This window comes from Edwardsiella sp. EA181011 (assembly GCF_000800725.1).
Classification (GTDB): domain Bacteria; phylum Pseudomonadota; class Gammaproteobacteria; order Enterobacterales; family Enterobacteriaceae; genus Edwardsiella; species Edwardsiella anguillarum.
In genome coordinates, this window is sequence record NZ_CP011364.1 from 2,010,696 (window position 1) to 2,068,366 (window position 57,671).

A 57,671-nucleotide genomic window follows, 5' to 3' on the forward strand; every position below is an offset into this window, starting at 1 on the left:
GCGGGTAGCTGATCGGCTGCGGGTACTCGTTGGCATTGAGCCAGACGTCGCCGCTGCCGCCGAGGCGGCGGGCGGACTGGTAGGGGGTCAGGCGCTGTATGTTTTCCCGCGCCAGTGCGGTGATCGGTTTCATGATTGGCTCTCCTGGATGGCGGCGACCCGCAGGCGGACGGCGTTGGCGTGGGCGTCAAGGCACTCGGCCTGCGCCATGGCTTCGACCGTCGGGGCCAGCGTCAGCAGGCCGGCGGGGCTAAGGCGTTGGACGGTCATGCGTTTCTGGAAATCCGCCAGGCCCAGGCTGGAGTGGGTGGCAGTGTAGCCGTAGGTCGGCAGCACGTGATTGGTGCCGGAGGCATAGTCCCCGGCGGACTCGGGCGACCAGTCGCCCAGAAACACGGAGCCGGCGCTGGTGATAGCATCGAGCCACGCCTCGGCGTCGCGGGTTTGAATGATGAGGTGCTCCGGCCCATAGCGATTGCTGATCTCGATGCACTGCGCCAGCGAACGGGTGACGATCAGGCGGCTCTGCGCCAGCGCCTGACGGGCGATGTCGGCGCGCGGCAGGGCGGCAAGCTGGGCCTCGACCCGTTCGGCGACCCGGCGAGCCAGCGGGGCATCGGGCGTCAGCAGGATCACCTGTGAGTCGGGGCCATGCTCTGCCTGGGAGAGCAGATCGGCGGCGATAAAGTCCGGGTTGGCCCCGGCATCGGCGATCACCAGTACCTCGGAGGGGCCGGCGGGCATATCGATGGCGGCGCCCTGAGGGCTTTGGCTGACCTGCCTTTTGGCCTCGGTGACATAGGCGTTTCCGGGGCCAAAGATTTTGTCGACGCGGGGGACGGATTCGGTTCCGAAGGCCATGGCGGCGATCGCCTGCGCGCCGCCGACCTGAAAGATTTCGTCGATGCCGCACAGGCGCGCGGCGTAAAGGATCGCTGGGTCGATCGGCGGCGGCGAGCAGAGGATCACTCTGCGGCACTGCGCCACGCGGGCCGGGAGCCCCAGCATCAGCACCGTGGAGAGCAGCGGGGCGCTGCCGCCGGGAATATACAGCCCGACGGAGTCCAGCGCGCGGGTGACCTGGCGACAGCTGACGCCGGGCTGGGTTTCGACCTCGACCGGGGCCGGGCGCTGGGCGCGATGAAAGGCCTCAATATTTTCGGCCGCCTGGCCCATGGCGCGGGTCAGCGCGTCGGGCAGGCGGTCGCCGGCGGCGTCGCGGGCCTGGCGTGACACGCGCAGGCTGGCGGGGGCCTCCCGGTCAAAGCGTTGGCTGAGGCGATGTAGCGCCGCATCGCCGTCGCGGCGAACCTGGGCGATGATCGCCTCAACGCTGGCGCTGATTTGCGCGGCGCTGGCGATCGCCGGACGCTGTAGCAGGCGCTGCTGCTGTTCGGGGCGACAGTCGTCCCATTGGATAAGCGTATCAAAGCGGGTCATGGCGTTACTCCATCATCTTTTCAATCGGCAGCACCAGAATCGAGCTGGCCCCCAGGGCCTTGAGCTGCTCCATAGTTTCCCAGAACAGGGTCTCGCTGCTGACCATGTGCATGGCGACGCGGCGCTTGTCGCCGGCCAGCGGCAGCAGGGTGGGGCGCTCAGCCCCCGGCAGCAGCGCCATAATCTCCTCCAGACGATCGCTCGGCGCGTGCAGCATGATGTATTTGGACTCCCGCGCCTGGATCACCCCCTGAATCCGGGTCATCAGGCGTTCGATCAGCGCCTGCTTGGCGGGAGGCATCTCGCCGTCGCGCTGAATCAGGCAGGCCTTGGAGCGGTAGATAACCTCGACCTCGCGCAGGCCGTTGGCCTCGAGGGTGGCGCCGGTGGAGACCAGATCACAGATGGCATCGGCCAGCCCGGCGCGCGGGGCAACCTCGACCGATCCGTTGAGCAGGCAGGATTTGAAGCGGACGCCCTGTCCATCCAGATAGCGCTTGAGCAGGTGAGGGTAAGAGGTGGCGATACGGCAGTCCTGCAGGCCGCGGGCGCCGTCATAGGGCGCATCGATGGGCATGGCCAGGGAGAGGCGGCAGGCGCCGAAGTCGAGGCGCCGTAGCAGGGTATAGCGCGGATCTTCGCCCTGAGCGCGCCGGGCGAGCAGCTCCTCCTCCAGCACGTTCTCGCCAATGATGCCCAGGTCAACCACGCCGTCCATCACCAGGCCGGGAATATCGTCATCGCGCACCCGTAGGATGTCGATGGGCATGTTTTCAGCAAACGCGATCAGCCGCTGCTGATGCAGGTTGATTTTGATCCCGCAGCGAGCCAGTAGCGCCTGTGAGTCCTCGCTCAGGCGGCCAGATTTTTGCATGGCAATGCGTAAACGTGCTTTGTCCAACATGGTGGTTACCCCTGTATTCTCCAGCCGGCGCCGCGGCGCCTGTGAATGATGAACAACAAAAAAGCCCTCGGAAGAAGATCTTCCGAGGGCTTTTTCACATCTTGCGTCTGCCGCCACTGGAAGATCCGTTGACCGTCTTCCAGCACACATCCGCCTGAAAGAACTAGTCAGGGTGATGGTGATGATGGTGGTTGAACAGTACGCGAGTCAGCATGATTGTAGTCCGTGGTTCGGTATCGCTTGTATACGCTGCGCAAAATGCGCTCAGTGATTTTTAACCTAAACCAAGTGTACGGCGTATGGCAAGCGCTTTTTTTGGCCGCTTGACGATGGGCGCGGTTCGCCCATCGTCGCGGGAGCATCAGGCGCCGGCAAACTTATACTTGGCGTTGACGTCCTGGGTCAGTTGGGTAAAGATTTGATTGGTCAGGGTTTGTGTCGTGCTGAGCGCGTCGCTGAAAACGCGATCCTCAAACTGCTGCACCAGCCGCTGGGCCTTGGCCGGATCTTTCTGGTAGGTGGCCAGATAGGCTTTTTCCATGTCGCGCTGCATGACGCTGAAGCTGGCCTCCTGCTGCTGATAGGCCTTTTGTACCATCGGCGCATATTTGTAATAGTCCATCATCACCAGCGTTTGCAGTTTCCGGAACTGCCACTGGGCAGAGACCGAGTCCGCTTTTCCGTCGGTTACCGTGCGGTAGGCCTGCGGGAATTGCTGGATACTATTGGCATAAACCGGAATAAAAATAGAAATACTGGGCATGCCATAGGCTAAATATTCCACATCGGCAATACCACGTGGTAAACCATCGCGCGCTTGTAAAATATGTGCCTGCTGGGTGCGAAATAATGACACCGGACGTAGACGATAATCGGGGGTTTGAGTATAAGGCTTGCGATCTATGTTCTCATAGGTATTTCGCAGCCCCTGTTTTACCGCGTCGATATCAAGTTTAGCCTCCGGTTTAGCAAAAACGGGGAAATTTTGTGGAGCCGTCAGTGAGGTCTTGATATCTGGCGTATAGAGATGCTGTAGCGCATATACTCGGGGATAGTTGTAATAGGGGTCGTTTTTCTCGTTATGCAGCGTATAGGCCTTTTCAAAATTAAAGTCGCCGTCGCGCTTAGGATTGTAAAGACCATATTTTTCGGCGGCGCTGATCAGCGTAGGCGATGCCATATAGTTGGCGCTGTCGTCAGGCTTATAGGTCTGCAGGCGTCCCTGGTTGCCGGTGACATAATAGTCATCCTTCGGCAGGCGGGTGGCCAGCCACTGATGGCCGCTGCCGGTTTCCAGATACCAGATGTCGTGCTGGTCGACGAAGGCGACGCCAAAGCCTTCGCCGGCGCCTTTTTCTTCAATAATTTTACCCAGACGGGCGGCGCCTTCGCGCGCTGAGGAGACGTAGGGCAAGATCACGTCGGTAATGCTGTCTTCGGTAATGCCGGTTTCGGGCAGATAGGGGTCATGTTTGAGAGCCTCGGGGCTGGCGAAGATCGTCTCTGTTGCCGTCATTCCCACGCCTTTTTGGTTAAATCCAGCGGCCCCCCAGGTCATCTGATCGGGCAGTTTCCCCTCTTTGCCATTGGAGAATGAAGTATAAGCAAAAGCTTTTTTGGGGACAGAATAGGTGAATTTATTTTCATTGGCATGGAAGGTGCCACTGCTATTTTCTTTGGCCTGATGGTTTAGCATCACTTTCGATAGCGTGGGATCATGATCTTCGGTGCGGGCAATAATTCTAGAGCCATCGCTGGTGGCGCCGGAGGCCACTAAGATGGTGGTGCAGGCTTCGCTATTCAAGACGCCACCTGCGGCGATCAAACTAGAAATCAGGACGGCGCAAGATTTAAATTTCATCGGTAAGACTCCCATTGAAGAATTACTGGGATTATTGCACCAGGTTTTATTTAATTATTTTAACTGCATCATATTTCTTAGCGTTAAACACCAATATTTTATGATTTTGTGGAATTTTTATATGCAAATGCGCCATTGTTACGAATGTTTAAACCAAATGATGTTGCCCATGTAACATATGTTATTAAGGATGTCCTATGTGGCTCTTTAATATGCGAATTGGTTATTTGTCTCGTATATCGATATTAAAAATAAATTTTTCTCACCTCCCGCTGTCGCCTAGTATGAAAAACGGACGCCATCCGCTCGCCATCTGCCTGGTGTCGACAGTTATCTCATTGATATTCCTGTCACTATTATCCCTGTGGGTGGGCGGTCATTTCGCCGCTGCGCGGGGGAGCCATTCGGGAGGTATGCCATGTCTCATGCCCATCTGTTGGACGCACTACAGCCCCATGCGGCGGCGATGATCCCCCTACGCCGCCAGCTGCATCGCTACCCGGAGCTAAGCGGCAGCGAGTCGCAGACCGCCGATCTGCTGGCGAGTCATCTGAGCCAGTGGGGCTATCGAGTGACGCGGGCTATCGGCGGGCATGGGCTAGTGGCGACGCTGCAGGCCGGGCAGGGGGAGCGTACGCTCGGCCTGCGGGCCGACATGGATGCCTTGCCGATCCAGGAGCGGGGGGAGCGCGCCTGGCTGAGCCGCCATCCCGGCGTGGCGCACAGCTGCGGTCACGATGGACATTGTGCCATCCTGCTCTGTGCCGCTCACTACCTTGCCGAGCAGCGCCGCTTTAATGGCACCCTGCATTTGATCTTTCAGCCGGCGGAGGAGCGGTTAAGCGGTGCGCAGGCGATGATCGCGGATGGACTATTCGAGCGTTTCCCCTGCGATGCCCTATTTGCACTGCACAACATGCCGAATCTGGCCGGTATGCAGGGCGAGGTGGGGGATATCGCCATCCGCCCCGGGCCGCTGATGGCCGCCTCCGACGAGCTGGAGATCGTGTTGAGCGGGGTTGGGGGACATGGGGCTTTTCCCCAGCTGTGTATCGACGCCACCCTGGTGGCCAGCCATCTGGTGGTTGCCTTGCAGAGCATCGTGGCACGCAATACCGATCCATTACAGGCGGCCGTGGTGACCGTCGGCAGTCTACAGAGCGGGCAGGCGGCTAATGTGATCAGCGATAAGGCGCTGCTGCGGGTCAGCGTGCGCAGTCTACAGCCCGCGCTGCGCCAGCAGACGCTGCAGCGTATCGAACAGTTGACCCATGCGATCGCCGCCGCGTTCGGTGCCCAGGCGACGATCGTCCAGCTTGGCCGCTGTCCCTGCGTGGTCAATCACCCCGATGCCAGCCATCTGGCCTACCGCAGTGCCTGTGCGCTGTTGGGCGAGCCGCGGGTGCATCAGGATCCCCCGCTGATGATGGGCAGTGAAGACTTCGCGCTGCTGCTGGAGCAGGTACCTTGGGGGGCCTATGTGCTGGTCTATGGCGGCGCGGGCGGGGCCGCGCTGCATCAACCAGAGTTCGATTTTAACGACGCTATTCTGCTGCCCGCCGCCGCCTTCTGGTGCGCGCTGGTGGCGGATTATCTGCGCTAGCCACGCCTCATGGTGGTAAGGGACGCGGTGAAGACTCAGGATGAGGAGAAGAGGATATGGCGCGGGTGATCCGGAGTGGCGAGCGCAAGGTGTTCATCGGCGATAATCGGCTATTGCTGGGCATCGTCTTGAGTATGTTGACCTATTGGCTCTTCGCCCAGTCGTTATACAACGTCGTGCCGGCGGTACAGCACAGCTTGCCCGTCTCCCCCGGTACGCTGAGTCTGGCGATCAGTTTAAGCGGCCTGTTTGCCGGTTGTTTCATCGTGCTATGCGGTGGACTGGCGGATCGTCTTGGGCGGCGTCGCCTGAGCTATATCGGCCTGCTGCTGAGCTTAGTGGGGTGCGGTATCCTGGTGCTGGCGCAAAACGGCGCCCATCTGCTGGTTGCGCGCGCCTTGCAGGGGATCTCTGCCGCCTGCATCATGCCGGCGACCCTGGCGCTCATTAAGGTCTATTACCAGGGAGCGCGCGCGCGTCAGCGCGCCTTAAGCTTCTATGTTATGGGGTCATTCGTCGGTTCGGCGTTGAGTTCATTGCTGGGCGGCGCTATCGCCGCCGTCTTGGGATGGCGCGGGATCTTCCTCGTCTCGGCCATGGTGGCCCTGCTGGCGATGGGATTGATCCGTCACGTGCCGGAGAGCCGTAACGACGGGGAGGCGCCGGCGCTCGATTACGCCGGTGCCGCCTTCCTGACCCTCTCGTTACTGGCGCTCAACTTGACGCTGAGCAAGGGCGGTGAGTGGGGATGGCTGAGTGGCGCGACCCTGCTAGGTGTGCTGCTGACCGGCGGACTCTTGGCGCTCTTCATTACCACCGAGCGGCGTCTAGGCAGTCGCGGCTTCGTGGACTTTTCGTTGTACCGCGATCGGGGTTATCGCGCGGCCTCACTCTCTAACTTCTTCGTCAATTGCAACGTCAGCACGTTGGTGATCGCCAGCCTCTATCTACAGCGAGGGCTAGGCATGACGGCATTGGCGGCGGGGCTGATGACCATCACCTATGCCGCCGCCGCGGTCGCGATGGTTCGGGTGGGGGAGAAGCTGTTGCAGCGCATAGGGGCCCGGCTACCGATGCTGTGGGGGTGTGTGCTGATCGCCGTGGGTACGGTGCTGATGACGATGACGTTCTTACCGAAGAGCAGCTATCTACTGGGACTTGGCATCGGCTATCTGCTGCTGGGGATCGGTATTGGGGCCTATGCTACGCCCTCGACAGAGACCGCCATCGCCCAGGTGGCTAAGGAGAGAGTGGGCGTCGCGGCGGGGCTGTACAAGATGACCAGTGCGTTAGGGGGCGCCTTCGGCATCGCCGTGGCGCTGGCTCTGTTCAGCGCCGCGGGCGCGAGCGATGCCGCCAACCTGGCTTATGCTGGCGCCTTACCGCTGTGGGTCAATGTCGCCTTCAGTCTCCTGGCCGGTGGCGTGGTGCTGTGGCAGCTTCCGCCGTCTGCCGTCTCCTCCTCCTCGTCCTCCGCTTGAGTACGCAGGGGGCGGCGTATCGTGCCGCCCTCATCGTCGCGAGTAACAATTGTATAACCGCCGCGGTCAGCGTAGCCTTAGAGAGAGATAACCCGGCGACGGGGTGAAGCGGAGCCGAGATGAGGAGAACGCAATGCAGCGAGTGGCTATCGTAGGGTTAGGTTGGTTAGGAATGCCGCTGGCGTTATCGCTGATGGCGCGTGGTTATCAGGTGGTGGGCAGCAAGACCACGCCGGATGGGGTTGAGGCGGCGCGGATGAGCGGCGTGGAGTGCTATCCCCTGCGGCTGGCGCCGCAGCTGGAGTGCGACGACGAGGATCTGGCGCAGCTGCTGAGCGTAGATGCCCTGGTGATCACCCTGCCGGCCAGCTGTGGGAACGATGAGGGGATGGGCTACCGTCAGTCGGTGCGTCAGCTGGTCGACAGCGCGCTGGCGTACGGCGTAGCGCGGATCATCTTTTTGAGTTCGACGTCGGTCTACGGCGCCGCGCGCGGCGAGGTCAACGAGGATTCTCCGCTGCAGCCTAACACCCTGGCCGGCCAGGCGCTGACCGATCTGGAGCGCTGGCTGCACGATCTGCCCAATACCTCGGTAGATGTGCTGCGGCTGGCCGGGCTGGTGGGTGAAGGGCGCCATCCGGGACGTTTTCTGGCCGGTAAAACCGATCTGCCGGGCGGTAATGTAGGGGTGAATTTGCTGCACCGGGACGACGCCATCGCTGCGATCATGCTGCTGCTGGCGCAGCCTCAGGGCGGCCACGTTTATAATCTGTGTGCGCCGCAGCATCCGGCTCGCCGGGCCTTTTACCCGCCGCTGGCGCGTGCGCTCGGCCTGACGCCGCCGGCGTTTCGCAGCGATGACGATGCGACAGCGGGTAAAGCGATAGACGGAACCCGTATCAGCCATGAGCTGGGCTTCGTTTACCGCTATTCCGATCCCACGATCATGCCCTTTGATTAGCCGGCGGGGCGTCGACATGCGGCGCCCACGATGATCACATTTTATCGCTGGTGTTTTTTTGTATCGGCAGGTAAAAAAGAGGGGATGAAACGGCGGTGGTAACGGGGAGTAATCGGTATAAATCGAGTGTTGGTATGAATGGTATCACAAACCGACTATTTCTATTGAATGTCGATTATTTTATTTACTATTCAGCCGGTTGAATTACGTTACGATCAGCTATCCGTAGAAAAGCGCGCCGCACAGGGCGGCGCGCCGTGCCTCATCAGGCCAGAGATCCCCACATATCGTATTCGTCGGCATTTTCAATGGTTACGCTGACGATATCGCCCGGTTTGACCCCTCGCTCCCCGTTCAGGTATACCACACCGTCGATCTCCGGCGCATCGGCCATGCTGCGGCCAATGGCGCCTTCCTCGTCAACCTCATCGATGATCACCGGCAGCGTCAGCCCCACTTTCTCCTGCAGACGCTCGGCGGAGATCTGCTGCTGCAGCTGCATAAAGCGATCGAAACGCGCCAGCTTGATCTCGTCAGGGATCTGGTCGGGCAGTTCGTTGGCGGCGGCGCCTTCAACCGGACTGTATTGGAAGCAGCCAACGCGATCCAGGCGTGCCTCGCGCAGGAAGTCCAGCAGCATCTGGAAATCCTCCTCCGTCTCGCCGGGGAAGCCGACGATAAAGGTCGAACGCAGGGTCAGCTGCGGGCAGATCTCGCGCCAGCGCTTGATCCGCTCCAGCGTACGCTCAACGGCGCCGGGGCGCTTCATCAGCTTCAGAATGCGCGGACTGGCGTGCTGCAGCGGGATATCCAGATAGGGCAGCAGCTTACCCTGCGCCATCAGCGGGATAACGTCATCCACGTGCGGATAGGGGTAAACATAGTGCAGGCGGATCCAGATCCCCAGCGTCGCCAGCTGTTCACACAGGCTGAGCATGCTGGTTTTGACCGGCTGACCGTTCCAAAAGCCGGTGCGGTGCTGGATATCCGCGCCGTAGGCGGAGGTATCCTGCGAGATGACCAGCAGCTCACGGACGCCGGAGTCGGCCAGACGCTTGGCTTCGTCCAGCACCGAGCCGATTGGTCGGCTTTCCAGCTCGCCGCGCAGGGAAGGGATAATGCAGAACGCACAGCGGTGGTTACAGCCCTCCGAGATTTTCAGGTAGGCGAAATGCTTGGGCGTTAGCTTGACGCCCTGCTCCGGCACCAGGCTGGTGAAAGGGTTGTGCTGCGGCTTGGCCACGTATTTGTGCACGTGGTGTAGCACCTGCTCATAGCTGTGCGGCCCGGAGATCTCCAGCACCTTGGGGTGGACTTCCCGGATCTGGTTCTCTTTGGCGCCCAGGCAGCCAGTCACGATGACCTTCCCGTTTTCATGCAGCGCTTCGCCGATGGCCTCCAGAGACTCCTGTACCGCGCTGTCGATAAAGCCGCAGGTGTTAACGATCACCAGATCGGCGTCTTCATAGGTAGGCACCACCAGGTAGCCTTCGGTGCGCAGCTCGGTCAGGATGCGCTCGGAGTCGACCAGGTTTTTCGGGCAGCCGAGGGAGACGAAACCGATTGTCGGTTGGCGGGATTGATTGCTCATAGCGTAAAAATTCATCGTGTCTGGTTATGATAGGGCAGGGATTTTACAGCGCTCTGCGCTGAAATTGTACCGCTATTTATTCGGGGGGCGTCGAGCGCTTTTCCTGCTTCAGCGTGCGTTTCCGCGGGACGCGGCGCGCTGTAGCCGAGCGCCGTCTCTCCCACGCAGATAACGTCTAGGAGAGCTAACCTTTCACTTTTTTTAAAAATATCCGCCTAATTAGTCTATGGTATATTTTGATCACTGATTTTTTGCTATCAAGGCTTTTCCTTTTTTGCTTTTGTGCATCGCTCTTGAGCCGTCGCTCCTTTTCTATCGTTGACGTCTGTTTGTCCACGTCATGGGAGAGGATGAGATCAGTATTAAGGGAGTAAGTACGAACAAAGCGCGAGAAGTAGAAATAGCGCCAGGCATCGGCCTCTACCCTGACAGGGGCGTTGAGGGTAAGCAGAGTGCGCGCCGCCTTATTGGTTATCACATAGCCATGCGTCAGCGTTGGGGCATTGGATTCATAAAAAATATAGTCATCAGACAACGCTATCATTTTATTTTTATAAATAAATTTAGTTTTATATAGCAATAGTGCGATATTATCTTCTTTACTTATCCTCTTTTCTATCAACGCAATCACATGGACTGTATCGTTGTGCAGGATAGCATCATCTTCAAGAATGAGTGCAAAAGGGAGTTGCTCCGCGATGATCCGTCGATAGAGGGCGTTATGACTGAGTGCACAGCCCATCTCGCCACGGCTTAAGTAGTAACGTGCATCGGTGTTGATAAGGCTATCCAGATCGCTATCGGTTAAATTTATGCCGCATACGGCGTCAATTATTTCAAATTTAATCTTGAGTCGTTTGCATTGCTGAATGATTTCATTCTTTTTTTGAATATCACTCTTTAAATTTATAATAAATACCCGCATACTAACCCCTGTCAAATGTTTTTATAGCGCTGGAATGTCTCTATGTTTAAACGTTGGCTTTGTATTTACTGCTACCATAATGACGACTATTGACTTTTTTATTTTAAAAAATCTAATATATTATTTTTAATCACATTAAATGCTAATGTAAGTAGTATATAGCCGTGATAATCGCAGCTGAAATGGATGCATGGTTTTTAACTAGAGGGAGGCGATGTGTCTTGAAGACGCGGCAGAGGTATCCCTCTCCTGCGCTTTCTCTAGGGGGCTCTGGCTTAGCGCTATTGCCGCGTAAAAATGCAATAAGGACTCGATAGCTATTTTGGGAGATACCGCGGCTAATGCAGGGTAACCTTGAGAGGAGGCGCGGCAGCCCGCGATATTCTGGAGCGTTATCCGTCATCGGGTTTATCTGGCGCGTTGGCGAGGCCAATTTTAAGAGCGCGCAGGTAATCGGCTGACTCAGGACAACAGCGAGCACCCTGTGCATTTATCTGAGCGCTCGCTGACGACTGAAAAAGTGAACAGCCTAACGGGATGGCTACGCTAAACGGTGGCGCTTATAGAATGTTATTATTCTGCCTCATTTTTTTTAGAAATGGTCGCCGGCAGATCTTGTGATAAAATTTCACCAACGAATTTTTTCGGTCAATACGTTCCCTTAACCTGATCTGTATTGGCGTACGAGACAGTCGCTCCTTCTCTATTGTCGAGTTTTCTTTGGACTGATCTCTTGAGTCAACTAAATTAATATTCAGTGAGTATGGCCGAATGTTTTTTTCGTAATAAAAATTACGCCAGGCATCCGCTTCGAAGCGAACCGGGGTATTGATTGCTGTAATGAGGCGTGCGGTTTTGTTGGTAACCACATAGCCATGGGTACATGTTGGAATATTAGATTCATAAAGGCTATATTTTTTAGATAGCTTTATTTTTTTGTTTCTGTATACGCAGCTCGTTTTATATAGCAGGTATGCATGGCTGTTTTCTTTATCTATAATGTTTTCGATGGCGTGAATAACCTCATTAAGATCATCATGTAAAATGGCATCATCTTCGAGAATTAACGCGTATGGTAGGTCTTCTGTTATTATTTTTTGATATATCCGCAGGTGGCTAAGGGAACAACCTATCTCACCTTTGGTTAAATATATTTGAGCGTCTTTGTCAATTAAACGATCGATCTCTGCTGCGTTGAGATCGATGCCGGAGACCGCCTCGACAATCTCATGGCTAATGTTTAATCTGTTGCACTCACTTATTATTTCGTGCTTCTTCTGAAGATCTCTTTTTAAATTTATAATAAATACTTTCATCGGGTGTTGTGTCTTTCAAATTTAATACCACATGATACATTTTGTATCAAATTAAATCCAGGGTTTTATCATACGATTGATTTTTACTCACCGAGAGGCGTGTGTTTGTTCGATAGGGAGCCGGGTCTTGGCCCGCTACCCGCATGTGATCCATTCATAATTAGGAATAAGCGACCTCTGATCCCGACCCCGAATATGCTCCAGTCGTAATCAGGAATAACTCGCCTCATTCTGGCTGTATATTCTGGCAAGCGGCAGATTTTTCAGCAAATTCGGCGGGATCATCCTGCCCTGTGCAGAATGGGGACGCTTCTGGTTATCGTGTATGCCAGGCCTCGATTTTGCACCGAGCCTCCTCCAGGGAGATGAACTCGTTCTCATTCAGGTAGTTCTGTCAATCTACTGACCTACTGACCTACTGACCTACTGACCTACTGACCTACTGACCTACTGACCTACTGACCTACTGACCTACCTGTCGCTTAAGGTGTCCACCGCTGCGTTGTCCGTCGCCGTTCTCGGGCGTGAGAAGTCGATCCTAATCCCGCTTTCATACACCCGCCTATCCAGTATTTTCTCTGTAAATTCAGAGCCACTATCGGTTTTCAGCAACTGCGGTCAAAGACGCCTGAACGCTATGCTGCTCAGCATCTCAGCATCTCAGCATCTCAGCATCTCAGCATCTCAGCATCTCAGCATCTCAGCATCTCAGCATCTCAGCATCCCAGCATCCCAGCATCCCAGCATCCCAGTATTCCAGCATCCCAGTATTCCAGCATCCCAGTATTCCAGTATTCCAGTATTCCAGTATTCCAGTATTCCAGCTATTTCTGTCGAACGCAGATTCTGTCTCGCGCATATTTTCAGGCATTCGCGGGTGTAACGGTCGATAGCCGTCAGCCGGCGCAGTCGCCCTCCGTCAAACAACGCATCAGAGACAAAATTCATGCCCCAGACGTAAGTTTGGAGGCCGGCCCTTAGGCCGCAGCGTGCCGCCGCTGGGCAGATTTATTGCGGCGTGGCTGCTTGAGAGCCCCTGCTCACCGTCGGGGCGGTAGATGTGCGCGCTACCCTTCACGCCGGAGCATCACGTGTACCCGGCGATATCCGTAGTGAATTCGCACTTCGCTGATCTCCCGAATACACGGGTGCAGTGCGCTGTCATCGGCAGCAACGAAAAGATACCTGAACGAACGGCGATTAACCCGCAGTGCAAAACAGACCGCTCTTTCGCTAGCGCCATAACGGGCCTATAAATCCCGGCTTCATTCGCGCAACGGTGCCAGCGTCAGCGCTTTTTTGCCAATACGTCCTGCAGCATCGCCTTGTCGCGGCTGAGATCGGCAACTAGCCTCTTCAGCCGCAGATTTTCCGCTTTCAACTGCCGCATCTGTCTGAGTTCAGAAGGGGAAATTCCATCGTATTTCTTTCGCCATGTGTAAAAAGTGGCGTCGGAGATATCCAGCTTGCGGCAGACACCCGGCGTGGACGAACCCAGCTCAGCCTGCTTCCTGCTTCAGGGCAAAGATAATCTGCTCTTCGGTGAATCGTGGCTTTTTCATTGGCACCACCTCCGTTCAGGGGAGCGTTTATCATGCCGGCATTCTGTTTCTGAACGGAACAGGATTTTGGGGCAGGGTAACCAACATGATGGCCGTTCACTACTTTATTAAAATGACACTGATATAATATGGCATGACTGCGCCTTTTGCTGTTTGTCATGATTCTTTGAATTTATCAATTAATGCCTCCCTGATATAACGATGAAACGTATCGTTATCCATTAACTCATGCCAGTATAACTTGCTTTGCAGGGATATATCACTATTGGTTATCTCTACGCTAAGAAGGTTAAATTTTGTTATAATGGTATCGCTTAGGTAGGCAAAACTGTCGCTTGTTTCTAAAATATCTACGATAGCCCGAATAGACTGAGTGCAGAAGGTTGATGATGATAACCCTGGTATCTTTCCAAACTTATCATTGTATGCGATAGATAGGGCTGCCGGACGTTCTATTAGCTCGATATACTTGAATTGACCTAACGCCTCACCGGTTGTATGTACACCTGCAAGAGGATGGCCTTTTCTCACTGCAAAGGAGAAGGTATGCTGGCGCATATCTAACGATTTTATGCTATTAGGCGTATCACTGAGATGCCCAATGAAAAAATCTATTTTTCCAGAGAGGAGATCCTGCATCAAGTTAGCGTTTCTTGACATTATTTTAAATGATACATCATCACTTATGTTGAGGTCTTGCTTGATTTTGTTTAGTAATTCAATAAGTTCTGCGACATAGACATCTGAGTTAATGCAGATGGTATATATGTTTTTGCTAGGTCTAATGTCATCAGAATAAATGTCAATAATGTTATAAATATTTTCTATGTGAGTAATTACGCCTTCCAGTTTTGGCAATAACTCATCGCCAAACGAAGTTAACACCATACTGTTTTTGCTTCTCACCAGAAGCTGATCGTTAAAAATCTCTCTCAGCCGAGAGAGTTTCTGGCTTACAGCAGATTGGCTAATGCAGAGCTCATCAGCAACGCTTTGCACGCGCTTTAGCTTTAGCAATAAATATAGAGTTATCAGTAGGTTGCTGTCATACTTTATCGCTTTTGGAAATGTATTTCTAAACATATAGTCATGTGCTCTGGTGGCGAGAGAGTAAGATCACTTGTAAGTGATTGATATTTTTTGATCGTGATAAAAATTATTATGGCACTATAAAGACATACATCCGCAAAATAGATGTAATTGTATTATACATGAAAATATTATTTTTTCATTGTCAATATAAAAATAAATTATTTTTTAGAAGCGTTTTTTCAGGTGATTCTCATTCTATACGCTATCAATGAGGTGATCGTATGCATCGTGACGCTTTCAAAGCGTAGCTTTGTTTACATTAAGTTACATTAATTTTCATTATGTTACACGCGTATTGGTGTATTAAATATCTATTATTTTGCATGTATATAACAAATAGTTATAATGGGATTGCCATGATCTGCTTGGCTGAGGAGTAATCTCCTTCTTCCAAGATTTTTCTCGTAGGAGAAGGAAATTGTTTGAGTGACAATGTGCTTGAATAATAATGTGGATATAATTAAGAGAGATATAAGTTACGTCATCGAATATACAAACTATATATAACCACGATTGTAAATCAAGGTTTGCTCTCATATCGAGATGCGTTGACGCTATAATTGTCAAAAAATAGATAGAAATGGTCGTGCTATCAGTATGTTTCTTCGTGTTGATTATGGGGGCGTGAGATCTTAACTGGTTGTTTTGTTGATGGCGAGCAATGCCGAAATGAGGTGATTATAATTAGATAAGAGAATGGATCTCTCTTGCTTATTTTTTATTCCAATCATATGAATAATCTTATTTTGGCATCGGTATATCGCATTCTTTGATTTACGGCATATAATAGACACCTCTTTTACGCTAGTACCATTGGCCATCATTCTTAACATGGCAATATTATCTTCTGATATCTTTATTTTCTTCTCAAGTGTGTAGTTATCAATTTTTTCATCCATCTCAAATATTAGTGATATTGCTTGTTTTATTTCTTCCAGTGTACTGGATAGTGGGATTGATGATGTCATATTAAATTTAGAGAAAACACCATCCAGTAATGATGTGATGATGAGCTGCTTGCAAATGGATTTTTCACTGATTGATTTTATTGCATTTAATAATGAAATGGATAAATCCTCGTTGCCAACGGCATATATGATCCCTATGTAGTTAACAATTTTACTTTCTATATCGCCTATGTTTTCTATATCAATATGTTCAATGCTCATCGTAGATATTGAGCGAATCAGCTCAGTAATAGATAAATCTAATAGTTGGTTTTTGCAAAAAAAAGCAATTTTTTTATCGCTAGTGAATGAACTTATATTCATAACGTGCTCCATTTGACTTGACCGTACATTTGCCATTCTACAAATGATTTATTCATTTAGTAATGATTAATTATCGATGTTTTGATGTTTTTCAGTTGAGGTCGTTTATATACTATTGTTTAAGGACTATAGATAAGTATTAAATATGTTAATATTTAATTTATTTTACTGTCAAATGAATTTATGACGACCGTGGATTATTTTTCTTAATGTCTTAGATTAGCTGATGTAATGTGGCGTGGCATTAACTCTATTTTATATAATTAACGGTGAAGATTACTCGCTAACGTTATCTGTCTGTAGGTGATTTTATTGTCTTTGCGGCTTTGGGTTTATTTTGTAATTAACTGTTTTAATTGATTTTTTTGTCTACATTATTAATTCTTATTCCATGCTTTAATTTATTTGATTTGTCTCCTGGTTTGATGACTGGATATTATTAATTGACAGCGTGTAACTAGGCCGATAAGCAGCTGCTGCGCTGCAGCTACGCTTTCGCTCTAGGTCAGGAACTTTGGTTAATCCAGCTCAGATCAAGTTAAGCCTTGAATATGGTTAATCCTGCTCAGGTCAGGTTAAGCCTTGAATCTTGAGCTAAGTAATCAGTCAAGCTTGCTTATCTTTGATTTTACCTGGTATTTGTTTTTGATGCACTGTGAATTTTTGAGATGTATCTATCCCAATGGATGACTATTTTTTTAATTTTGTTTTTCAGGGATAACACTAGGTGGATAAACGATAACCTATTTTAGTTTATCCTATTGGTACAACTAATCTATACATAATGTATATCTAAGGATATTTTGCAATGAAATTGAACAAGCTTGTTGTTATGCTGGGGCTGGTTGCTGCTACGACTAGTGGTGCTGCATTTGCCGCAACCGAGGGATCAGGCACTGTGACTTTTAAAGGTGCAATTATCGATGCACCGTGTTCCATTACGCCTGATACCACTGATCAAACCGTCAATCTGGGACAGGTCTCCAGTAATGCGTTGCTGGGGGGGGTACATCTTCTCCGCAGCAGTTTAATATTAAACTGGAGGGATGTGACGTTTCAGCGTTGGCTAAGAAAACCGTGACTACCGCATTTAATGGTGTCGCAGATGGTGATAATTTGAGTCTGCAAGGCGGGACAGCAGCTGGTGCCGCTATCGTTATCGTGGACTCTACCGGTGCCCCGATCAAAATTAACGATGCTATTGGCGGTGCACCTGAATCCATTGTGGATGGTAGCAATACCCTACATTTCTCTGCCTACCTGAAAGGTGATACTGGTTCTAGTGCGATTCAGACCGGTGATTTTGCCTCTGTTGCAAGCTTCGTTTTGGCTTACCAGTAAGGCTCTGCGCATGTCTGGCCGGGTATTTTACCTGGCCATTTCAACACAAGGCTTGAGTGGGGGTGGCATGCGTTATTGCGGTTTTACTATAGTGGTACTTTACCTGCTGGCGTTACCTGCAATATCTAGGGCAAGTGACTTAGGTACGGGTTATGTCAGGATGCAAGGTTCCATTATTGATACACCTTGTTCCATTGCCGTGGAGAGCCGTGATCAGATCATTAATATGTCTGTGGTCCCCGTTGCACAAATTATGCGTGATAGCTATGGTCCGACGCGATCGTTTCGTATTCGGCTAGAGCACTGTGATTTAGCCAGAGATAATCCTAACCAGCCAGATTGGAATACGTTTCGGGTGACATTTGATGGTGCTGCGACACACCATGATCTCTTCGCAGTAAGTGGGGAAGGTCGAGGGGTGGGACTGCAAATCGCCGATGAGGCTGATAATTTAGCTATTCCCGGAGTGAAAATGCCTGCAGGTAATCTTCATCCTGGTAGTAATATGCTGTATTACACGATGCGTTTGGTGACTAACCACAAGAAGTTGCAGGCGGGAGCGTACCGGACATCTATTCGTTTTAAATTGGATTATTACTGATGCAAGGGCATGAGGTTCGTCGTTTTGTTATTCGCCCGTTGTCAGTGGTAGTATCGCTGGCGATATTTGGGCAGTCAGTATTAGCTGCACAAAGCGTGGAGTTTAATACCGACGTCTTGGATGTTAAGGATCGGAGCAGCATCGATTTAAGCGAGTTTTCCCAGGCCGGATATATTATGCCTGGGGAGTATAACATGGTGGTCTATATTAATAAAAATGCGCTACCAGAGCAGACCGTAAAATTCCTTGCTCCAGATAATAATCCTAAAGGCAGTGAACCGTGTATCACTCCCGATATGGTCGAGCGTCTGGGGCTGAAAACGAGTGCATTACGTGATGTAAGTTATTGGCATCAGGGGCAGTGTCTGAATTTTGATTCCCTTAAAGGGATGTCGGCTCAAGGTGAGCTGGCCAGTGCTTCTCTATATTTGAACATACCTCAAGCTTATCTTGAATATACTGCGAAAGATTGGGACCCACCAGCGACTTGGGATGATGGTGTAGCAGGATTATTATTTGACTATAATTTCAATACTCAACTTACTCGATCTCATCGGGGCGATGGTACTCAGTCAGTAAGCGGTAACGGAACGACGGGGTTTAATCTTGGGGCGTGGCGTTTTCGTGCTGATTGGCAAGGGAATTATAATCATAACTCAGAACCAGGCAATAGTAATAACAGCGAGCGTAGCTGGGATTGGACGCGTTACTATGCCTATCGTGCCATTACCGCTCTGCGGGCTAAGTTAACGCTAGGCGAAAGTTATTTAAACTCCAGTATATTTGATAGCTTTCGCTATTTGGGTGCTAGCCTGGAGACCGATGACAACATGCTGCCACCCAATCTACGCGGCTATGCGCCAGAGGTGACAGGCGTGGCGAATACCAATGCTAAGGTAACCATTAGCCAACAGGGACGTGTACTGTATGAGACTACGGTAGCTGCCGGTCCGTTCCGGATTCAGGATCTCAACTCGGCAACAACCGGTACGCTGGATGTTAAAATTACTGAAGAGGATGGTTCGGTGCGTACCTACCAGGTGAATACGGCTAATATTCCTTACCTGACGCGTCCCGGGCTAGTACGCTATAAGTTGGCCTTGGGAAGGCCCTTAGATTATCAGCACAACCAACAAGGGCCAGGGTTTGTCACCGGGGAATTTTCTTGGGGTATCAATAACGGGTGGTCGTTATACGGTGGCTCCGTATTAGCGGGTAGTGATTATAATGCGCTAGCGCTCGGCATTGGGCGAGACCTGATGGCTTTTGGCGCATTATCGTTTGATATCACTCAATCCACTGCCGAACTACCGCAGCAAGGGGTGAAGAGCGGGGGATCGTATCGCCTGAGTTATTCTAAGCGCTTTGATCAATATGATAGCCAGGTAACTTTCGCTGGGTATCGCTTTAGTCAACGTGACTTTATGAGCATGTCTCAGTATCTCGATGCGCGTTATCTTGGCCAGAGTGATGGTATGGGACGTGAACTATACACTATTACCTTAAATAAACAATTTAGTGAATTGAATCTTTCGACCAACTTGAACTATAGCCATCAAACCTATTGGGATCGCCCATCAGAGGATAGTTATACCTTGTCGCTGGCTCGTTATTTTGATCTCGGCCGAATTAAAAACATTAGTTTGTCATTATCAGCTTACCGTAGTGCATATAACAATACGAATGATGATGGGATGTATGTGAGCCTGAGTGTTCCGTGGGGAACCCATGGTACTTTAACGTATGATAGCCAGCATTCTAGCAGCGGTAATACGAATATGGTTGGTTATTCAGGCATCATCAATGCCAACAATAACTATAACATTCGTGCCGGTGTGGGTAACCAAGGTCGCGCGGCTGCATCGGGTTACTTTGTCCATGATGGCGACTTGGCGCAGGTTACGGCCAATGCTAGCTACCAAGATGGGCAGTACAGCTCTCTGGGAGTGAGCCTGCAGGGAGGGATGACTGCGACGATGCAAGGGGCGGCGCTACACCGGATCAATGTAATGGGAGGGACCCGGATGATGGTGGATACTGATGGTGTGGCAGGCGTGCCGATCTATGGTTACGGCGGGATCACTGATACTAATATGTTTGGTAAGGCCGTCGTCGGTGATGTGAACAGCTATTACCATAATGCAGTCAAGGTGGATGTTGATCACTTGGCCGATAACGTTGAGGCAACGCGCTCGGTGGTAGAAGGGACACTGACGGAGGGCGCTATTGGCTATCGCCGCTTTGGTATCATCGCAGGGGAGAAATCAATGGCGGTCATCACGTTGGCCGATGGGAGTACGCCACCCTTTGGCGCTATTGTTAGTAATCAGAACCAAGAGCAATTAGGTATTGTGAATGACGAGGGCCGAATATGGTTAACGGGTATTCAGGTCGGTGAGATAATGAATGTTCGCTGGGATGGTGCAGAACGTTGTCGTTTGACTATACCGAAGTCACTGCCGTCACCAGGGGGCATGTTGCTATTACCATGTCAGCCGCTTAATGGACATTAATTGATAGCTAAGAAATAACCATATTGCGATGTTTTGCCACGGTTGGGGACAGGGGTTCTTGCGATGATAGTAGACAGTGAGCAGTGATAGATAAGCTTTTCTGTGTTGCAGGAATAGACCATCGAGATTACGCGACATAGCAATCTTTACGATTATTGATGAGATAGTGAGAAGGTATGAAGAAAAATATTTTTCTGGCGGCACTGGCCGTCGTGATTGGCGCTGCTGTGGGAGCTCAGCAGGCAATGGCTGCGATAGCACTGGATCGCACTCGGGTTATTTTTGATGGAGCCAATCGCTCTGTGAGTCTAAATATAAGCAATGAGAACAAAGAACTGCCTTATTTGGCTCAAGGCTGGATTGAAGATATTAATGGAAAGAAGATTGAATCACCATTGATCGTGTTGCCACCATTGCAACGTGTAGAGCCGGGAGCGAAGAGTCAGGTAAAAATTCAGGCGATACCTGCAATAGGGCAATTACCACAGGATCGCGAATCGTTATATTATTTTAACCTGCGAGAGATTCCGCCGAAGAGTAATAAACCGAATACGTTACAAGTTGCACTACAGACAAGAATTAAGCTGTTTTATCGTCCGAAAGCATTGATGGCGACAGCGGACTCCTATGCCAATCCATGGCAGATGAAGGTAACGTTGACTCGTATGGCAGATAAGTACCAGATCAATAACCCGACACCATACTATGTGACGATCGCGGGGGCATCCAGCAGTCTGAAGGGTAAGGATGTCAACGGGTTCTCCCCCTTCATGATCGATCCCAAAGGTAGTGCCAGTATCCCGGGCAGCGCTGCCGCATTGGGCAGTTCACCGGTGCTGACGTATATCAACGATTTTGGCGGGCGTCCGAAGTTGGAATTCCAGTGCGCCGGTAGCAGTTGCACGGTGAAGGCCAATCACCCTGGCTGAATCGTGGCGAGTGAAAGCATGGTGGGTCACATACGACATAACAGACATTATGGCGAATGTACCCGGTAACGGGCAGTGGAATGTGATGACGAGAGTGGCGAGAGAAGCAATGCATGATTCTCAGGATAATACGTCAAAGGGTAGGAGAATATGATGGCTCAGGGCGTTCAACGTTATTGCCAAGGTGTATTACTGGGTAGTTTGTTATTCGTGTCACTGAGTGCTCTATCGGCAATGTTAGATAAAACGTCGGATAATTGGAATGTCGATGGCTCGCATGGGATGTTGCATGTCAGCGGCGTGCTGACGGAGGGCGCTTGCCGTTTGGATATGCAGTCGGCCTATCAGCAAATTTCTCTGGGGACGGTGCCGGCCGGGCAGCTGCATTATCCCGGTAACCAAGGGGCCCCTGTGGCGGTGCAGCTCTCGCTACGCGATTGCTTGCATAGCGGAGGACATCAAGATGATCTGCGCAGTGGTAACCGTACTAGCGATCGCCTACAACCGGTCGTCTCGGTAACCTTTAAAGGTGCAGCGGATGCCGATAATCCTGACTTGTTACAAGTTCAGGGAACATCGGGGCTGGCATTACGTCTCCAGGATAGTAATCGGCGCGATGTCCGCCTGGGAGATCGCGGTACGCCGCAGTATTTAATGCCAAACAATAGCCAATTGACCTACTACATCATGCCAGAGCGGACCTCTGCGCCATTGGTCACAGGCGCTTGGCGCTCCGTGGTGAACTTTGGGCTGAATTATGATTAAGAACGGGACGATGGTTAAACAGGCTATGGCGGCGGTTGGGCATGGGTGGGGGATGGGCTGGGTGCTGGCGGTATGCGCTGGTATCGCGTTAGCAATGTTCCCGCTGTACTCGCTAGCGAGTAATCCTACTAATATTGCTATCAATATTAATGGTACGGTTACAGCCAATGCCCATTGTTCGTTTGGTAGTGATGACCCGATTGTCGTAGATTTTGGTGATGTATATGTTTCAGATCTAGCCGCAGGAGGCTATCGCAAAGAGGTACCCTATACATTGACTTGTAAAGGAGAGCAAAAACCTGATGGCAGATTAGTTGAAATGCGCTTTGTCGGTACCCGTGCTTCTTTCGATGACACCGCGTTGGCAACAAATGTGCGTGGCTTAGGAATTAAGATCATGCTGGATGGCACTACGTTAAGTCCGGGCAGTTGGATAGCGATTGATCCTAACCGGCCTCCGAAGATTGAAGCTCTGGTGATGAAAGGCGCAAATGTGACGTTTTATAATGGGCAGAAGTTTACGGCATCGATAACATTGACTGTAGATTATGTTTGAAATATCCATGGTGAAGTCGAGAGGTAACTCGTGGGTAGAAGGTTATGATATCAGTAATTTTTTAGCGTAGATTATCATTGAGAATAACTATGATAAATGACAATTGGCAACATATAATCTCTGTATCGTATGATAGCGTCTTCCAATGGAAAAAAAATATAGCTAAGAGCGTACGCTATCTATCGATGTTCTTAATGTTTTTACTGATTTTTTTGCGGCAATTTCATCTTCACAGGCTGATATTACAGGTGATAAGGTCTCTATCACCTTTACGGGTACCTTACTGCGTAAGCCTTGCCATATTAATAATGACGAACCGATAAATATTCATTTTGGAAATGTCGGGGTGAATAAAGTTGATGGTGTCAACTATATCCAGACCATTCCGTATACAGTGACGTGTGATGATCAATATAATGAAGATGAAAACCGAGGCCAGCCGATGTTGATGTTTGTCAACGGTTCTGTTACAGGTTATGATCCCGCGGCGCTGAATACATCGGTGGCGGGGTTGGGGATACATATAATTCAGGATGGTCACCCGATGGAGATCAATAAAGGATTACGCTATGAGCAAGTACATAATCCGGTGTTGCAGGCTGTTCCCGTTAAGCAACCGGGTGTGATCTTGTCCGGGGGGGCATTTTCGGCCACTGCGACTTTATTGGTTGTATTTGAATAGAGAGGCAAATAATGCGCTATCCGGCTATCGTCTCCTATCCATCATGGATACTACATGGCGGCATGAAGAGCATTGTACTAATTGTGTTGCTGTCGATCGGGCAAGTGGTTTGGGCCACCGGTGACAATAACCTTAATTTCGACGGTATTCTAGTCACTGAACCTTGTACTCTCGATCCTGACACCACAGATATTACATTAGACTTTGGTACGGTGGTAGATAAGTATTTATATACTAATATGCGTACCGCGAGCAAGGTATTCAATATTCGGCTATTAGATTGTGATGTTACATTGGGGCAATCGGTACGTGTCACCTTCGGCGGTATGCCCAATAAGGAATTGCCAACACTATTAGCATTGAGCAGCGGACCTGCCAGCGGTATTGCTATCGGTATGGAGAAGTCTGATGGCTCGGCCTTACCATTAAACAAATCAACACCATCCTATACGCTTATGAGCGGTGATAACATATTGACATTTAAAGGATATGTACAGGGTGAGCCCACGGCATTACTCAAACATAGTATTATTCTTGGTAATTTTACGGCGGTGGCCACTTTTACTCTTGAGTATTTATAGTTGATATCCCTATATGGCCCATTTCGTTATCAAGACGCTTCCTTCGTGTGCTATTGGCGGTTGATGTAACGGATAGACTTGCTAACAAAATTTAGCACTATGATAGCCAGGTGATAATCTTTACCCTTCTACCATCAATGATGGGCGTATGTGGGTAATGACAGATTTGCCAATAATCCGATAGGGTGAGTGAGGTTATCTATTAGCCCTTAAGCTTGGGGAGAGCATAAATGAAAGTGATATTGTGGGGGATCGGTGTATGGTTGTGTATAGTATCCAACTATGCTATCAGCAATGCCAAGAAGGTATTGGTACCTAAGAGCATAACCTCAGTAAATGGATCTATTTTTAGTTTCTCAGTAGATAAAACAAAAAAAGCATATTATCTTAACAGCCCAACGACATTTAAAACCATTGATGGCTATCAGGTTGGATATATTCCAGATACAGTCACAAAAATTAGGCTGTCGGTAGTGACGGGGCCAGGCGATGGGTTGCACCGTTGTCCCGATGCGCCATTGGGTACTCTTGGCGACGGCCGCTGTTCTGCAACGGATAGTCAAGGATATTGGCATCACTATGGCGCATATGTTGATGTTAAGGATCTTAAGGATGGCGCGCCTATGGAGCTGCCAACTCCAACTGTCTCTAAGCAAGAGGGAGAGTTGTGGTGTGCTGTTTTTGAAACAGATGGTGGTGTTGTTCTTCGTGGTGATTACAACGATTCCTCATCGCCGAGTGGACTCTCCGGGTATTGCCATAGTGGGAAGATAATTCCACCAACGCCACCGAGTCCTACCTGCTCTGTAACCTCGGCTAACCCGATGAATGTGGACTTGGGGCAGATTGAACGGAGTGATATCCAGACTAGCGGTGGTGCACAAAAAATTGTTCCCTTAACCGTTACCTGTGACTCAACGGATCCAATGCCTCTGAGCGTAAAGACTATAATAAATATGCCAACATCGTGGTCTGATACTCAGCTATTAACATCTAATAAGGATTTAGGCGTTACGGTTACGGCTGATGGTGTTCCATTAAAAAATGGGACTACCTTCCAGATGAATGTGACCGGTTCGGCGACCTCTAATCTTGGTTTTACACTTAACCGTAATCCAGCGACGTCGGCTGAGTCGATCGCGACTGGGGGGTATACGGCTTCAATGGCGTTGGTAATTAATTTGCCATAATATATTTTATTTACATTAAAGGGTTTTTAGAATTCATTACAGATGAATCTATTCAAGATAGATCACTGAATTGGTCAATATGCTGTCTCACTCTCTTTTGGGGCAGGCTTATTAAGCTATAGTATGATTCGTTTTTAGGATCTAATGCATGAGTAATTGTAATGTATATGGTGGCCCCCTCCGTGGCACCGGATTCGTCTCGTTCGCGGCCGTGATGGCGATGTGTTTCTTGGGGGACATCCAGCGTTGGCGGCGAAGAGCAAAACTGACGACTTTACCCCAGAGCAGGTCGCGGCCATCGGCAAGATTGCCGGGGAGTATGTCGCCAGCCACCCACAGGTTTTGCTGGCCGCCAACCAACGGCTACAGGATGAGCGCCGCCAGGCGCAGCGACGCGTCATGGTACAGGCGGCGTTAGGGCATCAGAAGGCGTTGCTACGCAATGCGGATACCCCGGCGCTGGGGCCGCAAACGGCGAAGGTGGCGGTGATTGAGTTCTTCGATTACCAGTGTATCTACTGCGCCAAGATGGCTCCGCTGGTTGATGATGTGGTCACCGCCAATCCCAGCGTACGCTTTATTTTTAAGGCATTTCCCATCTTTGCCTCGCGTTGGCCAGCCTCACAGGCGGCGGCGGCGGCGGGGCAGGCTGTGTGGGCCAGTAAAGGTGCCGAGGGATATCGTGCCTATCATAATGGCCTGTTTGCGACCGGGAAAAACGAGGGGAACCTGGCGACGGCGGATATTGATCAGCTGCTGGCGGTGCAGGGGATTGTCCTTGATGCGCAGGGGCACCGCACGCCTGATACTTACCTGGCGCAGATCGCGGCCAATATACAATTGGGACAAGCGTTGGGGCTGAGCGGGACGCCGGCCTTCGTGGTGATGCCGCAGGAGGGAGCGAATGTAGACAATACCCTGGTGTTGCCAGGAGCCGTGAGTGCTAGCCAGCTCCAGGCGGCCATCGAACTGGCCGGCGGAAAAGCCAAGTAGCCTTGCCGTATATGGGCGTCCTGCGCCTCCTAATTCATACAGATTAATGCTGTATTCATCTTCATCATTTTTTAGTGCGCCATGAACCTATAACCATAGCGTTTGGCCAGTGTGTGCGTCGTTATGTCGGGAGAAACTGACAGTATGACAAGGGAAGGTGGCTGGCATGGGCCTGAGCAGAAGAAAAAGGGAGAAAGCGAGAACGGCCGGCGTAGCCGCTTTGGCGCGGCGACGGGCTGTAGCCTGATCCTGCTGTGCTATCTGCTGTTGGTGATGCATCTCTATTGGCCGAACAGTGGCGGCATGGGGCTTAGCCTACCATTCAATATATTAGCTTGGATTAGCATGGCGTTGGCCGGGTTGATGATCCTGCTATTGCGGCGTGAAAAGCGGGTGATACGGGTGGCCGCCCTGCCTTGGTTATTGGCGGGGGCCATTTTGTTGACGTTACCGCTGCTCTGGTCACCTCTCCCGGCGCAACAAAATGCCTGGTTACGGATCGCCGGGCTATGGGGGGGATTGCCTTCTATTGGCTGCTGCAGCAGGCGGAGATCCGTGTCCGTCAACGGCATTGGTTGTTCTTCGCACTGGTTTCTAGTGCATTGATAGAGGCGCTGATCGCCCTCTGGCAGTTGTTTTTTGCAAATAAAAACAATTGGATGGACTTTGTTCCCCATACGCGAGCCTATGGGATATTCCAGCAGCCCAATGTATTGGCGAGCTTCTTAGCAATTGGACTGGCTGTCGCCTTGCATCTGGCGCTTTACCGGCGCCAGCGTCTAGCGCAATGGGGACTGGGCGTGGCACTCCTGATCTTTCCTGCGGTGCTGGTGTTACTGGGATCCCGCATCGGGTGGTTGGCAGGGGGGATGGTGGCGCTGTGGGGTGGGGTGATGTATCGCCGGCGTCCTCACCTGGGTTTCTACCTGGGGATCATGCTATTGGGGAGTCTGGTCGGCGGGATACTATTGCTGGCGATTGCGCGAGGGTGGCTGCCTTATACCCAGGTGGTGATTGATAAGGCGTCTTCGACGCAGGCGCGTTGGCTGTTGCTGCGGACCAGTGTGGCGATGCTGTTGCATCACCCGTGGCAGGGGTGGGGCTATGGAAACTTCGCCTATAGCTTAGTAACCCAACGCGATCTACCCTCTCCGCAGCATCTCATCTGGCGTATCGATCATCCACACAACGAGGCGCTGTTTTGGTGGGTGGAGGGCGGTATCTGTGCCATTGTCGGCACGCTACTGCTGCTGGGCGGGATCGTCCGCGCAGCGTGGGAGAATCCCCGCGCCGCCTGGCCTTGTCTGTGGATGGCGCTACCCATTGCGTTGCACCTGATGACGGAGTATCCGCTCTATCTCTCGGTGCCTCATTACCTGGTTTTGCTGGTACTGTTGGCATTGATTCCGCCACGGCGGCGTCACGAGTTGACCACTCGCATACCGTGGCGCGCTAGCTTCGAGCTGGGCTGCGTCGCGACCATCGTGTTTATGCTGGGGGCGTTTCAGGCTCAACGGTGCTTAACCCGTTTCGAGCACGGTGGGCTGCGGGAGCCAGCGCTGCTGCAGCAGATCGTCATGCCTGAGGCACAATGGCAAAACTATCAATACGATCGCCACACGGCGCTGCTATTGCAATTCAACTACAGCCGCGACAGGCGTCTCTTAGAGCAGTATGAGCGCTGGGCGGCCGAGTATTGCCTCGTCGCGAACGATAAGAATGTTTATCGTACCCGGATCGCTATCGCCGACGCCCTGGGAGAGACGGCCTTATCGACGGCGTTGCGGCAGACGTATCGCCAAATCTTCCCACCGCCCCAACCGTAATATCCCGCTGTTAGCCGCCGGCGTGAGGGGCGTCGGGCGGCTGGCGCATGGCCTGGCGCAGGGCGCTGGGGGTAAGGCCGTAGCGGCGGACAAAGCGGGCGGTAAAGCGCGATGGGCTGGCATAGCCGCTCTGGCTGGCGATATCGCCGATGGGGGCATTCCCCGACTGCAGCGCCAGCAGCGCCTGACCAAGGCGCACATCGTCCAGAATATCGCGAAAGCTTTTTCCTTCGGCGCTCAGGCGGCGGCGCAGGGTGGACTCGGCCATATGCAGGCGCTGGGCGACGTCGGTCGCCTGCCAGGCATAGGCGGGATCCAACAGCAGCAGCTGTTGGATTTGCTCCGTGAGACGATCGTGACGTTCGTTCAGCAGCAGCGCGGTATGGCCGCTGGGCTGCAGCGCCAGCAGCAGGCTTTCGGCCAGATGGTTAAGCAGCGGCGGCGCCAGCGGCGCTCGCAGCGCATCCATCACGGCGTCCCACAGCAGCGTCAGCGTCGGCGTCATGGGCAGCGCCAGCGAGGCGGCCCCCCCGTCGGAGGGCGCCGCTTGTGGATAGTGTTTTCGAAACTGACGCAGCAGCGCCGCGGGTAGATAGAGCATCTCGGCGCGATAGTAGCCCGCGCCGGTCTGATTGGCCATGCTCACCTCACTGCCGCCGGGGAACAGCACCAGCGAGTCGCCCCCCGCCACCTCACAGCGCTCACCCCATTGGATGGTCTTGCTACCCTGGCGAACCCGGCACAGCGCCGGGCTGAACAGGGTGACCCGCCGCAGCTGGTGGTTCTGGCGTGCGCTGATCTGCTGCACCGTCGGCGTGGGGGGGCGGGATCGTGCATCTGCTGCTGTCTCCAAAACTCAGTGACCGTATACCGGCACCAGCTGAGCGGTGGCCAGTTTGTTGGCATTCAGCATAAAGCCAACCAGGGCGCCGCTGGAAGCATTATCGATCGGCAGCTTGTCGGTCTTCAGCGCCCAGACGGTAAACTGGTAGCGATGCGGTTTGTCTCCCGCGGGCGGGCATACCCCACCGAAACCGGCATAGCCAAAGTCGTTGCGCCCCTGAACCGCACCGGCGGGCAGGGTGGTACTGTCCTGTGCTCCGGCCCCGGCCGCCAGCTGATGGACGTTGGCCGGGATATTGACCATTGTCCAGTGCCACCAGCCGCTGCCGGTCGGCGCGTCGGGATCATAGGCGGTGATGGCGAAGCTCTTGGTCCCTTCCGGGGCGCCGGACCAGTTCAGCGCCGGGGAGCGGTTGCCGCCTTCGCAGCCGAAGCCGGCGAACACCTGCTGATTGCTCATCTGTTGGCCTGGCTGCATATCTGGGCTGCTCAGGGTGAAGTCTTGGGCGTGTACCGGTAAAGAGAGCAGCGCCAGGGCCGCCAGCGAAAAGGTGGTTTTACTCATGATATTTCTCCTGTGTGATGATGGGTACAGGCTACTGGAGTTGGCGCGGAGATGCTGTGCCGAAACGCTCTACAATTATGCCGAATCGCTCAGTTGACCGCTTTTCTGGGGCTGATAATGGACGTTACGGCACAGCATGGCGGAGTGGATGGCGGAGTGGACGGCGGGGAAGGGGGCACGGCGGCGGCGGAAAAGTGTGTCCCCGGCCACAATCACGCGTCAAGAAGTGTCGTTATGCTGAAAAAATCCCTGGAATTACGCTAATAATCCCGAGGAATGTCATAAAATTAATGAATTACTTCTCGGCGTGCTTAGGCGTCGCGGTAACGGTGACGGTGGAGTCCGCTGCCCTGCCGATGGCCAGCATGTCGGATCGCGTCAGGTGCGTTGCCCCGGGCAATGGCATATTGTTTGATCATATGAATGGATACACTGGTCTTATCATGAAGAATCGTGCGCTTACCGTTTTTATCCGCAGGCTAACGCTGGGTGCGAGCCTGTCTCTGGTTGCCTTACCGCTGTTGGCCGCCGATCCGGCGCCGCCGCAGATCAATGCCAAGGCCTATATTCTGCTGGACTATGATAGCGGCCGGGTGCTGGCGGAGGGCAACGCCGACGAGCGTCTGGATCCCGCCAGCCTGACCAAAATCATGGCGAGCTATGTTATCGGCCAGGCGTTGAAGAGCGGCAAGATCGCGCCCGGCGATATGGTGGTGGTCGGGAAGGATGCCTGGGCGACGGGGAACCCGCTGCTGCGTGGATCCTCGCTGATGTTTCTCAAGCCTGGCGATCGGGTTCCGGTTGCGGAGCTGAACCGCGGGGTGGTGATTCAGTCCGGCAATGACGCCAGCATCGCGCTGGCAGATCACGTGGCCGGCAGCCAAGATGCGTTTGTCAACCTGATGAACCAGTACGTTGGCGCCTGGGGGCTGAAGAATACCCATTTCCGCACCGTCCACGGCCTGGATTCCGAGGGACAGTACAGTTCGGCGCGGGATATGGCGCTGATCAGCCAGCGCCTGATCGCCGATGTGCCGGATGAGTATCAGCTGAATAAAGAGAAGGAGTTTACCTTTAATAAGATCCGCCAAATCAACCGCAACCGTCTGCTGTGGGACAGCAGTCTGAACGTGGACGGGGTGAAGACGGGATTTACCGGCGGCGCCGGACATAACCTGGTCGCATCGGCTACGGATGGCCCCATGCGATTGATTTCAGTGGTGTTGGGGGCGCCAACCGACCGGGTGCGCTTTGACGAAAGCAAAAAGCTGCTGACCTGGGGATTTCGCTTCTATGAAACCGTCACCCCGATCAAGGTAGGTCAGCCCTTTACCACCCAGAAAGTGTGGTACGGCGAGCGCAGCGAGGTGCCGCTGGGCGTGGACAAGAGCGCCGCGGTCACCATTCCACGTGGGCAGATGAAGGATCTGAAAGCCAGCTATACGCTGACGCAGTCGCCGCTGGAGGCGCCGCTGAAGAAGGGGCAGGCGGTGGGCACCATCGATTTTCAGCTTAACGGCAAAACCATTGAGCAGCGCCCGCTGGTGGTGCTGGAGGATGTACCGGAGGCCGGCTTCTTCGGCCGCATCATCGACTTTATTATGCTGAAGCTGCACGGCCTGTTCGGTGGCTGGTTCGGCTAAGTCCGCCGGGCGCACCGCTCGTCGCATAAAAAAATGCCCGGCAGCGCCGGGCATTTCATTTATCAACCTTCCCCCTCCATCGAAGGGGAGATCGCGGCAGAGGCCGACTTAACCGCAGGAGAGCACTTTCAGCGCCAGACCGCCGCGAGAGGTCTCACGGTACTTGGCGTTCATGTCCTTGCCGGTTTCGTACATGGTTTCGATAACCTTATCCAGGCAGACGCGCGGATCGCTGGTGCGGCGCAGCGCCATACGCGCCGCGTTCACCGCTTTGACGGCGGCGATGGCGTTACGCTCGATGCAGGGTACCTGAACCTGACCGGCGACCGGATCGCAGGTGAGCCCCAGGTTATGCTCCATGGCGATCTCGGCCGCCATGCAGACCTGGGCCGGGCTGCCGCCCAACAGCTCGGCTAGACCGGCCGCGGCCATAGAACAGGCGACGCCGACCTCACCCTGACAGCCTACCTCGGCGCCGGAGATGGAGGCGTTCATCTTATACAGCGTACCGATGACGCCGGAAGCCAGGAAGTAGCGGGTATACGAGTTGGCGTTCACCTCACGAATAAACTTATCGTAGTAGGCCAGAACGGCGGGGATGATCCCGCAGGCGCCGTTGGTCGGTGCGGTAACGACGCGGCCGCCGGCGGCGTTTTCTTCGTTCACTGCGAAGGCGAACATGTTGATCCAGTCGACAACGGCCATCGGATCGACGCTGGTCTTGTCATTGGTGACCAGCATACGGCGTAGGGCAGAGGCGCGACGCGGTACGCGCAGCGGCCCGGGCAGAACGCCCTCGGTGTTGATGCCGCGCTCGATGCCGGTACGCATCACGTCCCAAACCCGGGAGAAGTGGGCCGCGATCTCATCCTTGCTGTGCAGGGCCAGCTCATTTTGCATCACCAGGCCGGACAGGGAGAGCCCGGACTCTTTGCAGTGACGCTGCAGATCGGCGGCGCTGCTATAGGGATACGGGACGGCAGCCTGCTGGCTGCTCTGCTGGCCAAAGTGCTCTTCGTCAACGATAAAGCCGCCGCCGATAGAGTAGTAGGTCTTGCTGTAGAGCACCTTATCTCCGGCCAGCGCGGTGATGCGCATGCCGTTTTCATGCAGAGACAGGTTGTCCTCGTGGAAGTTCATGCTGGTTTCCAGCGGGAACGCCACCTCATGCTGCCCGTTGGCCATCAGCAGGCGACCGCGGGTCTCGACGTCTTTGATGAAGCCGGGGATGCTGTCGATATCGACGCTGTCCGGTAGGTTACCGGCCAGCCCCATGATGATGGCCAGATCGGTGTGGTGGCCCTTGCCGGTGAGGGACAGGGAGCCATAAACGTCAACAACGACGCGGGTGACGTCGTTCAGCAGACCTTTTTCGATAAGGTCATCGCAAAATTGTTTACCGGCCTTCATCGGCCCTACGGTATGGGAGCTGGATGGGCCAATGCCGATCTTATAAATGTCAAAAACGCTAATCATATCGCCTCCAATGATTTATCAAGGCTGGAAATTCAATCTGTTGCCAGGATAAAAAAAACGACCGATGCGGAAACCGCACCGGCCGGGCTGTTACTTTTATTAACCGAACAGGGTATACAGGATTGCAGAGATGGCAATCAGGCCCATGATAACAACGAACACGTTGCTGATATGGCCGCTGTACTTACGCATGGCCGGTACCTTGTTGATGGCATACATCGGCATCAGGAACAGGATCATAGCGATAACCGGGCCACCCAGGGTTTCGATCATACCCAGGATTGACGGGTTCAGGGTGGCGACGATCCAGGTGGTGATCAGCATGAACAGCGCGGTGATTGTGTTCAGCTTGCCAATTTCGATGCTCTTACCGCGGCCACGCAGTGACTTGATCACCAGACCGTTGAAGCCTTCACGGGCGCCCAGGTAGTGGCCCAGGAAAGATTTGGTGATGGCAACGAACGCAATGATCGGCGCAGCGAAGGCGATAACCGGCGTATTAAAGTGGTTGGCCAGGTAAGACAGAATAGAGATGTTCTGCGCTTTGGCTTCCGCCAGGTCGGCTGGAGACAGGCTCAGCACGCAGCTGAACACGAAGAACATGACGGTCAGCACCATCATGATGTGAGCGTAGCTGAGGATCTGGGAGCACTTCTTCTCAGCCAGCTCATCGCCGTACTCTTCACGCTTGGCCACGGCAAAGGCAGAGATGATCGGTGAGTGGTTGAAAGAGAAGACCATTACCGGGATAGCCAGCCACAGGGTCATCCACAGGCCGCTGCCGGAGGCAGAGCTGGCGATGGCGGCGCTGTCAAAGATAGCGGCGTTCCAGTTCGGGATCAGGTACAGGGCCAGCATCATCAGCACTGCAACGAACGGGTATACCAGGATGCTCATCACCTTCACGATCAGGTGCTCACCGAAGCGAACGATGGTCATCAGGCCCAGGATCAGCACCAGGGACAGGATGATACGCGGCGGTGCAGTCATCCCCAGCTGGTGAGTGATGAAGCTTTCCACGGTATTGGTGATCGCCACACTGTATACCAGGCAGATCGGGTAGATGGCGAAGAAGTACAGCAGCGTGATCAGCTTACCTGCGCCAATGCCGAAGTGTTCTTCAACCACTTCAGTGATGTCTTCGCCCGGGTTTTTGCCGGACAGCACGAAACGGGTCAGACCGCGGTGTGCAAAGAAGGTCATGGGGAACGCCAGGATCGCCATGATGATCAGCGGAATCAGGCCGCCGACGCCGGCGTTGATCGGCAGGAACAGAACGCCCGCGCCGATAGCCGTACCGTACAGGCCCAACATCCACATAGTATCTGACTTACGCCAGGCACTCTTGGAACCGGAGGTAGAAGCAATAGTACCAGTCTGAGTGGTGTCCATAGGGTCTCCAAATTGAACACATTTGTTCTGATCGGTCTGCCCGCCCACGGGCCGACAGACACTCAATCAGGGAACTGAGTGAGTTAATAATTCCTAATGAAAAAAACGAAAAAAGTTTAATCCGTTAAATAAAGTTGCTGCGCGAAAAAGAGTACAAACAGTAACCGGTCGCTGTTTGATTTAAACAGCGAACCGATTGAATCCGTTCACAAAACAACTTTTCTTGTTGGTGTGCTACAGCATTTTTCGGGCGCAAAGATATATTTTTACAGTTTAAACGTCCGTGATCAGGCTCTCAAATGCAATATTCATTTATTTTTTACCGTCATTTGCCGAATTTTTGGTCAAAAGAAAAACATAAACTTAACAAACGAAACTGTGTTTTTTAACACCTGGAGTGTAATAAGTAAATATTTGTATATATTATGTCATAACTGGTTTTATGACGTCGTCCTCAACTCAATAGCGTTCAGGTGAAATAACTCTTATAGGGTACGCTCTATTTATGTTTTTAATTCTTTGTTTTTAAAAGATTTGTTCTTTGATGGTCAATTTATTTAAATCCCGGTGAATTATTAACCTAGGTGACTGAAAATAGAGCAACCGTTATCGTTGATCCAAATAAAGGAATAATAGGAAAAACCGAACATGGATTATTTAATATTATGTATGATGATTTAAATTGCTGTCTGGAAAGCAGTTCACATTTTTAAAATAGAAATGCTAAGGCGATATTTCACACAGCGGTGGCGATTATTTAACCGCGATAGCCATGATGGGGGAGAGGCGGCGGCGGATGAGGTGGGGGATGGAAGGGGAGTAATCCCTACGCCGGCAGGTGTGGACGGCCAGCTCCGCCGACACCGCGCCGACGGAGGGAGACGCCGCCGCGTACGGCGGCGAAAGAGACCTCAGTACAGCAACTGAACCTTATGGGCGTTAAGGTACGTTTTCAGCTCACCGCGCGGCGCCTGATCGGCGATCAGCGCGCTGAAGTTCTCCAGCGGCGCGATCCAGGCGCTGCGGACTTCGCCAAACTTGCTGGCGTCGGCGATCAGCAGCGTGCGGTTTGCCCGCATCATCGCTTTGCGCTTCATCGCGATTTCGTCCAGGTTGTAACAGGTGGCCCCCTGCTGTACGGAGATGCCAGCCGCAGAGATAAAGGCCAGCGTTGGACACAGGTTGTCCAGCTCGCTGACGCCATCGCTGGTGGCAAAAATAGCGCTGTCCGGGTTAAACAGGCCGCCGCACAGGATCACCCTGCAGTGGGGCTTGCTCTGAAGGGCCATAAAGGTATTGAGTGAATAGCAGACGCCGGTAAAGTGCCGCTGCTCATCAATCGCATCAATAATAAAGGGAACCGTGGTGCCGCAGTCAAAAAACACCACGTCATCCTCCTGTACCTGCTGGGCGGCCAGGGCGCCGATGTGGCGCTTCTCTTTGACCCGTCGCTCCTGCTGATCGCTGACAAAATAGCGAACGCTCTGATGGATCTTGGGATCGAGCACGACGTAGCCACCCAGCAACACCACGTCGCTGTTCTGGGCCGCCAGATCGTGGCGTACCGTCATTTCAGAGACATTAAGTAATTCGGCCGCATCTTTCAGGTGCAGCTTATCGGTGCGTTTCAGTGCCTGGGACAGGCGGTTGATACGATCGTAACGCCGGGCTTCCATAATCTCTCTCGTTAAATGATTCCGTGAATGGCGTGCGGCGGGTCATCGTGCGGGCCGCAGGAATATGCAGCACAAGGCATACCGGCCACCCTGGCGATGCCTGATATCGATAGACGCCTTGGTGGAGGGATCAGGCATTTTGCTACGTCCGAACAGCACGGTGGCGACAGACGCAGACAGTGTTAATTCCTCTACATGATACGCCGAATTTTGATGATTACGTGACATTTTTATCCGTCACAGGCTGACTGCATAGACGGTTAGGGCGAGAGAGGGCGGCGCCAACGCCGCGATGGCATGCGCGCCCGGCATCGAGTCAGCGCATGCGGGAGGCGCCGCGGCGTTATTCAGGGTTGAACCCAGCCGCGCCGGATGGCGTAGCCGAAGATCTGTCGGTACAGGCGCAGCAGCACGCCGTACAGCGTATCACCGTAGCGTGGCCACAGCATTTGAACCAGCCCACAGCTGGCTAGCGCGACCAAAAAGGCTCCGATCATATCCAGCGGCCAGTGTACGCCGAGGTAGATGCGAGACCAGGCGATCGCGAGGCCACAGAGCATCAGCGCGCAGCCGAATCCCCTGCGCGGTGACCAGAAAAGAAACGCCAGCGCAAAGCTGAAGATGGCGCAGCCGTGATCGCTGGGATACGAGTTATCAGGCGCATGGGGCAGGAACTGGTGACCGAGCCCTATGCTGAATGGGCGGGGATGGGGCAGGATCCCGCCGATGATTTGGGCCAGCAGCAGCGTTACGATCAGCGCCAGCGTCGCTTGGCTGATCAGGCGGCGTCGTGCGGCGATCTGCCCGGCGGGTCCCCAGAGCCAGCCGCCGATGATCGTCAGCGGGATCAGCAGGATCAGATCCCGCGCGATAAAACGGGCCAGCGCAATCAGCGCGCCGGAGGAGTGCGGTGTGGCGTTGATCCACAGAAACAGGGTGTGGTTAAACTCTTCCATTAACACAGGCTCAATTAACAACGGAACAGAAGGGCATGACGCCCGCTCTCGCCAGCGACAGGCGAACGCCAGACTATAGAAGGAAGCGTTCGTTTGCGCCAATGCGAGTGTGTCGCGGTTGTCGCCGGGTTTAACTCGATAGCCTAGCCTGCAAGGCTTAAGGGAACCTTATGCTCTCTGCCGTGCATATCGATCTTTCCGTCTCGTATCGGTCGTTAAAATAATTGTTGTGGGAGCATCGGTTGAAAAGGCGACGAGTTGGTGATTTATCGCAGCGGGCTGCGCATCGTGACGCTTCATTGACCATAGAGGCCACAGAACCGATGTGCGGCAGCGCGACATTATTCATGCGCCAGACGATGTCGCGACGCGTCAGCGCCGGGATGCTCGGAGTCAATCATATTCAGTCCGGCAGCGCGCCGCCCCCTGACATGTCAGGCTGAAAAGAGCCCGTTCATCGACGTTTTCCCGTGGGGAGGATGAGACGGCTGCCGATGTCGATAATGCGAGCGCAGTCATGGGCCGCTGCGCGATGACGTCGTCTCGATTTAACCTATTCACGTCAGGAGAATGGTAAAAAAAGACAGGCGCGGCAATCTCGACAAGTGATGCCGGCGTCGGAGCGTCGACAGCAACGCTCTGCATCACGGGCGTAGGGGGCGAAACCAGAACCAAAATCATCGACGTTTTCCCCCGGCTGCCCAGAGTATAAATGGGGGGATCATCGGCGCTGGCAGGCATAAGGCAGGGGATGCCATTAAAGAGTCCGGCAAGGTGAGCGGATCGCGGCGCCAATCGACCGCGTTGATAAGCGAGAGTGTCGCCATGGCGTCACGGATTAACCGTGGGAGCGTCGCGGTCATCTCGGTGGCACGGAGCAAGGTTGGACAGAGCTCGCCCGGGGGCGTTCTCTGCCGCTAAGCCCTCCGACGAGTCACGGATTGGCTATGGCAACGGAGTCATCTTCTGCTGGTATCCTTATGTCACATTGACCGGCAACGCATCGCCCGGTGTGTTCTGGATCGCCTTACCTGCTCTGGCAACAGAGTTACCGATGAAAGGCGCTGACGCGTTTATTGTTACATCGTCTCCAGTGTCAGGCTAAGCAGGGGGAGGGGGCTGGTCCCTATGGCGTGTCGGGTGCCATATCGTTAATAGACAGCCTGGCGATGGCGATCCGCGCGCTATGCTGACAGGATCTCCCGGGTAATGACGCCTTCAGCGCAGAGATGCACAGTAGCGCGTCCTGGATCATCGACCTTCAGCGCATCCCCGGCAGCCGCATAGCTGCGATGTCTGATTTAGGTAAAAATCCAAAAATAACATTTCAGGAATTTACTTCTTTTATTCTCTTTTTTGTAAAACATGCCTACATCCTGAGGCTTCTTCACCTGATGCCTGGTCATAAGATCGGCATCACTCGCCAAAATTTTAGTCGTTTCATCCAGAAATATGGTATTGCGATTGAGTTGTATTTCTTTTCTGGCGTTGGTTTAAGAGTGTTTTTTTACCGGTGTAAAGCGCGCTTTTGAATGATATTTAATCGGTATTAGATGTATTTTAAAAGCCATATTATTTTTTCTGCTCGAGATATTTTTATCGTAATTAGAGAGATTGGAACTCAGAGGACAGAGGTCATACGTCATATTTATACAATGAACTTGTATATATCTATTGGAAGTGATTTCTTTAGTTATGATGTCGCTGTTTATACATTTTTATAAAAGTATTATGTAATTTATCTAAAGCTAAATAATTTTTTTATTTTTAATTTTATAAAAAAGTATTTGTTTTATGTCGCACTTTGCTTTCTTAATGCTCGCTTCACCTGTTTTTTTTGATATATATCAGCAGATAATTCTGCTGTAAGGTTCGTTTTTAGATAAAAAGATCAAGTAAAAAGCTTTTACCAAAACAAAAATGTGTTTATGCTGAGTTCAGCCGAAGATATGTAACAAGAAATCTTTATGATTGTTTGATCATTATTCAAACAATGATCCATATGTATAGGCATCATCGCTGTGGTGGTTATTAACTGTATGTTCTGTAAAGAATAATCAGCGCTCATTGGTCAGCGTCGGTGAGTGACTGAGAGTGTGCTATGCAATAATCTAACGCAATAACATATTATCTATTGATATATAAGGAATGAGTATAATGAAAACGTTGTTTTTTAAAGCAGCTGGAGCTATGACCATCGCACTGGTAACGTTTGGTAGCCAAGCTGCGAGTGGGCAAGGGGTTGTGAATTTTAGTGGTACTGTAATTACCGCGCCATGTGGTATTGCTCCGGAATCTGCCGATCAATCGATTGATTTTGGTCAGATCTCGAAGAGCCATCTTGAGGCGGGTGGCATTTCCGTGAAGAAGAATATTGATATTAAACTGGTTGGTTGCGATGCGACCGCGCTGGCTCAGACGGGTAGTGCCAAGGTGACATTTACTGGCGTTACTATTACCGGCGCGCCTACCGAGTTAGGAACGACGGGCTCAACGGGTACGGCCATTGTTATTTCTAGTGAGGATGGCAGCTTAGTCTCATTTGGTAATGCTGGATCTGCACAAAAACTGAAGGTTGGCGATAATATTCTGCGTTATTCTGCATGGGTTAAAAGTGCTACGGGTGGTACATTGGCTGAGGGTGACTTTGCATCCGTGGCTAACTTTAATATTACCTACCAATAATGTTTTTTAGCTATCAGGCGGCGATATCGCTGCCTGATAGCTACCTCGATAGATATGGCATTATTTATTATGAAAAGAGCGATTGTATTCTTAGGTTTTATCCTGAGCTGTATTAATGCTCAAGCCGGTACATCCGCTGTCTTTCCGGCGCCAGGAATGTCATTGCCAGAGTATTGGGGAGAACGCGATGTATGGTGGCATGGACGAGCCCACTTCTCGGGTCAAGTTATTGCTCCTGCCTGTAGCCTGGCGATGGAGGATACGTATCAGGCTATCTATATGAGGGATACGCCTGTTCGAGAGCTACAGGATACGTTTAGCGGTCCAGAAAAAAAATTTCGTTTGCGCTTACGCAACTGTGAGCTAGCTGGCAGCGGTAGTAACATATTTATCGGTAGTAGGATTCGGGTAACGTTTAGCGGACGGGAAGGTGAGAGTCGCGATAAGTTTTCTGTCATCGGTCAGGCGCAGGGTATTAATTTACAGATAGCGGATAGTAGTGGATATCTGGCTAAATCTGGTGAGGTGATGCATCCTATGTTATTAAATGGAAATGAGCAAAGCTTGGATTATACATTGCGCCTGGTTCGAAATGGAAAGCCATTGCAGGCTGGGGACTATTATGCTGTGTTAAGGTTTAAGGTTGATTACGAATAAAAATAAGGGGATTTTTACAATTATATTTTATCTTGTAAATTAAATTTAAATCATAATCCGCTTTAATTTAGCGAGTCCATTTGTCTGCCGAATATCAGTGTAATGAGTGAATGATGAAAAATAATAAGCAGTTCACGATTAGTAAAATTGCGGTATCCGTTTTGCTGTCACTTTGGGCAGGAAGCGCTTACGCCGTGGATTTTAATACTGATGTATTAGATGCAGCAGATAAGAAAAATATTGATTTTTCAAGATTTTCTCAAGCCGGATACATCATGCCTGGGCAGTACCAGATGCAGGTTATGGTTAATGGACAAGCGATTAGTCCTTCATCACTGCCAGTCTCTTTTTTGGATCAAACAGGTCCGGCTCCGCGAAATGGCGAACAAGCTTTACCGCAGGCCTGCCTGACACCACAGATGGTGACGTTGATAGGGTTGACCGCGTCTTCTCTGGAGAAAGTGACTTACTGGGATGATGGAAAGTGTGCAGATTTAACTGCGCTAAAAGGCGTTACGCTTCGCCCTGATTTATCCAATGGTATTTTGGCGATTAATATGCCACAGGCTTGGATGGAGTACTCGGATGCCTCCTGGCTGCCGCCATCGCGTTGGGATAACGGAATCCCTGGCTTATTGCTGGATTACAATATTAGCGCTACGGCCAATAATCCTCATCAGGGGAGACAATCCCAGTCAGTCAACTATAACGGTACCGTGGGGGCAAACTTAGCCTCATGGCGTATGCGCGCTGACTATCAGGGTGCAGTGAATCATATTTCAGGCAGCGGCCAGGGCAGCGATACCCAGTTTGATTGGAACCGCTTCTATATGTATCGGGCGATTCCACGCTGGCGTGCTAAGTTGACATTGGGCGAGAATTATACCAATTCAGATATCTTCAACGCCTGGCGCTATCTTGGTACTAGCCTCGAAAGCGATGATCGTATGCTACCGCCGAAACTGCGTGGATATGCGCCGCAGATCTCGGGCATCGCAGATACCAATGCCCGGGTAGTTGTATCCCAGCAAGGACGTATTTTATATGACTCTACGGTTCCTGCGGGTCCGTTTACTATCCAGGACTTAGACAGCTCTGTACGTGGGCGTTTAAATGTAGAGATTATTGAGCAGAATGGCCAGAAGAAAACGTTTCAGGTTGATACGGCATCTGTACCTTATCTGACGCGTCCAGGTCAAATTCGCTACAAGTTATTCTCAGGTCGTTCTCGCAATGGTAATCATACGACGGAAGGCCCGCTGTTTATGGCAGGAGAGGCTTCATGGGGGATCAATAATACCTGGTCACTCTATGGTGGGGCAGTAGCTGCCGGGGAATATAATGCTTTGGCCCTGGGGGCTGGTCGTGATTTATACCAGCTGGGTACTCTCGCGGTGGATGTTACTCAATCCGTGGCCAACCTGCCTGGGATTGGTACCAAGCAAGGGAAGTCTTGGCGGCTGAGTTACTCTAAACGCTTTGATGAAGCTAATGCAGATATCACTTTCGCCGGTTATCGATTCTCCGAGCGAAATTATATGACGATGGAGCAATATCTCGATGCTCGCTATAGAAATAACTTGCGTGGTCGAGAGAAGGAGCTGTATACCGTTTCTTTGAATAAATCTTTTGATGATTGGAATACCTCTATTGGGGTGCAATACAGTTATCAAACATATTGGGATCAACGCTCGTCAGATAACTATTCAGTATCTTTGAATAATTACTTTGATGTCTTCGGGATTAAAAATATATCTGCAGGTATTTCTGCGTCACGCGCTAGATACTCTCGTAACAGTGATATCCCTGGGGCGAATGATGCTTATAATGATTCTATTTTTATGCGCCTTTCTATTCCATGGAATAACGGTACTGTCAGCTATAGTGGTAACATGAGTGCTGGTCGATATACTCAGACCGCAGGTTATAGTGACTCCCTAAATGGAGGACTGGATAGTTACAACGTGAGTGCCGGTTTGAGTACTGGAGATAATCAGGGGAATCAGGGGCAGCTCAGTGGCTATTATAATCACAGCAGTCCGTTGGCTAATTTATCTGCCAATTTCTCAACGCTACAGCGTGGTTATACTTCCTTTGGGTTAAATGCTTCAGGCGGTGCGACATTAACGACGAAAGGGATCGCGCTGCATGCCGGGGGCGTGAATGGTGGAACCCGACTATTAGTCGATACCGATGGCATTGGTGGGGTGCCCATAGACGGCGGGCGCGTGTTTACCAACCGCTGGGGGATTGGGGTTGTTACGGATGTGAATAGCTATTACAGAAATACGACATCTGTTGACTTAAATAAATTGCCGGAGGATATGGAGGCAACTCGCTCAGTTGTTGAGTCGGTATTGACTGAGGGGGCAATTGGTTATCGTAAGTTTGAAGTGCTAAAAGGTGCGCGTTTATTTGTTGTATTGCGTTTGGCTGATAATACGGTGCCGCCTTTTGGTGCCAGTGTCACTAATGCACAAGGGCGTGAACTTGGCATGGTTGGCGATGCCGGCTTGGCATGGCTAAGCGGCGTTGTCGCTGGAGAGAAAATTAATGTTGGATGGGGTGAACAGGTTCATTGTGTTAGTCAGGTACCTGAGAAAATTAAGTCTGAACAACAATTATTATTGCCTTGTCGGGTGCCGGGAGAAATAAAATAAGAGGCAGTTTTTCACTGCATGCCTCATTTTAAATAAAGCACACAGCATTCGATTTTTCTTAAGAGCAGATACCAGTTTCCATAAATATAGGAATCAAATTAACATATGTTTAAATTAAGTCGCGCGATGAATAAAACGGTAATGGTGATAGCGTGTCTTAACTTTTCTCCGTTGTCACAGGCTGCAATATCTCTAGATCGAACTAGAGCCATTTTTAATGGCGGTGAACGCTCGATGACGCTTAATATTGCTAATGACAATAAACAGTTGCCATATTTGGCTCAAGCTTGGTTGGAGAATGATAAACAAGAGAAGATCACGACAGGACCGCTTATTGTTACGCCGCCAGTACAGCGTTTGGAACCCGGTGCTAAAAGTATGGTGCGAATAGCATCAACAGCGGAAATTAGCAGTTTACCGCAGGATCGGGAGTCTTTATTCTACTTTAACTTGCGCGAGATTCCACCAAGAAGTGAAAAGGCAAATGTGTTGCAGATAGCCTTACAGACTAAAATAAAACTGTTTTATCGGCCTAAGGCGATAGCTACTCAGCCCAATGCAGTCTGGCAGGATCAACTGGTCTTAAATAAGGTTTCAGGTGGTTACCTTATTGATAATCCATCGCCATATTATGTGACAGTTATTGGTCTTGGCGCTAATGCAAAACAGGCGCAGGATGGCGACTTTGAAGCGGTAATGCTGGCACCAAAATCATCACGGACGGTAAAGTCAGGTAGCTATACAACTCCTTATTTGAGTTATATCAATGATTATGGTGGTCGTCCTGTTCTGCAGTTTGTATGTACGGGTGATCGCTGCAGTGCGCTGAAGAAATAGTCATAGCAGTAGTAATGGAGAGAGTAGCCAATGAAAAAAGTGACAATAGCTTTAGCTGCCGTTGCCATGCTACTGACGCTCAGTATGAATCGGGTACTACATGCAGATGAAGTAGTTACGCATAATGATTTTTTTATACCGGATGAGTCACGTCATCAATGGATCAATGAGCAAAATGGGCGAACGGGAGAATTGATCGTCTATGGTGCGTTACTCTCTTCGCCCTGTGTACTGGCAACGCATGAGGTGATACTGCCATTAAACCGCGTGGCGCAAGGTCTAACAGAGCGTTATCCCCTAGTGCTAAATTTGCTGGGATGCGGCGAGGGTGGAGGCGTTGTCTCAGCAGGGTCTGTTGCAGGAGTAAACTCCACGCTGGTATTACACAGTGCGCTGTTGAGCGGAGACGATGGTAATGCATGGTCCCCTGAGCTACAGACAATAGGAAAGGGGCGCATATGGATGCACGGTGGTGCCAATCAGCTAACCTATTTTTTGACTATTACACAGCGACAGGCTTTGACCCATACAAGAGAAGCATTGCTGACATCTAAAACGGGTAGTCAACCTGCGCAGCCTTTTATCAGTCCGCGCGCACCGACAAGGTTAGTACAGTTGAGATTAGATTATGAATAGGCTATCGCAACCGATGCTGCAGATAAAGAGAGTTCGTGGCGTTTTTTATAGTATTAGCATTGTACTGCTCTTAGCTGGGACCGCCCCTGTCAATGCGGTGGATATGAACTTCTCCGGAGAGCTACTGGAGCGTCCGTGTGAAATTAGTCAAGAAAGCTTGGTTCAAGAGGTGGGTTTTTTAACTCGTCCAGTGCGCGATTTTTGGGTCTCTCCTGGAAAGGGGCCGGCGACCGGGTTTAGTATAAAATTGATTAACTGTAATACGGCATCTATTGCGCGTGTGGTAAAGCTAAAATTCAGCGGGACGAGAGAACCGAATATGCTGGGTCAAGCAGATTACTTCCTAAGAGTTAATGGAGTTAATCAGGGTAGGCTCGCCATTGGCATATTAGATACGGATGGGAAAATGCTACTGAAGCTTGGTGATGCGCATAACCACCAGCAAGGGAATCGTATTGATGAAAATACAATATTGTTGAATTTTAAGGCTTTTGTCCAGGCGACGCCTGACGCCGTGAGGCAAAAAAACGTTTCTCCTGGTGATTACTCATCCGTAGCAGGGTTTGAACTTTTTTATGAGTAACGTCATTATGTTTTTATCTCATGCCAATAACATTATTTTATGATTTGGCATGTACTTTGTACTTTGTACTTTGTACTTTGTGCTTTAGAGTGTAAGCGTTTAATTGGTTGGGGGCCTTATGAAAAAAATAAAAATATTTTTTTTGCATTTTTTGATGCTCTATAGTTTATCGACTCAAGTCTCTGATGCCGCTTTGCGTGAGGCCGTTGTGTTTTCACCTAGTGTCCCCGTGAATGTTAATCAGTTGGGGCCATATACAATAGATGATACTGCTTCTGTTATTGCTGATTTAAACATACGTGTTAACAATAACGTTCAGATATATGATTGGTCGAGATGTACAGGCGTCGGGGGATTAGAAACTATAAATGGCTATACAAAATGGTATCTTGCCGTAGGTAATATACCGAGTCAGCAAGGATTGTCTTTTTTACCGACTCGAATTTTAAACTCAGCAGGTGCAGTGGGAGGATTCTGGTGGGATATGGGCGCAGTTCCTGCGGTATGGCAGTCTCAGGCTAGTCGTTGTCATGTGCCTGGTGATACATATAACTTTGTACCTCCGTCAGTCAGGTTACAAATAGGCCTTACTATTAATAGAAATACCGCTACTCCGGGGCGCTATGTTGTTTCTCTTCCATTTGGTTATGCCTATGAGGAAAATAAAGGATATCCTGATGGAGCGCCTAAAGGGTTCGACTTGACCAATCTTTTGGATAGGATTTTCAACACAAGAATTGGTTCTGTTCCGGTTATTATTGATGTGGTGTCACGCTGTAATTTTCAAACCTCTGATATTCAGCTGAATCATGGTCAAATGACGCCGGCTTCATCAGAAGGGAATATTACTCGGCCATATAATTTGAATGTAAGCTGTTCATCCGGAACCTCTGTATCGGTATCCATCGTAGGTGCGAATCCTGTATCAGGGAGAACTGAAAACTTTACTCGTTGTGGTAATGGCGGTAGCTGTGAGATAACTTTTAACGGCGGGCGGTATAGAGAAACCATGCAGATTTCTGGCTCTACCAATCTTGCCATTACATCAACGTATCATCCTAATCAAGGGACACCGATAGAGGGAGCATTTAGCGGCAGTGCTGTCTTGTCAATCCTTGTAAATTAGCTAGTGGATGAACTTGTGAGCGCCGTATTTTACTATACGCTGATGCACATTTTTTAAAAATGTTAAACTCACCAGCGTTTTATTTTAAAGCTGCGAGGAAATGATGGATTTTTTCTTTGGCGATATGCAAAAAATAATCACAAGGGTTGTTTTAATATTATTGTTCCCCCAAGTGAGTATCGCCGAAAGTGATAATGGTGCTTCTGCTGTATTATGTTATGCACAACAGTATCTGGAACAGCAAAGTAGCTCTCTCATCGATAAATTAAACGATAAAATAGGTGATGAAGTTGACCATGGATCGGGTAAACAGGGAGAACAATCGATGTTATCCGGTAGAAGTTCTGGATTACTTTCTGCAAATATAGTAAGGCAACAACGACTGATACTAGAGAGGCAGTTAAAGCAGTTACAGCTTGATAAACAGACACAACAAGAGCAGTTGCTAGAGTTATCGAAAAAATTAGAAAGCGCTAACATATTAAAAACTCAGTTAGATAGTTTACAAAATCAGTTAAAGAGTCAGTCTGAGGATTTTCAACAGAAATTAAATACTCTGGCTGATATATCCGCATTAGATAAAATAGAGTTGGTGAAACTGCAACAGGCTATTTCTCGATTTGAATCAGAGGGGATCAAACAGGGTGAGTTAATAGGTGGTCAGAACAGCATAATAAAGCAGGTGGAGAGTGATAATCGAGAATTAAAGACCTCGTTATCATTGATCGAGAATGAAATGAAAAATGTGCCCACGCTGAATGTAGGATCTTTAGATAAAGAGGATGTTCGGCAAAATTATGCCAGTGGGGTAATGATTGGTCGAGATATCCAAACCTCACAAACTATGCTCGGCATCAACGTTGATAATAGGATATTGTTGGCAGGTGTGCGTGACGCTCTTAATCATCAGGTTAAAATTAACGAAAAGATGCTATCTGACAGCTTGGCAAGTATCGAATCGAATGTAAATAAGATGCGGCTGTCCATGATTAATGTGAATAAAAAGGCCGGGGCCGATTATTTGTCATCGTTTGAGAAACGTAAAGGTGTCCAAAAGGATAAATCTGGATTTTGGTATGTAATAGATCATTCAGGCGACGGAGACCTTATTGGCGATGGGCATTCAGTCGTTGACCTTGTAGTTACTGAGAAGTTAATCGATGGTACGGTTATCGAGGATATGGATGCTAAAGGCAGCGTTATATCTCAACCTCTGGATGAGTATCCGCGATTATTCCAATCGGCACTACGGTTAATGAAAAATCACAGTTCGATGACGTTGGTTGTTCCCTCTGAAATGGCTTATGGCGATGATGGTTATGCACCAAAGGTACCACCAGGCGCGACGATGGTTTATACCTTGCGGGTTGAAAATATAAAGTAATCTATTTTATATTTAATTGTGTGTTGATATTTAAAGATGGCGTTATATTATATCGTGAGGGTCGTGATGAAAAAAATTATTATTAAACGTAGGGTTGTAGGAATGGCGCTTTCCTCACTTTTATTCGTGTCATCGGCGCATGCATTAGATATTAATATACGGGTTAGCGGTGAGATTTATATACCACCATGTGTTATCAACGATAACAACTCTCAAATAAATATTGATTTTGGTAGTGTTTTACTTCCCAACATCGATGGGGTTAATTATGCGAAGAGCAAAACGGTCAATGTTAATTGTGAATATTATCAAGGGCGTCCATATATAAGTGTTATGGGAGCTCAACTTCCTGGCACAGGAGGTAACGTATTACAGACGACGGGGCCCAACGCCGCATCGCTAGGCATTGCGTTGTATCAAGGAAACGGAGTAAATAGTAGCTTTCCATTGAAAATAGGTGCCGGTGAGCAGGGGAAATACGGTTTTCCTATAACTAATGGATTGCAAGGAATCAACACTGGGAGTGGCCAGTTTACATTCACTGCTGTCCCCTATAAATCAAATGGTACGAATTTGGTTGCAGCCCGGTTTAGTGCAACTGCAACGATGAGCATCATTTACTTATAACCAGTTATCTTAATTTAGAAGAGATGCTTTATGAATGAGAATCGTCTATCCGATAGAAAACATATAGATCGGTTTTTATATCCTGGAAAAGTTCCCATCGAACATTTTGAAATGTTAGTTGAATTAAGTGGCATCCGTAGCAAGCGTGTGATAATGGCATTGGAAAGATATTTGGTTGGTGGTGAAAAAAGAAAAACATTATGTGAGACTAATGCGGTAAGCCTCTCCTATTTTTCGGTAAAGCTAAAACAGTTACATAACTGCAGCGTTCTAGTGATGAAATTATGCCCATACTATGATTTTTCCTTAGCGAAAAATAAAAATGACAAATAGTCTTTATGAAGAAAATAATAATATTATGTATGATCACTGCATGTTGTTTTCTATCGGTATGTACCCAAATAGGCTGATTAAACCTGAATCAGTAGTGATAAAGTTAGCGATTGTATAAATTTAGCCGAATACTATTAATGAAAATAATAATGGAATGAAGTCATCGTACGCAATCTAAGCGCGTTGGATGCGCTAAGGTCTGTTGACTGGGCTTAGTATAAGAAGAAAAAGCAGCGATTTGAACTATTGATGAAAAATGCTCCAGTATATTACGGGATTTGTTCTGATATAAATCATCGGACATAACATACAGCATAGGAATTATATCGATGTAAAGCCGATAGGTAGCTTGCTGATGTATCTTCTGGTGTTTCCAAATTTTTAGCAAAAGCATTAAAGATAATCTCCATATATTTCCATGGATGGACTTTTATTTTCAAGAGGTTTTCCGTGAAGGTATTTATTGATGGCTGTAGTTGGATAGAAGTTGAGTCAGTAAAATATCTATTAGATGGGTGTCAGTTTTCTGTTGATTATTATCATGATGGTTGTAATATTAATGCAGATGATGTTTTGATTTTCTGTCTCAGCACGATGCCGACGTTAGGCTGGGCAAGCCAGTTAGGTGTCATTGATGCTTTACTGCGAAGCTATGGTTGTCATATTATCGTGCTCCATCCTCAAAGCATCCCATCGCAATCTATTGTTTTGGATAGGCGTATTTTTTCTGTATGCGGTGCTCTCCCTATTCATTTGATTAAGATAGTGATAACCTCAGAAATTGAATTTATTGTGCGTAGAGCATCACTTCATCAAATTCAGCGAGATGACATAAAATGTCAGGAGAATAAAAATCAAATTAAAGAGTTAATGTGTAGCTATAACGCACGCTATCGCTCAAAGCGTTTGGGAATGAAGCTAAAGTCATTCTACGGGCGCAGATTAATGATGGTAAAGTCCTTGGGGTTTAATCATTTGCATCATTTTCGCGTGTTTACCTCAGGGGTTACGATGATTCCGTGACAGTTTTCATCTATAGGTTTTCGTTTTTTAAATCAGTGTAATTCCTCAGTCGCGTGTGGTGCATGTTATGATTGATTTTCCCTATGATATTTGTCAGCGTGAGCTTTTCCTGCTACCGCCTGTTTTAGCTCTGTTTTATTTATTCGGCTAGCCTATAGCTGGGCGCTACGGCTTGCTAATCGTATCTGAGCATAAAATCTCGGCGCATGGTGAAATACGTATGCGCTGAATATATCTAAACGCTCCCGAGTTGGTTTGGTTTTAGCCTGATGTGAGCGCGGGCAGTGGCCGTGTGGCCGGTGCTTGGATTGCCCGTCTTTCGTCGATTGATCGGCGGCCGCTCCTTTTTCATACTGCGTCAATACCCCTCCCCCAGGGACAATGCTACGGCTCGGTAACGCCGTCGCTCTGTCGTTTACTCATCCTGGTGGTTCGGGACGCGCTTCCTTATTGTCCTTATTAGGGTGATGGTCAGTTCGCCCGAATTGATCTTATTGAAAGATAATTGAATGACATTTTTATCGAATGGCGTTTTTAGCGCGGAGAGATGTATGCCTAAGGCACAGGCGGTTCTGTTTGGTTACTCAGAGGATAGATATAGATAATATTTCTTAACGAGTTACAAATGATAGTAATTATAGATAATCATCAACGATAACGAATCTGCCGGAGGCGAGTTGTCCGTATCGCTGCGGTTAATGGTATGCGATGCCATCTGGTACGCTGCTGTCGCCACTTTATCGCCACATCGTACACGCTGCTTGTATAACAACTTGATTATAAAGTGATTTTTCTACAGGCAATAAAAAACCCGATAACCTTGAACCTAAGCGGCGGGATTATCGGGCTCCTCAATATGGGGACGTCAAAGAAAAGCAGTGGCACTAATTCAGACTGACGGCGGCGAGGAAAGTTCAGCCGTCGGTAAAAAAAGTCATGCGTTTTTTTTTACGTCGAGGCGCCGGGGTTAGCCGACCACGCCGGGCCAGACGATGACGATAAGGGTACCGGCCAGCGTCAACAGTACGTTGGCGATGGCGTAGGTCCCCGCGTAGCCCAGGGCCGGAATGTTGCTGCGCGAGGCATCGTTGATGATGTCCATGGCGGGGGCGCAGGTACGGGCCCCCATGATAGCGCCGAACAGCAGCGCGCGGTTCATCCTCAGCACAAAGGCGCCGAAGAGGAAGCAGATCACCACCGGCACCAGGCTGACGATCAGCCCGGCTATCAGCATTTGCCCGCCGACTTCACCCAGCCCGTGACGCATACCGGCACCGGCGCTTAGGCCGACCCCGGCCATAAACACCATCAGGCCAAACTCTTTGACCATATTGAGCGCCCCCTGGGGAATATAGCCAAAGGTGGGGTGGTTGGCGCGCAGGAAGCCCAGCATGATGCCGGCAAACAGCAGGCCGGCGGCGTTGCCGATGCCAAAGGAGAAGCCGGTAAACTGAAAGGTGATCAGGCCGATCATCAGGCCGATGATAAAGAAGGCGCAGAACGCTAGCAGGTCGGTGACCTGGCTGTGAATAGAGATAAACCCGATGCGATCGGCCACGCTCTTGACGCGGCGGGCATCGCCGCTGACCTGCAGCACATCGCCTTTATTCAGCACGATGTTATCGTCGATCGGCATTTCTATCTGGCTGCGGATCACCCGGTTTAAGAAGCAGCCGTGGTCGGTCAGCTTAATCTGGCTCAGGCGTTTGCCGACGGCGTTGCTGTTTTTGACGACGATCTCTTCGGTGACGATGCGCATGTCCAGCAGATCGCGGTCGAAGACCTCTTTGCCGTTGCGGAAGCTGGGGTCGAGACGGGCGTGAGCGTCCGGGTAGCCGACCAGGGCTATCTCATCGCCGACCTGCAGCACGGCGTCGCCGTCCGGCGTCGCCAGAATGCCGTTGCGGCGGATCCGTTCTATATAGCAGCCGGTCTGGCTGTATATGCCCAGCTCGCGCAGGTTTTTACCGTCGGCCCAGGCGACCAGCTCGGGACCGACGCGATAGGCGCGGATCACCGGCAGAAAGACTTTGCGCTGCGTGTCGTTATCCAGCCCCCGCTCGCGGGCGATCTGCTGGGCGGAGGTCGGCAGATCCTGGTGCTGCAGCTTGGGCAGATAGCGGGCGCCAAAGATCAGGCTGACTAAGCCGACCAGATAGGTCAGGGCGTACCCTAGGCTGAGGTGATCCTGCAGCTGCCCCAGCTGGGGATTATCGGCCATGGTCTGGCGTAGGGTATCGCCGGCGCCGACCAGCACCGGGGTTGAGGTCATCGAGCCGGCCAGCATGCCAGCGGTCAGGCCGATATCCCAACGGAACAGCTTACCCAGCCCCAGCGCGATGCACAGGGCGCTGGCAACCATCACCAGCGCCAGCATCAGATAGTTTTTACCGTCGCGAAAGAAAATGGAGAAAAAGTTGGGGCCGGCCTCGACGCCGACGCAGAAAATAAACAGCATGAACCCCAGGTTGAGGGCATCGGTGTTCATTGAAAAGTGCTGTTGTCCGAGCAGCAGGGAAACCACCAGCACGCCGATGGAGTTCCCCAGTTGAATGGAGCCAAGGCGCAGCTTACCGAGGCAAAGCCCCAGCGCCAGTACCACGAACAGCAGCAGGATATAATTGCCTGTTAACAAACTAGCGACATCAATATTCATGTAGAATAACTTATCGTTAACTATCAGGTTATTGATATGATTGACTATTAGAGCTAAATTCAACCATAGAATATAAGAGAATTCACCCAAGATGCTGCGTTGGTGAATGGTGGATACCCGCGGGGTATGACCGCCCATTTTAGACGGTTGACAGGCTGACAGCCAGTAAAAAGCCGTTCTCAATTGATGGTTCGTTGTTTTTCTGCGCCGGGGAGTGCTTTGTTCACCGCCGTCGGGCTCGCCGAATAAGGCGCGCCTGTCTCGGGGGAGCAGATTCAGCGTTTCGCTATAGGGAGGGAGAACATGGCGAACGGACGGCGTTGGTTTACCCTGATACTTTGTTTTTTGATGGTGACGGCACTGTTTTTGCTGTCGCACAGCTATACCCAGGCCAACGGCGGTATCGCCGAGCCGCCGGGCGTACGTCCGGGGCTGCTGCTGTATATGCTGCCGGGGTTTATCCTGTGTCCGCTGGCGCGCCGTCAGCGGGTGCTGACGGTCTTTTGCGGCGCGCTGGCGTCAGCGACGTTTTGCCAACTGCTGCATATGCTGTGGCTGGCCGATGATGAAACGCCGCTGCAGCTGCTGCCCTACACTGCCAGCATGGTGTTCTGGTGCGTGTTTGGCGCTCTGCTGTATTGGTTCGCCGCAACGCTGTGCGGTCAGCGGGCGGTGAGATAGCCTAGACCGATTAATCCCTACCGCTCTAGGCGATAGCATCGCAGCAAAATAAAAAACCCGCCGCGGCGGGTTTTTTGCTGTGCAGGCGCGTTATTCGGCCTTATCAAACAGCCCCAGATGCGCTTTGGCATAGGCCTCAAAATCGGTACAGCCGCCGATATGCTGCTGATCGATGAACACCTGCGGAACGGTTTCTACCGGTTTGCCTACGGTCTTGGAGAGATCGTCTTTACTGATGCCTTCTGCATGGATGTCGACGTAGCGGAAGGTGAAGTCGTCGCGCTCGGCGGCCAGTTTTTCAGCCAACTCTTTTGCACGGACACAGTAGGGGCAGCCCGGACGCCCAAAGATTACAGCAAACATGGTAGGACTCCTTAAAGGGATAGAGGCGCCTGCGAATCCAGACCGGGTTCGGTGGGCACTCGGAATTGGGATTACTATGCCTGTTAGCGTCGGCAAAAAGAAGTAGGATTTGCCTGTTACTTTGATAAATTTCATCTATTCAATGACAAGGTTTGGCCGATGGCTGCGCACGCGGTGTCTCCGCCGGTGGGCGGAAAGGGGTAGACTGATCCCGTTACGCCGCCGCGTCAGCCATCGGCGCGGCCTTCCGTTTCAAGCAACTTACCGGGGAGCACTGTTTCGTTATGATGTCGACCATCGATCTGCTGCGCGATCACCGTTCTATCCGCCAGTTTAGCGCCGAGGCGATCGGCGAAGCGCAGCGAGTGTCTATTCTGGAGGCGGCGCGGGCCACGTCGTCGTCCAGCTTTCTGCAGTGTACGTCGATTATCCGCATCACCGCGCGCGCGCTACGTGAACAGCTGGTCGAGTTGGCCGGCGGCCAGCAGTATGTGCTGGACGCCGCCGAGTTCTGGGTGTTCTGCGCAGACTTTCAGCGTCACCATCAGATCTTTTCGCAGGCGGAGCTGGGGTCGGCTGAACAGCTGCTGCTGGGCTGCGTCGACACGGCGCTGATGGCGCAAAATGCGCTGACGGCCGCCGAGTCGCTGGGGCTGGGGGGGTATTTATTGGCGGAATACGCAACAATATTGAGCAGGTGACGACGCTGCTGGGCTGTCCGCAGCACGTCCTGCCGCTGGTGGGGCTGTGTTTGGGACATCCGGCGCAGCATCCGCAGCAAAAGCCGCGCCTGCCGCTGAGCATTCTGGTGCATGAGAATGGCTACCAGCCGCTGGATCGCGCCGCGCTGGCGCAATACGACGCTCACGTCGCCGCCTATTATGCAACGCGTAGCGATAACGCCCGCCAGGAGAGCTGGAGCGAGCAGATGAGCCGTACTCTGGAGAAGGAGCGGCGTCCCTTTATGCTGGCCTACCTGCAGCGTCAGGGGTGGATCACCCACTGAGCACCGGAGCGCGACGCTCAGCGGGCGCTGAACTGGTTGCTGTCGCGGTAGTAGCGGAAGCCGACGGCGGCCAGGCGTGACTCCAGCTGGGGCTGGGGGATCGCATAGCGGGCGCACAGCGCCTGCAGCGAGTCGCACTCGTCGCGCAGCTTCATATTAATGATGCTCAGCAGCATCAGTGGTTCCATCGTGGCGTAGTGGGATAGCGGCATGGCAGTCTCCTGATGGTTGGCCGGCCGGGGGCTTTTTACCGCGACCTCGGGGCAATTTATTGCCCCTGGGCATGGCTAAAGTGAATAAAGTTCCGTAAGCTATGCCCCCTTTCTGACTGTTTATTATTACCTGATTTATCTTTGTAAGGTAGAGCGCTATGGATCCACTAATCGTCCCCGATCTGGATGTGCTGCGGCACTGGCTGGATCAACTGGGCATCACGTTCTTTGAGTGTGACTCCTGCCAGGCGCTGCATTTACCGCACATGCAGAATTTTGACGGGGTATTCGACGCAAAGGTCGACCTGATCGATAACACCATCCTGTTCACCGCGCTGGCGGAGGCGCGTCCTACGGCGCTGATCGCGCTGGTTGGCGATCTTAGCCAGATTAATGCCAGTACGCTGGGCGTCAAGGCCTTTGTCGATATCCAGGATGACAACTTACCCAAGTTTATTGCCTGTATGTCGCTGAATGTCAGCGTCGGCGTATCCCAAGAGCAGTTTGCCGCCTTTATGCAGCAGGGCGAAGAGCAGATCTCGATGGTGATGATGGAGGCGCGGGCCAACGGTATGCTGTTCCTGGGAGAAGGCGAAGAGGGCGAGGGTGAGTTTAGCGCCGAGAGCGGCGTCAGCGGGCCGGTTATCCACTGAGCTTCATTGCCTAACATATTGACATCGCGTCCGAATCTGCATGGTTGACTTGTGTCATCCGTGCGGAATCCCTATAGTAGAAAGCCCGGTATTTCTCAGGGTTGGATGATATGCTGCAGAGGGTTCAGGCGCTGCCACGCAGCGATGGAAGAGGTTTTGCACCGGTACCGGTCCTGGTCGCCGGAATGGCGATTATCGGCATTCGCCTGGCGGGTGCCGTGCTGCTGCTGGTGACGCTGGGGGGCGCGGGGCTCGCCGATTTTGTCGGCGGCGCCTGGCAGACCTGGGAGAGCGGTGCGCTGCTGCTGGCCGGTCTGGGGCTGTGGCTGATCGAGCTGGGCTGCGGCGCGGCGGTAATGCGCGGCAGCGCCCGTGGCCGTGGGATCTACCTCGGCTGCCAGCTGCTGGTGACCGGTTATATGCTGTGCTCCTCCCTCGGCGGCTTTCACCCCGAACTCTTCAGCGTGGACGGCGATGACAGCGGCCAAATCGTGCGCGCGCTACTGGGGCAGAAGCTGCCCGATCTATTGATCCTGGCGCTGCTGTTTATCCCCCTTGCCAGCCGTCGCTACTTCCGGCGGCGGCTGTGATACAATCCTCCGCCCCGACCGTTTCCATTTTCATTTCCATCAAGTGAGTTGCGATGCACTGTGCCCAGTATCAGGCGGACCGCTGTCATTCCTGCCAGTGGCTCTCCATTCCCTATTCCCGTCAGCTGGAGGATAAACAGCGACACCTGGCCGCGCTGCTGAGCGGGCATCCCGTTGCGCAGTGGCTGCCCGCCCAGCCCAGCGCCGAGCAGGCGATGCGCAACAAGGCGAAAATGGTGGTCAGCGGCAGCGTCGAGCGCCCTCTGTTGGGTATGCTGCAGCGCGATGGCAGCGGGGTGGATCTGTGCGATTGTCCGCTGTATCCGGACAGCTTTTCCGCCGTCTTCGCCGCGCTGAAGGCCTTTATTCCCCGCGCCGGCCTGACTCCCTACAGCGTAGCGCGTCGGCGCGGGGAGCTTAAGTACCTGCTGCTTACCGAAAGCCGCCTCAGCGGCGAGATGATGCTGCGCTTTGTGCTGCGTTCGGAGGCCAAGCTGGCGCAGCTGCGTCAGGCGCTGCCGTGGCTACAGGCGCAGCTGCCGCAGCTGGCGGTGATCAGCGTCAATATCCAGCCGGTGCACATGGCCATTCTGGAGGGCGAGCGGGAGATTTTTCTGACGTCGCAGCAGGCGCTGAGCGAGTCTTTTAACGGCGTGCCGCTCTATATCCGTCCGCAGAGCTTCTTTCAGACCAACCCCTCGGTGGCTCAGGCGCTGTACGCGCAGGCGCGCGACTGGGTTCAGGCGCTGGGAGTTACGGAGATGTGGGATCTGTTTTGCGGCGTCGGGGGGTTTGGCCTGCACTGTGCGACTCCGGAGATGACGCTGACCGGCATTGAGATCAGCGCCGAGGCCATCGCCTGCGCCCGCCGTTCCGCGGCCCAGCTGGGGCTCACGCAGGTCAGCTTCGCCGCCCTGGACTCCAGCGCCTTTGCCGACGCGCGCAGCGCGGTGCCGCAGCTGGTGCTGGTGAACCCGCCGCGGCGCGGCATCGGTGCGGCGCTGTGCGACTATCTGAACCGCATGGCGCCGCCCTATATTCTGTACTCCAGCTGCAATGCCCAGAGCATGGTGCAGGATATTGAGCGTCTGGCCGACTACCGGATCGACAAGGTCCGTCTGTTCGATATGTTTCCCCATACCGCGCACTATGAGGTCCTTACGCTGCTGGTGCGCGTATCCGCATAGACCGCCGCACCTGCGGCGATGGACGTCAGGGGCGGTAGGGGATCCCCTCCAGCTCCAGCAGGGCCCGTTTGATGGCCAGTCCGCCGCTGTAGCCGGTCAGGTTGCCACCTTTGCCAAGAATGCGGTGACAGGGGATCAGAATGGCGATCGGGTTGCGCCCGACGGCACCGCCGACTGCCCGCACGGCGCGCGGATTGTCCAGCCGCCGGGCGAGTTCGCCATAATGGCTGCACTGGCCATAGGGAACCTCACTCAGCTGCTGCCATACCCGTCGCTGAAAGGCGGTGCCCTGCGGCGTCAGCGGTAGATCCTGCCAGCAGGGATGCTCTTTGGCGAAGTAGGCATCGAGCAGGGCGCGGGTGCGCCGCAGCAGGGGATGTGTGCCGCATCGGTGCCAGTCGGCGGGGATCACCCGCGCGATCACCTCATTGGGCAGCCATAGCTGGCTCAGGCCGCCGCCATCAGCGGCCATCAGCAGTGGGCCGAGGGGGGAATCATAGTGGTCATAGTCCATAGCATATCCTGAAGCGTGGCGCCGACGGGCGGAGGCAACATGCTAACAAATCGTGCCCGGAGCGCCAATCGGATGCGTTCAGGACGCAGGGAACCACTTGTCGCTGATCTTCTGATAGGTGCCGTTCGCCTTGATGGCGGCCAGCGCCTGATTCAGCTGATCTAGCAGCGCCTGGTTGTCCGGGCGCACCGCGATGCCCAGCCCGATGCCAAAGTATTGCGGATCGGTGACATGCTCGCCGACCGCCGCCAGCTGCGGATTGTTTTTCAGCCACTCATTGACCACCGCGGTATCGCCGAAGACGCCATCAATGCGCCCGTTTTTCAGATCCAGAATCGCATTCTGGTAGCTGTCATAGGCCACCGGCTTGATCTCCGGATGTTTATCCTGCAGGTACTTTTGGTGGGTCGTCCCGTTCTCCATGCCGACCCGCAGCCCCTTCATATCGGCTATCGAGTGATATTTGCCTTTCTGCGCGATGATGATCGCCGAGTTGGCGTAGTAAGGCTGGGTGAACGCCACCTGCTTCTGCCGCTCCGGGGTGATGTCCATGCCGGAGATCACGGCGTCGTAGCGCTTGAACTTCAGCGCCGTGATCAGGCTGTCAAACGCCTGGTTGTTAAAGGTACAGTTCGCCTTCATCTCCTGGCACAGCGCCTTGGCCAGATCGATGTCGAAGCCGACGATGTTGTTGCTGGCATCCAGAGATTCGAACGGCGGGTA

The 57,671-nt window shown here is 51.8% G+C and carries 53 protein-coding genes, 2 pseudogenes and 1 other annotated feature (2 of these 56 cut by a window edge); of the genes and pseudogenes, 33 read left to right on the forward strand and 22 right to left on the reverse strand.

Translation table 11 applies throughout. The annotated features are described in order from the left end of the window. The 5 genes from hisC to QY76_RS08950 all read right to left on the reverse strand — a co-directional run. On the reverse strand, positions 1-133 hold the 5' portion of the coding sequence (hisC, locus tag QY76_RS08935) for a histidinol-phosphate transaminase (RefSeq protein WP_045424363.1). The gene continues 944 nt to the left of window position 1, outside the view; the window shows 133 of its 1,077 coding nt (coding positions 1-133); the start codon lies at positions 131-133; the stop codon falls past the left edge of the window. Then, on the reverse strand, positions 130-1,440 hold the full coding sequence (gene hisD / locus QY76_RS08940) for a histidinol dehydrogenase (protein ID WP_034162543.1): 1,311 nt from the start codon (positions 1,438-1,440) through the stop codon (positions 130-132). Before hisD ends, hisC begins: the two co-directional genes overlap by 4 nt. Before the next feature lie 4 nt (positions 1,441-1,444). Continuing rightward, positions 1,445-2,344 (reverse strand): ATP phosphoribosyltransferase, encoded by a 900-nt coding sequence (gene hisG / locus QY76_RS08945; protein WP_034162542.1) that lies wholly within the window; start codon positions 2,342-2,344, stop codon positions 1,445-1,447. Positions 2,345-2,399: 55 nt separating this feature from the next. After that, positions 2,400-2,532: a sequence feature (His leader region), on the reverse strand. Then, on the reverse strand, positions 2,508-2,555 hold the full coding sequence (gene hisL, locus QY76_RS18705; protein WP_106389040.1) for a his operon leader peptide: 48 nt from the start codon (positions 2,553-2,555) through the stop codon (positions 2,508-2,510). It overlaps the preceding feature by 25 nt. A gap of 150 nt (positions 2,556-2,705) precedes the next feature. Continuing rightward, positions 2,706-4,205, reverse strand: coding sequence for a C69 family dipeptidase (locus tag QY76_RS08950; protein WP_034162541.1), 1,500 nt, complete (start codon positions 4,203-4,205; stop codon positions 2,706-2,708). 418 nt (positions 4,206-4,623) lie between these two features. Here QY76_RS08950 and QY76_RS08955 point away from each other — a divergent pair, with 418 nt between their 5' ends. The 3 genes from QY76_RS08955 to QY76_RS08965 all read left to right on the forward strand — a co-directional run bounded on the left by QY76_RS08955 (position 4,624) and on the right by QY76_RS08965 (position 8,250). Continuing rightward, positions 4,624-5,808, forward strand: a complete 1,185-nt coding sequence (locus tag QY76_RS08955) for an amidohydrolase (RefSeq protein WP_045424366.1) — start codon at positions 4,624-4,626, stop codon at positions 5,806-5,808. 56 nt (positions 5,809-5,864) lie between these two features. Beyond that, entirely contained in the window at positions 5,865-7,289 is a 1,425-nt protein-coding gene (locus QY76_RS08960) for an MFS transporter (RefSeq protein WP_045424369.1), read from the forward strand. A gap of 133 nt (positions 7,290-7,422) precedes the next feature. Further along, the gene (locus tag QY76_RS08965; RefSeq protein WP_034162538.1) at positions 7,423-8,250 is read left to right on the forward strand and encodes an SDR family oxidoreductase; all 828 of its coding nucleotides are present in this window, start codon (positions 7,423-7,425) and stop codon (positions 8,248-8,250) included. A 265-nt stretch (positions 8,251-8,515) separates the two neighbouring features. Here the strand turns inward: QY76_RS08965 and rimO are convergent, their stop codons facing one another. The 6 genes from rimO to QY76_RS08995 all read right to left on the reverse strand — a co-directional run bounded on the left by rimO (position 8,516) and on the right by QY76_RS08995 (position 16,007). After that, positions 8,516-9,841, reverse strand: a complete 1,326-nt coding sequence (gene rimO / locus QY76_RS08970; protein ID WP_034162537.1) for a 30S ribosomal protein S12 methylthiotransferase RimO — start codon at positions 9,839-9,841, stop codon at positions 8,516-8,518. Between the two features lie 184 nt (positions 9,842-10,025). After that, positions 10,026-10,766, reverse strand: coding sequence for a glycosyltransferase family 25 protein (locus tag QY76_RS08975; protein ID WP_034162536.1), 741 nt, complete (start codon positions 10,764-10,766; stop codon positions 10,026-10,028). Positions 10,767-11,326: 560 nt separating this feature from the next. Further along, positions 11,327-12,082 carry a glycosyltransferase family 25 protein gene (locus QY76_RS08980; protein WP_034162535.1) on the reverse strand — a complete coding sequence of 252 codons (756 nt, stop codon included), beginning with the start codon at positions 12,080-12,082 and terminating at the stop codon, positions 11,327-11,329. Between the two features lie 1,288 nt (positions 12,083-13,370). Next, positions 13,371-13,580 (reverse strand): transposase, encoded by a 210-nt coding sequence (locus tag QY76_RS08985; RefSeq protein WP_095666536.1) that lies wholly within the window; start codon positions 13,578-13,580, stop codon positions 13,371-13,373. A 220-nt stretch (positions 13,581-13,800) separates the two neighbouring features. After that, a complete protein-coding gene (locus QY76_RS08990; RefSeq protein WP_034162534.1) occupies positions 13,801-14,727 on the reverse strand; it encodes a LysR family transcriptional regulator in 927 nt (308 codons plus the stop codon). 641 nt (positions 14,728-15,368) lie between these two features. After that, positions 15,369-16,007 carry a hypothetical protein gene (locus QY76_RS08995; RefSeq protein WP_034162533.1) on the reverse strand — a complete coding sequence of 213 codons (639 nt, stop codon included), beginning with the start codon at positions 16,005-16,007 and terminating at the stop codon, positions 15,369-15,371. An 808-nt stretch (positions 16,008-16,815) separates the two neighbouring features. On the opposite strand from QY76_RS08995, the pseudogene QY76_RS09000 reads away from it, so the two are divergent. From QY76_RS09000 to QY76_RS09045, 12 genes and pseudogenes are all read left to right on the forward strand, one after another. After that, positions 16,816-17,348, forward strand: a pseudogene (locus QY76_RS09000) (fimbrial protein). A gap of 10 nt (positions 17,349-17,358) precedes the next feature. Next, positions 17,359-17,949 carry a fimbrial protein gene (locus tag QY76_RS17870; RefSeq protein ID WP_235439365.1) on the forward strand — a complete coding sequence of 197 codons (591 nt, stop codon included), beginning with the start codon at positions 17,359-17,361 and terminating at the stop codon, positions 17,947-17,949. Further along, complete coding sequence (locus tag QY76_RS09005; RefSeq protein WP_034162531.1) at positions 17,949-20,462, forward strand: outer membrane usher protein; 2,514 nt, start codon at positions 17,949-17,951, stop codon at positions 20,460-20,462. Before QY76_RS17870 ends, QY76_RS09005 begins: the two co-directional genes overlap by 1 nt. A 176-nt stretch (positions 20,463-20,638) precedes the next feature. Further along, positions 20,639-21,391, forward strand: a complete 753-nt coding sequence (locus QY76_RS09010) for a fimbria/pilus periplasmic chaperone (protein WP_034162530.1) — start codon at positions 20,639-20,641, stop codon at positions 21,389-21,391. A gap of 150 nt (positions 21,392-21,541) precedes the next feature. Continuing rightward, the gene (locus QY76_RS09015) at positions 21,542-22,156 is read left to right on the forward strand and encodes a fimbrial protein (RefSeq protein WP_045424372.1); all 615 of its coding nucleotides are present in this window, start codon (positions 21,542-21,544) and stop codon (positions 22,154-22,156) included. Positions 22,157-22,166: 10 nt separating this feature from the next. Further along, positions 22,167-22,712, forward strand: coding sequence for a fimbrial protein (locus tag QY76_RS09020; RefSeq protein WP_158407643.1), 546 nt, complete (start codon positions 22,167-22,169; stop codon positions 22,710-22,712). 262 nt (positions 22,713-22,974) lie between these two features. After that, entirely contained in the window at positions 22,975-23,394 is a 420-nt protein-coding gene (locus QY76_RS17875) for a fimbrial protein (RefSeq protein ID WP_256379297.1), read from the forward strand. A gap of 11 nt (positions 23,395-23,405) precedes the next feature. After that, a complete protein-coding gene (locus QY76_RS09030) occupies positions 23,406-23,975 on the forward strand; it encodes a fimbrial protein (protein WP_225865093.1) in 570 nt (189 codons plus the stop codon). A gap of 230 nt (positions 23,976-24,205) precedes the next feature. Next, positions 24,206-25,165: a fimbrial protein gene (locus tag QY76_RS18465; RefSeq protein WP_081854051.1), complete on the forward strand. Its 960-nt coding sequence runs from the start codon at positions 24,206-24,208 to the stop codon at positions 25,163-25,165. A 222-nt stretch (positions 25,166-25,387) separates the two neighbouring features. Continuing rightward, positions 25,388-26,158, forward strand: a complete 771-nt coding sequence (locus tag QY76_RS09040; RefSeq protein WP_235439366.1) for a thioredoxin domain-containing protein — start codon at positions 25,388-25,390, stop codon at positions 26,156-26,158. Positions 26,159-26,302: 144 nt separating this feature from the next. Further along, the gene (locus QY76_RS18710; protein WP_144418101.1) at positions 26,303-26,764 is read left to right on the forward strand and encodes a hypothetical protein; all 462 of its coding nucleotides are present in this window, start codon (positions 26,303-26,305) and stop codon (positions 26,762-26,764) included. After that, the gene (locus tag QY76_RS09045) at positions 26,668-27,984 is read left to right on the forward strand and encodes a PglL family O-oligosaccharyltransferase (RefSeq protein WP_049648786.1); all 1,317 of its coding nucleotides are present in this window, start codon (positions 26,668-26,670) and stop codon (positions 27,982-27,984) included. The genes QY76_RS18710 and QY76_RS09045 overlap by 97 nt, the downstream gene beginning before the upstream one ends. A gap of 10 nt (positions 27,985-27,994) precedes the next feature. On the opposite strand, the gene QY76_RS09050 is transcribed toward QY76_RS09045, so the two are convergent. After that, on the reverse strand, positions 27,995-28,837 hold the full coding sequence (locus QY76_RS09050; RefSeq protein ID WP_144418102.1) for an AraC family transcriptional regulator: 843 nt from the start codon (positions 28,835-28,837) through the stop codon (positions 27,995-27,997). A gap of 3 nt (positions 28,838-28,840) precedes the next feature. Further along, on the reverse strand, positions 28,841-29,392 hold the full coding sequence (locus QY76_RS09055) for a kinase inhibitor (RefSeq protein ID WP_034162523.1): 552 nt from the start codon (positions 29,390-29,392) through the stop codon (positions 28,841-28,843). A 443-nt stretch (positions 29,393-29,835) separates the two neighbouring features. Between QY76_RS09055 and QY76_RS09065 the strand changes: the two genes are divergently transcribed. Then, positions 29,836-31,035: a serine hydrolase gene (locus QY76_RS09065; protein WP_034162521.1), complete on the forward strand. Its 1,200-nt coding sequence runs from the start codon at positions 29,836-29,838 to the stop codon at positions 31,033-31,035. 108 nt (positions 31,036-31,143) lie between these two features. On the opposite strand, the gene QY76_RS09070 is transcribed toward QY76_RS09065, so the two are convergent. From QY76_RS09070 to ybjG, 4 genes are all read right to left on the reverse strand, one after another. Beyond that, complete coding sequence (locus QY76_RS09070; protein ID WP_045424384.1) at positions 31,144-32,511, reverse strand: L-serine ammonia-lyase; 1,368 nt, start codon at positions 32,509-32,511, stop codon at positions 31,144-31,146. A 99-nt stretch (positions 32,512-32,610) separates the two neighbouring features. Then, complete coding sequence (locus tag QY76_RS09075; RefSeq protein WP_045424387.1) at positions 32,611-33,903, reverse strand: HAAAP family serine/threonine permease; 1,293 nt, start codon at positions 33,901-33,903, stop codon at positions 32,611-32,613. Between the two features lie 911 nt (positions 33,904-34,814). Beyond that, positions 34,815-35,579, reverse strand: a complete 765-nt coding sequence (gene deoR, locus QY76_RS09080; RefSeq protein WP_049648787.1) for a DNA-binding transcriptional repressor DeoR — start codon at positions 35,577-35,579, stop codon at positions 34,815-34,817. A 347-nt stretch (positions 35,580-35,926) separates the two neighbouring features. Then, positions 35,927-36,535 (reverse strand): undecaprenyl-diphosphate phosphatase, encoded by a 609-nt coding sequence (gene ybjG, locus QY76_RS09085; protein ID WP_045424390.1) that lies wholly within the window; start codon positions 36,533-36,535, stop codon positions 35,927-35,929. A gap of 1,229 nt (positions 36,536-37,764) precedes the next feature. Here ybjG and QY76_RS09090 point away from each other — a divergent pair. From QY76_RS09090 to QY76_RS18720, 12 genes are all read left to right on the forward strand, one after another. After that, positions 37,765-38,067 (forward strand): hypothetical protein, encoded by a 303-nt coding sequence (locus tag QY76_RS09090; RefSeq protein WP_034162517.1) that lies wholly within the window; start codon positions 37,765-37,767, stop codon positions 38,065-38,067. Positions 38,068-38,692: 625 nt separating this feature from the next. Continuing rightward, on the forward strand, positions 38,693-39,220 hold the full coding sequence (locus QY76_RS09095; protein ID WP_012849085.1) for a fimbrial protein: 528 nt from the start codon (positions 38,693-38,695) through the stop codon (positions 39,218-39,220). A gap of 69 nt (positions 39,221-39,289) precedes the next feature. Beyond that, the gene (locus QY76_RS09100; protein ID WP_071844148.1) at positions 39,290-39,877 is read left to right on the forward strand and encodes a fimbrial protein; all 588 of its coding nucleotides are present in this window, start codon (positions 39,290-39,292) and stop codon (positions 39,875-39,877) included. Positions 39,878-39,987: 110 nt separating this feature from the next. Further along, the gene (locus tag QY76_RS17885) at positions 39,988-42,537 is read left to right on the forward strand and encodes a fimbria/pilus outer membrane usher protein (protein WP_371200627.1); all 2,550 of its coding nucleotides are present in this window, start codon (positions 39,988-39,990) and stop codon (positions 42,535-42,537) included. A gap of 105 nt (positions 42,538-42,642) precedes the next feature. Continuing rightward, positions 42,643-43,374 carry a molecular chaperone gene (locus QY76_RS17890; protein WP_071844150.1) on the forward strand — a complete coding sequence of 244 codons (732 nt, stop codon included), beginning with the start codon at positions 42,643-42,645 and terminating at the stop codon, positions 43,372-43,374. A 30-nt stretch (positions 43,375-43,404) separates the two neighbouring features. After that, a complete protein-coding gene (locus tag QY76_RS17895; protein ID WP_071844151.1) occupies positions 43,405-44,010 on the forward strand; it encodes a pilus-assembly fibrillin subunit in 606 nt (201 codons plus the stop codon). Between the two features lie 13 nt (positions 44,011-44,023). Then, on the forward strand, positions 44,024-44,593 hold the full coding sequence (locus tag QY76_RS09105; RefSeq protein WP_071818556.1) for a fimbrial protein: 570 nt from the start codon (positions 44,024-44,026) through the stop codon (positions 44,591-44,593). Between the two features lie 118 nt (positions 44,594-44,711). Then, positions 44,712-45,719 carry a hypothetical protein gene (locus QY76_RS18715; RefSeq protein ID WP_144418103.1) on the forward strand — a complete coding sequence of 336 codons (1,008 nt, stop codon included), beginning with the start codon at positions 44,712-44,714 and terminating at the stop codon, positions 45,717-45,719. A gap of 100 nt (positions 45,720-45,819) precedes the next feature. Continuing rightward, positions 45,820-47,103 carry an FKBP-type peptidyl-prolyl cis-trans isomerase N-terminal domain-containing protein gene (locus QY76_RS09110; protein ID WP_235439367.1) on the forward strand — a complete coding sequence of 428 codons (1,284 nt, stop codon included), beginning with the start codon at positions 45,820-45,822 and terminating at the stop codon, positions 47,101-47,103. Between the two features lie 66 nt (positions 47,104-47,169). Continuing rightward, positions 47,170-47,730 carry a fimbrial protein gene (locus QY76_RS17900; protein WP_071818555.1) on the forward strand — a complete coding sequence of 187 codons (561 nt, stop codon included), beginning with the start codon at positions 47,170-47,172 and terminating at the stop codon, positions 47,728-47,730. Positions 47,731-47,760: 30 nt separating this feature from the next. Continuing rightward, a complete protein-coding gene (locus QY76_RS17905) occupies positions 47,761-48,063 on the forward strand; it encodes a PapB/FocB family fimbrial expression transcriptional regulator (RefSeq protein ID WP_012849077.1) in 303 nt (100 codons plus the stop codon). A gap of 450 nt (positions 48,064-48,513) precedes the next feature. Continuing rightward, complete coding sequence (locus QY76_RS18720; RefSeq protein WP_144418104.1) at positions 48,514-49,086, forward strand: hypothetical protein; 573 nt, start codon at positions 48,514-48,516, stop codon at positions 49,084-49,086. 967 nt (positions 49,087-50,053) lie between these two features. Here QY76_RS18720 and QY76_RS09115 read toward each other — a convergent pair. Then, the gene (locus tag QY76_RS09115) at positions 50,054-51,742 is read right to left on the reverse strand and encodes an aspartate:alanine antiporter (protein ID WP_015461847.1); all 1,689 of its coding nucleotides are present in this window, start codon (positions 51,740-51,742) and stop codon (positions 50,054-50,056) included. A 303-nt stretch (positions 51,743-52,045) separates the two neighbouring features. On the opposite strand from QY76_RS09115, the gene ybjM reads away from it, so the two are divergent. Next, positions 52,046-52,423, forward strand: a complete 378-nt coding sequence (ybjM, locus tag QY76_RS09120; protein ID WP_034162515.1) for an inner membrane protein YbjM — start codon at positions 52,046-52,048, stop codon at positions 52,421-52,423. 90 nt (positions 52,424-52,513) lie between these two features. Here ybjM and QY76_RS09125 read toward each other — a convergent pair whose 3' ends face one another. Beyond that, entirely contained in the window at positions 52,514-52,786 is a 273-nt protein-coding gene (locus QY76_RS09125) for a GrxA family glutaredoxin (RefSeq protein ID WP_012849071.1), read from the reverse strand. Between the two features lie 284 nt (positions 52,787-53,070). On the opposite strand from QY76_RS09125, the pseudogene nfsA reads away from it, so the two are divergent. Beyond that, positions 53,071-53,792, forward strand: a pseudogene (gene nfsA / locus QY76_RS09130) (oxygen-insensitive NADPH nitroreductase). A gap of 17 nt (positions 53,793-53,809) precedes the next feature. On the opposite strand, the gene QY76_RS09135 reads toward nfsA, so the two are convergent. After that, positions 53,810-54,004, reverse strand: a complete 195-nt coding sequence (locus QY76_RS09135) for a DUF4250 domain-containing protein (RefSeq protein ID WP_034162514.1) — start codon at positions 54,002-54,004, stop codon at positions 53,810-53,812. 158 nt (positions 54,005-54,162) lie between these two features. Between QY76_RS09135 and QY76_RS09140 the strand changes: the two genes are divergently transcribed. The 3 genes from QY76_RS09140 to rlmC all read left to right on the forward strand — a co-directional run bounded on the left by QY76_RS09140 (position 54,163) and on the right by rlmC (position 56,434). Continuing rightward, positions 54,163-54,657: a YbjN domain-containing protein gene (locus tag QY76_RS09140; protein ID WP_034162513.1), complete on the forward strand. Its 495-nt coding sequence runs from the start codon at positions 54,163-54,165 to the stop codon at positions 54,655-54,657. Positions 54,658-54,767: 110 nt separating this feature from the next. Further along, positions 54,768-55,247, forward strand: a complete 480-nt coding sequence (locus QY76_RS09145) for a YbjO family protein (RefSeq protein ID WP_045424610.1) — start codon at positions 54,768-54,770, stop codon at positions 55,245-55,247. 53 nt (positions 55,248-55,300) lie between these two features. Beyond that, positions 55,301-56,434: a 23S rRNA (uracil(747)-C(5))-methyltransferase RlmC gene (gene rlmC / locus QY76_RS09150; protein WP_034162512.1), complete on the forward strand. Its 1,134-nt coding sequence runs from the start codon at positions 55,301-55,303 to the stop codon at positions 56,432-56,434. A gap of 25 nt (positions 56,435-56,459) precedes the next feature. On the opposite strand, the gene QY76_RS09155 is transcribed toward rlmC, so the two are convergent. Then, on the reverse strand, positions 56,460-56,948 hold the full coding sequence (locus tag QY76_RS09155) for a methylated-DNA--[protein]-cysteine S-methyltransferase (protein ID WP_045424400.1): 489 nt from the start codon (positions 56,946-56,948) through the stop codon (positions 56,460-56,462). 78 nt (positions 56,949-57,026) lie between these two features. Continuing rightward, positions 57,027-57,671, reverse strand: partial view of an arginine ABC transporter substrate-binding protein gene (locus QY76_RS09160; protein WP_034162510.1) — the 3' portion only. 90 nt of this gene lie beyond the right edge of the window; only the last 645 of its 735 coding nucleotides appear in the window; its start codon lies beyond the right edge, outside the window; the stop codon is at positions 57,027-57,029.

What these genes read in the sequence shown, in the direction of transcription:
- QY76_RS17900 (WP_071818555.1), top strand. Translation starts at nt 47,170, where the DNA reads ATGAAAAAAATTATTATTAAACGTAGGGTTGTAGGAATGGCGCTTTCC.
- QY76_RS09135 (WP_034162514.1), bottom strand. Translation starts at nt 54,004, where the DNA reads ATGCCGCTATCCCACTACGCCACGATGGAACCACTGATGCTGCTGAGC.
- QY76_RS09010 (WP_034162530.1), top strand. Translation starts at nt 20,639, where the DNA reads ATGAAGAAAAATATTTTTCTGGCGGCACTGGCCGTCGTGATTGGCGCT.
- rimO (WP_034162537.1), bottom strand. Translation starts at nt 9,841, where the DNA reads ATGAGCAATCAATCCCGCCAACCGACAATCGGTTTCGTCTCCCTCGGC.
- QY76_RS09105 (WP_071818556.1), top strand. Translation starts at nt 44,024, where the DNA reads ATGCTGCAGATAAAGAGAGTTCGTGGCGTTTTTTATAGTATTAGCATT.
- QY76_RS09055 (WP_034162523.1), bottom strand. Translation starts at nt 29,392, where the DNA reads ATGAGTAAAACCACCTTTTCGCTGGCGGCCCTGGCGCTGCTCTCTTTA.
- QY76_RS18465 (WP_081854051.1), top strand. Translation starts at nt 24,206, where the DNA reads ATGAAAGTGATATTGTGGGGGATCGGTGTATGGTTGTGTATAGTATCC.
- QY76_RS09125 (WP_012849071.1), bottom strand. Translation starts at nt 52,786, where the DNA reads ATGTTTGCTGTAATCTTTGGGCGTCCGGGCTGCCCCTACTGTGTCCGT.
- QY76_RS08950 (WP_034162541.1), bottom strand. Translation starts at nt 4,205, where the DNA reads ATGAAATTTAAATCTTGCGCCGTCCTGATTTCTAGTTTGATCGCCGCA.
- QY76_RS09030 (WP_225865093.1), top strand. Translation starts at nt 23,406, where the DNA reads ATGCGCTATCCGGCTATCGTCTCCTATCCATCATGGATACTACATGGC.
- QY76_RS09075 (WP_045424387.1), bottom strand. Translation starts at nt 33,903, where the DNA reads ATGGACACCACTCAGACTGGTACTATTGCTTCTACCTCCGGTTCCAAG.
- QY76_RS17905 (WP_012849077.1), top strand. Translation starts at nt 47,761, where the DNA reads ATGAATGAGAATCGTCTATCCGATAGAAAACATATAGATCGGTTTTTA.
- QY76_RS18710 (WP_144418101.1), top strand. Translation starts at nt 26,303, where the DNA reads ATGACAAGGGAAGGTGGCTGGCATGGGCCTGAGCAGAAGAAAAAGGGA.
- QY76_RS09140 (WP_034162513.1), top strand. Translation starts at nt 54,163, where the DNA reads ATGGATCCACTAATCGTCCCCGATCTGGATGTGCTGCGGCACTGGCTG.
- QY76_RS09095 (WP_012849085.1), top strand. Translation starts at nt 38,693, where the DNA reads ATGAAAACGTTGTTTTTTAAAGCAGCTGGAGCTATGACCATCGCACTG.
- QY76_RS09090 (WP_034162517.1), top strand. Translation starts at nt 37,765, where the DNA reads ATGCACAGTAGCGCGTCCTGGATCATCGACCTTCAGCGCATCCCCGGC.
- QY76_RS09100 (WP_071844148.1), top strand. Translation starts at nt 39,290, where the DNA reads ATGAAAAGAGCGATTGTATTCTTAGGTTTTATCCTGAGCTGTATTAAT.
- QY76_RS08980 (WP_034162535.1), bottom strand. Translation starts at nt 12,082, where the DNA reads ATGAAAGTATTTATTATAAATTTAAAAAGAGATCTTCAGAAGAAGCAC.
- QY76_RS08960 (WP_045424369.1), top strand. Translation starts at nt 5,865, where the DNA reads ATGGCGCGGGTGATCCGGAGTGGCGAGCGCAAGGTGTTCATCGGCGAT.
- QY76_RS18715 (WP_144418103.1), top strand. Translation starts at nt 44,712, where the DNA reads ATGAAAAAAATAAAAATATTTTTTTTGCATTTTTTGATGCTCTATAGT.
- QY76_RS09110 (WP_235439367.1), top strand. Translation starts at nt 45,820, where the DNA reads ATGATGGATTTTTTCTTTGGCGATATGCAAAAAATAATCACAAGGGTT.
- QY76_RS09115 (WP_015461847.1), bottom strand. Translation starts at nt 51,742, where the DNA reads ATGAATATTGATGTCGCTAGTTTGTTAACAGGCAATTATATCCTGCTG.
- rlmC (WP_034162512.1), top strand. Translation starts at nt 55,301, where the DNA reads ATGCACTGTGCCCAGTATCAGGCGGACCGCTGTCATTCCTGCCAGTGG.
- QY76_RS17895 (WP_071844151.1), top strand. Translation starts at nt 43,405, where the DNA reads ATGAAAAAAGTGACAATAGCTTTAGCTGCCGTTGCCATGCTACTGACG.
- QY76_RS08995 (WP_034162533.1), bottom strand. Translation starts at nt 16,007, where the DNA reads ATGAATATAAGTTCATTCACTAGCGATAAAAAAATTGCTTTTTTTTGC.
- ybjG (WP_045424390.1), bottom strand. Translation starts at nt 36,535, where the DNA reads ATGGAAGAGTTTAACCACACCCTGTTTCTGTGGATCAACGCCACACCG.
- hisG (WP_034162542.1), bottom strand. Translation starts at nt 2,344, where the DNA reads ATGTTGGACAAAGCACGTTTACGCATTGCCATGCAAAAATCTGGCCGC.
- QY76_RS09020 (WP_158407643.1), top strand. Translation starts at nt 22,167, where the DNA reads ATGGTTAAACAGGCTATGGCGGCGGTTGGGCATGGGTGGGGGATGGGC.
- QY76_RS09045 (WP_049648786.1), top strand. Translation starts at nt 26,668, where the DNA reads ATGGGGGGGATTGCCTTCTATTGGCTGCTGCAGCAGGCGGAGATCCGT.
- QY76_RS08990 (WP_034162534.1), bottom strand. Translation starts at nt 14,727, where the DNA reads ATGTTTAGAAATACATTTCCAAAAGCGATAAAGTATGACAGCAACCTA.
- QY76_RS08975 (WP_034162536.1), bottom strand. Translation starts at nt 10,766, where the DNA reads ATGCGGGTATTTATTATAAATTTAAAGAGTGATATTCAAAAAAAGAAT.
- QY76_RS08955 (WP_045424366.1), top strand. Translation starts at nt 4,624, where the DNA reads ATGTCTCATGCCCATCTGTTGGACGCACTACAGCCCCATGCGGCGGCG.
- QY76_RS08965 (WP_034162538.1), top strand. Translation starts at nt 7,423, where the DNA reads ATGCAGCGAGTGGCTATCGTAGGGTTAGGTTGGTTAGGAATGCCGCTG.
- QY76_RS09155 (WP_045424400.1), bottom strand. Translation starts at nt 56,948, where the DNA reads ATGGACTATGACCACTATGATTCCCCCCTCGGCCCACTGCTGATGGCC.
- QY76_RS17870 (WP_235439365.1), top strand. Translation starts at nt 17,359, where the DNA reads ATGTCTGGCCGGGTATTTTACCTGGCCATTTCAACACAAGGCTTGAGT.
- hisD (WP_034162543.1), bottom strand. Translation starts at nt 1,440, where the DNA reads ATGACCCGCTTTGATACGCTTATCCAATGGGACGACTGTCGCCCCGAA.
- QY76_RS09145 (WP_045424610.1), top strand. Translation starts at nt 54,768, where the DNA reads ATGCTGCAGAGGGTTCAGGCGCTGCCACGCAGCGATGGAAGAGGTTTT.
- QY76_RS09005 (WP_034162531.1), top strand. Translation starts at nt 17,949, where the DNA reads ATGCAAGGGCATGAGGTTCGTCGTTTTGTTATTCGCCCGTTGTCAGTG.
- QY76_RS09015 (WP_045424372.1), top strand. Translation starts at nt 21,542, where the DNA reads ATGATGGCTCAGGGCGTTCAACGTTATTGCCAAGGTGTATTACTGGGT.
- QY76_RS09070 (WP_045424384.1), bottom strand. Translation starts at nt 32,511, where the DNA reads ATGATTAGCGTTTTTGACATTTATAAGATCGGCATTGGCCCATCCAGC.
- QY76_RS17885 (WP_371200627.1), top strand. Translation starts at nt 39,988, where the DNA reads ATGATGAAAAATAATAAGCAGTTCACGATTAGTAAAATTGCGGTATCC.
- QY76_RS17890 (WP_071844150.1), top strand. Translation starts at nt 42,643, where the DNA reads ATGTTTAAATTAAGTCGCGCGATGAATAAAACGGTAATGGTGATAGCG.
- deoR (WP_049648787.1), bottom strand. Translation starts at nt 35,579, where the DNA reads ATGGAAGCCCGGCGTTACGATCGTATCAACCGCCTGTCCCAGGCACTG.
- QY76_RS09065 (WP_034162521.1), top strand. Translation starts at nt 29,836, where the DNA reads ATGAAGAATCGTGCGCTTACCGTTTTTATCCGCAGGCTAACGCTGGGT.
- ybjM (WP_034162515.1), top strand. Translation starts at nt 52,046, where the DNA reads ATGGCGAACGGACGGCGTTGGTTTACCCTGATACTTTGTTTTTTGATG.